59 protein-coding genes (2 of these 59 running past the window's edge) are annotated in these 57671 nt (G+C 37.6%); 56 read left to right on the forward strand and 3 right to left on the reverse strand.

Annotation, left to right across the window (positions count from 1 at the left end):
- Positions 1 to 1144, forward strand: the 3' portion of a protein-coding gene (gene gltA, locus EUBELI_RS04420) for an NADPH-dependent glutamate synthase (protein ID WP_172675985.1). The gene continues 242 nt to the left of window position 1, outside the view; only the last 1144 of its 1386 coding nucleotides appear in the window; the start codon falls outside the window, past its left edge; its stop codon occupies positions 1142 to 1144.
- 62 nt (positions 1145 to 1206) lie between these two features.
- Here gltA and EUBELI_RS04425 read toward each other — a convergent pair whose 3' ends face one another.
- A complete protein-coding gene (locus EUBELI_RS04425; protein ID WP_012739155.1) occupies positions 1207 to 1749 on the reverse strand; it encodes a tetraspanin family protein in 543 nt (180 codons plus the stop codon).
- A 150-nt stretch (positions 1750 to 1899) separates the two neighbouring features.
- Between EUBELI_RS04425 and EUBELI_RS04430 the strand changes: the two genes are divergently transcribed.
- The 12 genes from EUBELI_RS04430 (at position 1900) to rpsA (ending at position 13551) form a co-directional block, all read left to right on the forward strand.
- The gene (locus EUBELI_RS04430) at positions 1900 to 2544 is read left to right on the forward strand and encodes a thiamine diphosphokinase (protein ID WP_041688069.1); all 645 of its coding nucleotides are present in this window, start codon (positions 1900 to 1902) and stop codon (positions 2542 to 2544) included.
- A gap of 84 nt (positions 2545 to 2628) precedes the next feature.
- Positions 2629 to 4074 (forward strand): acyl-CoA carboxylase subunit beta, encoded by a 1446-nt coding sequence (locus EUBELI_RS04435; protein WP_041688071.1) that lies wholly within the window; start codon positions 2629 to 2631, stop codon positions 4072 to 4074.
- A 15-nt stretch (positions 4075 to 4089) separates the two neighbouring features.
- Positions 4090 to 4944, forward strand: a complete 855-nt coding sequence (locus EUBELI_RS13575) for an OadG family protein (RefSeq protein ID WP_049777890.1) — start codon at positions 4090 to 4092, stop codon at positions 4942 to 4944.
- A gap of 2 nt (positions 4945 to 4946) precedes the next feature.
- Complete coding sequence (locus tag EUBELI_RS04445) at positions 4947 to 5312, forward strand: biotin/lipoyl-containing protein (protein ID WP_012739159.1); 366 nt, start codon at positions 4947 to 4949, stop codon at positions 5310 to 5312.
- Between the two features lie 38 nt (positions 5313 to 5350).
- Entirely contained in the window at positions 5351 to 6502 is a 1152-nt protein-coding gene (locus EUBELI_RS04450; RefSeq protein ID WP_012739160.1) for a sodium ion-translocating decarboxylase subunit beta, read from the forward strand.
- Between the two features lie 12 nt (positions 6503 to 6514).
- Positions 6515 to 7933, forward strand: coding sequence for an oxaloacetate decarboxylase subunit alpha (locus tag EUBELI_RS04455; protein ID WP_012739161.1), 1419 nt, complete (start codon positions 6515 to 6517; stop codon positions 7931 to 7933).
- 188 nt (positions 7934 to 8121) lie between these two features.
- Entirely contained in the window at positions 8122 to 8742 is a 621-nt protein-coding gene (locus tag EUBELI_RS04460; protein ID WP_012739162.1) for a hypothetical protein, read from the forward strand.
- Complete coding sequence (locus EUBELI_RS04465; RefSeq protein ID WP_012739163.1) at positions 8735 to 9685, forward strand: MurR/RpiR family transcriptional regulator; 951 nt, start codon at positions 8735 to 8737, stop codon at positions 9683 to 9685. Before EUBELI_RS04460 ends, EUBELI_RS04465 begins: the two co-directional genes overlap by 8 nt.
- A 12-nt stretch (positions 9686 to 9697) precedes the next feature.
- Positions 9698 to 10936 (forward strand): BaiN/RdsA family NAD(P)/FAD-dependent oxidoreductase, encoded by a 1239-nt coding sequence (locus EUBELI_RS04470; RefSeq protein WP_012739164.1) that lies wholly within the window; start codon positions 9698 to 9700, stop codon positions 10934 to 10936.
- A 22-nt stretch (positions 10937 to 10958) separates the two neighbouring features.
- Complete coding sequence (cmk, locus tag EUBELI_RS04475; RefSeq protein WP_012739165.1) at positions 10959 to 11630, forward strand: (d)CMP kinase; 672 nt, start codon at positions 10959 to 10961, stop codon at positions 11628 to 11630.
- A gap of 57 nt (positions 11631 to 11687) precedes the next feature.
- A complete protein-coding gene (ispH, locus tag EUBELI_RS04480) occupies positions 11688 to 12494 on the forward strand; it encodes a 4-hydroxy-3-methylbut-2-enyl diphosphate reductase (protein ID WP_049777977.1) in 807 nt (268 codons plus the stop codon).
- Complete coding sequence (gene rpsA / locus EUBELI_RS04485; RefSeq protein WP_022098514.1) at positions 12460 to 13551, forward strand: 30S ribosomal protein S1; 1092 nt, start codon at positions 12460 to 12462, stop codon at positions 13549 to 13551. Before ispH ends, rpsA begins: the two co-directional genes overlap by 35 nt.
- A gap of 39 nt (positions 13552 to 13590) precedes the next feature.
- On the opposite strand, the gene EUBELI_RS04490 is transcribed toward rpsA, so the two are convergent.
- Positions 13591 to 14346 carry a YlmH/Sll1252 family protein gene (locus EUBELI_RS04490; RefSeq protein WP_012739168.1) on the reverse strand — a complete coding sequence of 252 codons (756 nt, stop codon included), beginning with the start codon at positions 14344 to 14346 and terminating at the stop codon, positions 13591 to 13593.
- Between the two features lie 111 nt (positions 14347 to 14457).
- Here EUBELI_RS04490 and EUBELI_RS04495 point away from each other — a divergent pair, with 111 nt between their 5' ends.
- Positions 14458 to 15240 (forward strand): CheR family methyltransferase, encoded by a 783-nt coding sequence (locus tag EUBELI_RS04495; protein ID WP_012739169.1) that lies wholly within the window; start codon positions 14458 to 14460, stop codon positions 15238 to 15240.
- 46 nt (positions 15241 to 15286) lie between these two features.
- On the opposite strand, the gene EUBELI_RS04500 is transcribed toward EUBELI_RS04495, so the two are convergent.
- A complete protein-coding gene (locus EUBELI_RS04500; RefSeq protein WP_012739170.1) occupies positions 15287 to 16399 on the reverse strand; it encodes a ribonuclease H-like domain-containing protein in 1113 nt (370 codons plus the stop codon).
- A 159-nt stretch (positions 16400 to 16558) separates the two neighbouring features.
- Between EUBELI_RS04500 and rsxC the strand changes: the two genes are divergently transcribed.
- The 42 genes from rsxC to EUBELI_RS04705 form a co-directional block, all read left to right on the forward strand.
- Complete coding sequence (gene rsxC, locus EUBELI_RS04505; protein WP_012739171.1) at positions 16559 to 17878, forward strand: electron transport complex subunit RsxC; 1320 nt, start codon at positions 16559 to 16561, stop codon at positions 17876 to 17878.
- A 17-nt stretch (positions 17879 to 17895) separates the two neighbouring features.
- A complete protein-coding gene (locus EUBELI_RS04510; RefSeq protein ID WP_022098519.1) occupies positions 17896 to 18876 on the forward strand; it encodes an RnfABCDGE type electron transport complex subunit D in 981 nt (326 codons plus the stop codon).
- Position 18877: 1 nt separating this feature from the next.
- Positions 18878 to 19492, forward strand: a complete 615-nt coding sequence (locus tag EUBELI_RS04515; protein ID WP_012739173.1) for an RnfABCDGE type electron transport complex subunit G — start codon at positions 18878 to 18880, stop codon at positions 19490 to 19492.
- Between the two features lie 13 nt (positions 19493 to 19505).
- Positions 19506 to 20189: an electron transport complex subunit RsxE gene (gene rsxE / locus EUBELI_RS04520; protein WP_022098520.1), complete on the forward strand. Its 684-nt coding sequence runs from the start codon at positions 19506 to 19508 to the stop codon at positions 20187 to 20189.
- 11 nt (positions 20190 to 20200) lie between these two features.
- Complete coding sequence (locus EUBELI_RS04525) at positions 20201 to 20812, forward strand: electron transport complex protein RnfA (RefSeq protein ID WP_012739175.1); 612 nt, start codon at positions 20201 to 20203, stop codon at positions 20810 to 20812.
- A gap of 15 nt (positions 20813 to 20827) precedes the next feature.
- Positions 20828 to 21619 carry an RnfABCDGE type electron transport complex subunit B gene (locus EUBELI_RS04530; protein WP_012739176.1) on the forward strand — a complete coding sequence of 264 codons (792 nt, stop codon included), beginning with the start codon at positions 20828 to 20830 and terminating at the stop codon, positions 21617 to 21619.
- Between the two features lie 89 nt (positions 21620 to 21708).
- A complete protein-coding gene (locus EUBELI_RS04535) occupies positions 21709 to 24525 on the forward strand; it encodes a YfhO family protein (protein WP_012739177.1) in 2817 nt (938 codons plus the stop codon).
- Positions 24526 to 24527: 2 nt separating this feature from the next.
- Positions 24528 to 25829, forward strand: a complete 1302-nt coding sequence (locus EUBELI_RS04540) for an ATP-binding protein (protein ID WP_012739178.1) — start codon at positions 24528 to 24530, stop codon at positions 25827 to 25829.
- On the forward strand, positions 25826 to 26449 hold the full coding sequence (gene ruvA / locus EUBELI_RS04545; RefSeq protein WP_012739179.1) for a Holliday junction branch migration protein RuvA: 624 nt from the start codon (positions 25826 to 25828) through the stop codon (positions 26447 to 26449). The genes EUBELI_RS04540 and ruvA overlap by 4 nt, the downstream gene beginning before the upstream one ends.
- A gap of 32 nt (positions 26450 to 26481) precedes the next feature.
- On the forward strand, positions 26482 to 27483 hold the full coding sequence (gene ruvB / locus EUBELI_RS04550; protein WP_041688073.1) for a Holliday junction branch migration DNA helicase RuvB: 1002 nt from the start codon (positions 26482 to 26484) through the stop codon (positions 27481 to 27483).
- Positions 27484 to 27579: 96 nt separating this feature from the next.
- On the forward strand, positions 27580 to 27987 hold the full coding sequence (locus tag EUBELI_RS04555) for a cell division protein ZapA (RefSeq protein WP_012739181.1): 408 nt from the start codon (positions 27580 to 27582) through the stop codon (positions 27985 to 27987).
- 85 nt (positions 27988 to 28072) lie between these two features.
- Positions 28073 to 30466, forward strand: a complete 2394-nt coding sequence (locus EUBELI_RS04560; RefSeq protein ID WP_165437536.1) for a U32 family peptidase — start codon at positions 28073 to 28075, stop codon at positions 30464 to 30466.
- Positions 30467 to 30496: 30 nt separating this feature from the next.
- Positions 30497 to 31873 (forward strand): FtsW/RodA/SpoVE family cell cycle protein, encoded by a 1377-nt coding sequence (locus EUBELI_RS04565; RefSeq protein WP_012739183.1) that lies wholly within the window; start codon positions 30497 to 30499, stop codon positions 31871 to 31873.
- A complete protein-coding gene (locus EUBELI_RS04570) occupies positions 31806 to 33299 on the forward strand; it encodes a peptidoglycan D,D-transpeptidase FtsI family protein (protein ID WP_012739184.1) in 1494 nt (497 codons plus the stop codon). The genes EUBELI_RS04565 and EUBELI_RS04570 overlap by 68 nt, the downstream gene beginning before the upstream one ends.
- Before the next feature lie 63 nt (positions 33300 to 33362).
- Positions 33363 to 34298: a lytic transglycosylase domain-containing protein gene (locus tag EUBELI_RS13580; RefSeq protein ID WP_012739185.1), complete on the forward strand. Its 936-nt coding sequence runs from the start codon at positions 33363 to 33365 to the stop codon at positions 34296 to 34298.
- A gap of 30 nt (positions 34299 to 34328) precedes the next feature.
- Positions 34329 to 34646 carry a leucine-rich repeat domain-containing protein gene (locus EUBELI_RS04580; protein WP_012739186.1) on the forward strand — a complete coding sequence of 106 codons (318 nt, stop codon included), beginning with the start codon at positions 34329 to 34331 and terminating at the stop codon, positions 34644 to 34646.
- 191 nt (positions 34647 to 34837) lie between these two features.
- On the forward strand, positions 34838 to 36118 hold the full coding sequence (locus EUBELI_RS04585) for a diaminopimelate decarboxylase (RefSeq protein ID WP_012739187.1): 1281 nt from the start codon (positions 34838 to 34840) through the stop codon (positions 36116 to 36118).
- Positions 36119 to 36133: 15 nt separating this feature from the next.
- Positions 36134 to 37522 carry a hypothetical protein gene (locus EUBELI_RS04590; RefSeq protein WP_012739188.1) on the forward strand — a complete coding sequence of 463 codons (1389 nt, stop codon included), beginning with the start codon at positions 36134 to 36136 and terminating at the stop codon, positions 37520 to 37522.
- 54 nt (positions 37523 to 37576) lie between these two features.
- A complete protein-coding gene (locus EUBELI_RS04595; protein ID WP_041688075.1) occupies positions 37577 to 37921 on the forward strand; it encodes a hypothetical protein in 345 nt (114 codons plus the stop codon).
- A 23-nt stretch (positions 37922 to 37944) separates the two neighbouring features.
- Positions 37945 to 38928: a hypothetical protein gene (locus EUBELI_RS04600; RefSeq protein WP_012739190.1), complete on the forward strand. Its 984-nt coding sequence runs from the start codon at positions 37945 to 37947 to the stop codon at positions 38926 to 38928.
- Between the two features lie 52 nt (positions 38929 to 38980).
- Complete coding sequence (locus EUBELI_RS04605) at positions 38981 to 39370, forward strand: GerW family sporulation protein (protein ID WP_022098535.1); 390 nt, start codon at positions 38981 to 38983, stop codon at positions 39368 to 39370.
- 60 nt (positions 39371 to 39430) lie between these two features.
- On the forward strand, positions 39431 to 39571 hold the full coding sequence (locus EUBELI_RS14345) for a hypothetical protein (protein ID WP_012739192.1): 141 nt from the start codon (positions 39431 to 39433) through the stop codon (positions 39569 to 39571).
- A gap of 137 nt (positions 39572 to 39708) precedes the next feature.
- Positions 39709 to 39894: a 50S ribosomal protein L28 gene (gene rpmB, locus EUBELI_RS04610; RefSeq protein ID WP_012739193.1), complete on the forward strand. Its 186-nt coding sequence runs from the start codon at positions 39709 to 39711 to the stop codon at positions 39892 to 39894.
- A gap of 253 nt (positions 39895 to 40147) precedes the next feature.
- Positions 40148 to 40507: an Asp23/Gls24 family envelope stress response protein gene (locus EUBELI_RS04615; protein WP_012739194.1), complete on the forward strand. Its 360-nt coding sequence runs from the start codon at positions 40148 to 40150 to the stop codon at positions 40505 to 40507.
- A gap of 44 nt (positions 40508 to 40551) precedes the next feature.
- Positions 40552 to 42255, forward strand: a complete 1704-nt coding sequence (locus EUBELI_RS04620; RefSeq protein WP_012739195.1) for a DAK2 domain-containing protein — start codon at positions 40552 to 40554, stop codon at positions 42253 to 42255.
- Between the two features lie 5 nt (positions 42256 to 42260).
- Entirely contained in the window at positions 42261 to 44318 is a 2058-nt protein-coding gene (gene recG / locus EUBELI_RS04625; RefSeq protein ID WP_012739196.1) for an ATP-dependent DNA helicase RecG, read from the forward strand.
- Positions 44319 to 44333: 15 nt separating this feature from the next.
- Positions 44334 to 44564, forward strand: coding sequence for a hypothetical protein (locus EUBELI_RS04630; RefSeq protein ID WP_012739197.1), 231 nt, complete (start codon positions 44334 to 44336; stop codon positions 44562 to 44564).
- A gap of 133 nt (positions 44565 to 44697) precedes the next feature.
- Positions 44698 to 46185 carry a stage IV sporulation protein A gene (spoIVA, locus tag EUBELI_RS04635; protein WP_012739198.1) on the forward strand — a complete coding sequence of 496 codons (1488 nt, stop codon included), beginning with the start codon at positions 44698 to 44700 and terminating at the stop codon, positions 46183 to 46185.
- Between the two features lie 80 nt (positions 46186 to 46265).
- Complete coding sequence (locus EUBELI_RS04640) at positions 46266 to 46793, forward strand: adenine phosphoribosyltransferase (RefSeq protein WP_012739199.1); 528 nt, start codon at positions 46266 to 46268, stop codon at positions 46791 to 46793.
- Between the two features lie 60 nt (positions 46794 to 46853).
- The gene (deoD, locus tag EUBELI_RS04645; protein ID WP_012739200.1) at positions 46854 to 47591 is read left to right on the forward strand and encodes a purine-nucleoside phosphorylase; all 738 of its coding nucleotides are present in this window, start codon (positions 46854 to 46856) and stop codon (positions 47589 to 47591) included.
- Positions 47588 to 49270: a MutS-related protein gene (locus tag EUBELI_RS04650; protein ID WP_012739201.1), complete on the forward strand. Its 1683-nt coding sequence runs from the start codon at positions 47588 to 47590 to the stop codon at positions 49268 to 49270. Before deoD ends, EUBELI_RS04650 begins: the two co-directional genes overlap by 4 nt.
- A gap of 69 nt (positions 49271 to 49339) precedes the next feature.
- A complete protein-coding gene (locus tag EUBELI_RS04655) occupies positions 49340 to 49522 on the forward strand; it encodes a hypothetical protein (protein WP_012739202.1) in 183 nt (60 codons plus the stop codon).
- Between the two features lie 16 nt (positions 49523 to 49538).
- Entirely contained in the window at positions 49539 to 52181 is a 2643-nt protein-coding gene (alaS, locus tag EUBELI_RS04660) for an alanine--tRNA ligase (RefSeq protein ID WP_012739203.1), read from the forward strand.
- A 114-nt stretch (positions 52182 to 52295) separates the two neighbouring features.
- Positions 52296 to 52472: a 30S ribosomal protein S21 gene (gene rpsU / locus EUBELI_RS04665; RefSeq protein ID WP_005539624.1), complete on the forward strand. Its 177-nt coding sequence runs from the start codon at positions 52296 to 52298 to the stop codon at positions 52470 to 52472.
- Positions 52473 to 52745: 273 nt separating this feature from the next.
- A complete protein-coding gene (locus EUBELI_RS04670; protein ID WP_012739205.1) occupies positions 52746 to 53042 on the forward strand; it encodes a YabP/YqfC family sporulation protein in 297 nt (98 codons plus the stop codon).
- Entirely contained in the window at positions 53026 to 54210 is a 1185-nt protein-coding gene (locus EUBELI_RS04675; RefSeq protein WP_012739206.1) for a sporulation protein YqfD, read from the forward strand. Before EUBELI_RS04670 ends, EUBELI_RS04675 begins: the two co-directional genes overlap by 17 nt.
- Entirely contained in the window at positions 54203 to 55222 is a 1020-nt protein-coding gene (locus EUBELI_RS04680; RefSeq protein ID WP_012739207.1) for a PhoH family protein, read from the forward strand. The genes EUBELI_RS04675 and EUBELI_RS04680 overlap by 8 nt, the downstream gene beginning before the upstream one ends.
- 1 nt (position 55223) lies before the next feature.
- Positions 55224 to 55733 carry an rRNA maturation RNase YbeY gene (gene ybeY / locus EUBELI_RS04685; RefSeq protein WP_012739208.1) on the forward strand — a complete coding sequence of 170 codons (510 nt, stop codon included), beginning with the start codon at positions 55224 to 55226 and terminating at the stop codon, positions 55731 to 55733.
- 12 nt (positions 55734 to 55745) lie between these two features.
- Positions 55746 to 56126 (forward strand): cytidine deaminase, encoded by a 381-nt coding sequence (cdd, locus tag EUBELI_RS04690; RefSeq protein WP_012739209.1) that lies wholly within the window; start codon positions 55746 to 55748, stop codon positions 56124 to 56126.
- 62 nt (positions 56127 to 56188) lie between these two features.
- Positions 56189 to 56557 carry a hypothetical protein gene (locus EUBELI_RS04695; RefSeq protein ID WP_022098549.1) on the forward strand — a complete coding sequence of 123 codons (369 nt, stop codon included), beginning with the start codon at positions 56189 to 56191 and terminating at the stop codon, positions 56555 to 56557.
- Positions 56558 to 56574: 17 nt separating this feature from the next.
- Positions 56575 to 57426 (forward strand): DegV family protein, encoded by an 852-nt coding sequence (locus EUBELI_RS04700; RefSeq protein ID WP_012739211.1) that lies wholly within the window; start codon positions 56575 to 56577, stop codon positions 57424 to 57426.
- A 15-nt stretch (positions 57427 to 57441) separates the two neighbouring features.
- Positions 57442 to 57671 carry the 5' portion of a TetR/AcrR family transcriptional regulator gene (locus tag EUBELI_RS04705; RefSeq protein ID WP_012739212.1) on the forward strand. 328 nt of this gene lie beyond the right edge of the window, so only the first 230 of its 558 coding nucleotides appear in the window; the start codon lies at positions 57442 to 57444; its stop codon lies off the right edge, out of view.

The following is a 57671-nucleotide window of genomic DNA, read 5'->3' on the forward strand; positions in this document are numbered from 1 at the left end:
TGCACTTCCTGCTGTATGTGGCCGTGTATGTCCACAGGAGACACAGTGTGAAGGTCAGTGTATCAGAGGAATCAAGGGTGAATCAGTATCAATTGGTAAGCTTGAAAGATTTGTTGCTGACTGGGCAAGAGAGAATAATGTTGAGCCAGAGAAGCCAACAGAGAAGAAAGGCAAGAAAGTTGCTGTTATCGGTTCAGGTCCTTCAGGACTTACATGTGCCGGAGACCTTGCAAAAATGGGATATGACGTAACTATATTCGAGGCTTTACATGAGGCTGGTGGTGTATTAGTATATGGTATTCCTGAATTCCGTCTTCCTAAGTCAACAGTAGTTGCCCACGAAGTTGAGAATGTTAAGAAGTTAGGCGTTAAGATTGAGACTAACGTTGTTATTGGTAAGTCAATGACAATTGACCAGTTACTTGAAGATGAAGGCTTTGATGCAGTATTCATAGGTTCTGGTGCAGGTCTTCCAAGATTCATGGGTATTCCGGGCGAGAATGCTAACGAAGTATTCTCAGCTAATGAGTACCTTACAAGAAGTAATCTTATGAAAGCTTTCAAGGATGAGTATGATACTCCAATAGCAAGATTTAAGAAGGTTGCTATCGTTGGTGGTGGTAATGTTGCTATGGATGCTGCAAGAACAGCATTAAGACTTGGAGCAGAAACTCATATCGTATACAGAAGAAGTGAGGAGGAGCTTCCAGCAAGAGCTGAGGAAGTACATCACGCTAAGGAAGAAGGAATTATATTTGACCTTCTTACTAATCCGACAGAGATTCTTACAGATGACAAGGGTAATGTTACAGGTATGAAGTGTATTAAGATGGAACTTGGTGAACCTGATGCTTCAGGAAGAAGAAAGCCTGTAGAGATTCCTGGTTCAGAGTTTGTTATGGAATTAGATGCAGTTATCATGTCACTTGGTACTTCACCTAACCCACTTATATCTTCAACAACTAAGGGACTTGACATCAACAAGAGAAAATGTATAGTAGCAGAAGAAGAAACTGGTAAAACATCTAAGGAAGGTGTATATGCCGGTGGAGATGCTGTTACAGGTGCAGCTACAGTTATTCTTGCCATGGGAGCAGGAAAAGCTGGAGCTAAGGGAATTGATGAATTCCTTTCTAACAACTAATCAGAATATAGTAAACCCGCTGTGTCTGTTAATTACACAGCGGGTTTTATTGATTATAAGAATTAATTAAACATTTTTTCAACGAACTGTTCTGAAAAATTTTCGGCTTCTTCATCTGAGAGTTCAGTAAATTGTACGGTTAACTGTTCTTTAACATAAGCTGTACGGTTAAAATATTTCATTTCTTCCTGAATATCTCCAGTGTAAGAATTCTCAATATCTTCTTTAGTTATGTTGTCTTCCAGCCAGTTAAGTACATCGGCGGCTTTCTTATCCTCAGTTTCAGCCTTGGCTTTAATTTTGTTAGAGTATTTCAAAGACCAGACACCGATTGCAATGAATCCGATAAATAACAGACCAAGTACAATGTTAATAAATATGAATGATGGAGAATCTTTAGTTACTATCTTGATTATACCGGCATCATTAAGAATCATAAGGATAATGCCAATGCCTCCGCATATAAAGAATGTTATTGCTGAAGATAAGTTATCCTTGTACTTGTCAGTGTTGCTTTCATACAGGTTTCCACCTGTAAGAAGAGAGTTATTCCCGTTATTATCCTGAATGTTGTCATTAGTTATGTCAGTTGCGTTTTCAGACATAATGTTCCTCCTTGTTATAGAACTTAACCATAAGTCCTTTATTGTTCAGATATTATAAAATAAAATTGTGAAAAAATAAAGAACATCTGGATTAATGTGGTAAAATACGAAAGAATGATATTACAGATTAGTAAGATTAAGGAGATTGATATGAAAACACTTATAGTGACAGGGGGAAGTCTTGATATAAGCTGGGCAAAGGATTTTGTCAGGACAATAAATGCGGAATACATAATTGCAGCTGACAGTGGCCTTAAATATATTGATAAACTCGGACTTGTGCCGGATATGATACTGGGGGATTATGATTCAGTAGAAGATGGACTGCTTGATAAGTATAAAAGTATAGATATTAAGACTTATCCTAAAGAAAAGGATTATACAGATACGCATATTGCTATTATAAATGCGTTGAAAGCCGGAGCGTCAGTCATATATATACTTGGGGCGACAGGTACAAGGATGGATCACACATTTACCAATATATGCAATATGAAGGCTGCACTTGACAGTGATGTGCCATGTTTTATATGTGACAGTCACAATAAAATATATCTTATAAATGACAAGATGGGAGAAGTAAAAGTATCAAAAAAAGGACAGTATGGTGATTATGTATCATTTGTTCCACTATCTGAAGAAACAATTATAAGCCTTGCAGGATTTAAATATGTGCTTGATGATTATATACTTCATCAGGGCTTAAGCATATGCCAGAGTAATGAAATTAAAGAAAATGAGGCGGTTATAAATATAAAAAAAGGATTTGTGATTGTATTTGAAACAAAGGACTAAAAATGCTTGTAATTATTGGCAGATTGTAATAAAATTAACAAAGAGTTGCGCAATAGCAACGTAAAAAACAAGGGAGGTCTCGTAATGAGTAATACAACACAGGCATTATCAAGGATTGAAGCAATACTTGATGATAGCAGCTTTGTTGAAATCGGTGCTGGTGTGACTGCCAGATCTACAGATTTTAACATTCAGGAAAAGAAGGCTCCATCCGATGGTGTTATTACAGGATACGGAGTTATTAATGGTAATCTTGTGTATGTATACAGCCAGGATGCAACTGTTCTTAATGGTTCTATCGGTGAGATGCATGCTAAGAAGATTTCAGCACTTTATGATTATGCTATGAAGATGGGAGCTCCTGTGATAGGTCTTATTGACTGCGCAGGTTTAAGACTTCAGGAAGCAACAGATGCTCTTGAAGGTTTCGGTACAATTTATAAGAAGATGTCTATTGCATCAGGTGTTATTCCACAGATTACAGCAGTTTATGGTAACTGTGGCGGTGGACTTGCAATTCTTTCTTCATTATCTGATTTTACATTTATGGAAGATAGCAAGGCCAAGCTTTTTGTTAACAGCCCTAATGCATTAGATGGTAATAATGAATCAAAGCTTGACTCAGCGTCAGCTAAGTTCCAGGCAGAAGCAGGAGTTGTTGATTTTACAGGAGATGAGGAGACTATTGCTAATGGTGTAAGACAGTTAGTTTCTATGCTTCCTGCTAACAACGAAGAGGATGCTGCAGTTTCTGCAACAACAGATGATCTTAACAGAGCATGCCCGGATATGGCAGCAGAGATTGCTGATCCTGCATTAGCTCTTTCAGATATTGCTGATGATAATGTATTTGTTGAAGTTAAGGCTTCATATGCTAAAGAAATGGTTACAGGATTTATTCAGGTAGATGGAATTACTATTGGTGCTGTAGCTAACAGAACAGCTCTTTATGATGAAGAGGGCGAAGTGGCTGAGAAGTTTGAACCGGTTCTTACAGTTAAGGGTGCTTACAAGGCAGAGAATTTTGTTAATTTCTGTAATGCATTTGAAATTCCTGTACTTACACTTACTAATGTTAAGGGATTCGAAGCTACAGTGGCAGCTGAGAAGGGAATTGCAATTGCAAGTGCCAAGCTTACATATGCATTTGCTAACGCAGATGTACCTAAGGTTAATGTTATTACAGGTGAGGCTTATGGAAGCGCATATGTTTCTATGAATTCTAAGTCTTTAGGTGCAGACCTTGTCTACGCATGGCCAACAGCTTCTATCGGAATGATGGATTCACAGCTTGCAGCAAAGATTATGTATGCTGATGAGATAGCAGCCGCTTCTGATGTGGCAGCAACTGTTTCAGAGAAAGCAGCTGAATATGCTAAGTTACAGTCAAGTGTTGAGTCAGCAGCAGCAAGAGGATATGTTGATGCTGTTATTGACCCGGAGAATACAAGACAGTATGTAGCCGCTGCATTTGAAATGTTATTTTCAAAGAGAGAGGTTCGTCCTGATAAGAAGCATGGAACAGTTTAATTAAGAGGTGACAATATGAAGAAGACTAATTTGAAAAGATTCTTATTGTTATTCTGCATGTTAGCCTGCGTATTCAGTATGACAGCCTGTGGTAATGCACAGATTGATACTAATACAGCTAAAGAATCCATTAAAGATAACGAGGTTGCTTATGTTGAGAATTACCTCAAGGACTGGGCAAAGGATATGATTCTTTACCTTGACAGCAATCAGGGTGAAGCAGGAACAGATGCTCTTATTGCAGATGCAGAAGCAGGAAGAACCCTTAATGATGTTAACAGTAAGATGTATATTGTTAACCAGCAGGGAATGAATGTTAAAACAATAGGATTATACAATAGCTGGAACAGCACTAAAGATGAACTTGGTGAACTCAAAGAGTCTGTTGATGTTAACAACATTAATGTAAAGGTCAGTGATGAAACAAGTGAATTATGTACTATTTCAGTTAAACTTAAATTCGAAAAGAGAGTATGTACATTCGAATTCGTAATCAATACAGATTACACACTTGAAAGTGGAGCTATTAATCCATCATACACAACAGGTGAGAAGATGGGTAAGGCCGGAATGAATACACTTATTGGTATGGGAACTGTATTTGTAGTTCTTATATTCATTTCATTCATTATTTCTCTGTTCAAGTATATAAGCGTATATGAGAACAGAAAGAAAGAACAGAAAGAAGACACAGCTTCTGTTGGTGTTGATAATGCTATAGCACAGATTGTTTCTAATGAAGAAGAAAATGTTGAGGACGATCTTGAACTTATTGCAGTTATTACTGCAGCAATTGCAGCATCAGAAGGAACATCTACGGATGGTCTTGTTGTCCGCTCAATTAGAAAGGTTAATAATAGGAGGAAATAATCATGAAGAACTATACAATTACAGTTAATGGTAACGTATATGATGTTACTGTAGAAGAAGGAACAGGCAGTGCAGCTCCAGCAGCTAAGGCAGCCGCTCCTAAAGCAGCTCCAAAGGCTGCACCTAAGGCAGCAGCACCAGCAGGTGCTCAGGGAGCAGTTAAAGTTAACGCTCCAATGCCAGGAAAGATTCTTAAGGTTAATGCAACAGCAGGTGCTGCTGTAAAGAAGGGCGATGTATTGGTTGTCCTTGAAGCTATGAAGATGGAGAATGAAATCTGTGCTCCTCAGGATGGCACAATTGCAACTGTTGAGTGTGCAGCTGGTGATTCTGTAGAGTCAGGTAAGGTATTAGTTTCATTAAATTAATTATGATACTGATATAAAGTGACTTACGGAGGTATAAGATGAGTTATATTATAACAACTTTAGGAAACCTCGTTCACCAGAGTGCATTCTTCGGACTTACATGGGGTAATTACCTTATGGTTCTGGTTGCGTTTGTTTTCCTTTATCTTGCAATTAAAAAAGGATATGAACCTCTGCTCTTAGTACCTATTTCTTTTGGTATGCTTCTTGTAAACCTTTATCCTGACATTATGTTAGCAATAGAGGATTCAAGTAACGGTGTAGGTGGTTTGTTACATTATTTCTATTTACTTGATGAATGGAGTATTTTACCATCACTTATTTTCTTAGGTGTTGGTGCCATGACTGATTTTGGTCCATTGATTGCTAACCCGGCAAGTTTCCTGCTTGGTGCAGCAGCACAGTTTGGTATCTTTGCAGCATATCTTATGGCTATTCTTATGGGATTCCCAGATAAGGCAGCAGCAGCTATATCAATTATTGGTGGTGCAGATGGTCCTACTTCAATATTCCTTGCAGGTAAGCTTGGTCAGACTAAATATATGGGACCTATTGCAGTAGCAGCATATTCATATATGTCACTGGTTCCTATTATCCAGCCACCAATTATGAAGCTTTTAACAACTAAGAAGGAAAGAGAAGTTAAGATGGAACAGTTAAGACCTGTTTCTAAGCTTGAGAAGATTCTTTTCCCTATAGTAGTTACTGTAGTAGTAGTACTTATTCTTCCTACAACAGCACCACTTGTTGGTATGCTCATGTTAGGTAACCTTTTCAAGGAAAGTGGAGTTGTTAAGCAGCTTGCAGAGACAGCTTCTAATGCACTTATGTACATAGTTGTTATTATCCTTGGAACATCAGTTGGTGCTACAACAAGTGCAGAAGCATTTCTTAACCTTGATACATTAAAGATTGTTGCATTAGGACTTATTGCATTCGCATTTGGTACTGCAGCAGGTGTGTTATTTGGTAAGATTATGTGTCTTGTTACACATGGTAAGGTTAATCCGCTTATTGGTTCAGCAGGTGTATCTGCGGTTCCTATGGCAGCCAGAGTTTCGCAGAAGGTTGGTTCTGAGGCAGATCCTTCTAACTTCCTTCTGATGCATGCTATGGGACCTAACGTTGCCGGTGTTATTGGTACAGCGGTTGCAGCCGGTACATTTATGGCCATGTTTGGCGTTATGTAAAAGGAGGATATTATGGCAGAACAGGTTAAAAAACCTTTAAAGATTACTGAGACAGTATTGCGTGATGCACATCAGTCTCTTATAGCTACAAGAATGACAACAGAGCAGATGCTTCCTATCGTAGATAAGATGGATAAGGTTGGTTATCATTCAGTAGAGTGCTGGGGAGGAGCTACATTTGATGCTTCACTCAGATTCCTTAAGGAAGATCCATGGGAAAGACTTCGTAAGCTTAGAGATGGATTCAAGAATACTAAGCTTCAGATGCTTTTCAGAGGACAGAATATATTAGGTTACAATCATTACGCAGATGATGTAGTTGAGTACTTTGTTCAGAAGTCAATTGCTAACGGTATTGATATTATCCGTATTTTCGATTGCTTTAATGATTTAAGAAACTTAGAGACAGCTGTTAAGGCTGCCAAGAAGGAAAAAGGACATGCTCAGATTGCTCTTTCTTATACATTAGGTGATGCTTATACACTTGATTACTGGAAAGAGACAGCTAAGAGAATTGAAGACATGGGTGCAGATTCTATCTGCATCAAGGATATGGCTGGACTTTTGCTTCCATACAAGGCTACAGAGCTTGTACAGGCATTAAAGGATGGTTCATCTCTTCCTATTCAGATGCATACACATTATACATCTGGTGTAGCTTCAATGACATACTTAAAAGCAGTAGAAGCAGGTGCTGATATTATTGATACAGCTATGTCACCATTCTCAATGGGAACATCACAGCCAGCTACAGAGGTTATGGTAGAGACATTTAAGGGTACACAGTATGATACAGGACTTGACCAGAATCTTCTTGCTGAGATAGCTGATTACTTCCAGCCAATGCGTGAGGAAGCATTAAAGAGCGGACTTATGAATACTAAGGTTCTTGGAGTTAATATTAAGACATTACTTTATCAGGTTCCAGGTGGAATGCTTTCTAACCTTGTATCACAGCTTAAGGAAGCTGGTGCAGAGGACAAGTACAGAGATGTATTAGAGGAAATCCCAAGAGTTCGTAAAGATTATGGTGAACCACCTCTTGTTACTCCTTCATCACAGATTGTTGGTACTCAGGCTGTTCTTAATGTATTACAGGGTGAGAGATACAAGATGATTACTAAGGAATCTAAGAAGGTTCTTGCTGGTGAATTTGGTCAGACAATCAAGCCATTCAATCCAGAAGTTCAGAAGAAGGCTATCGGTGATACAAAGCCTATTACATGCCGTCCAGCTGACTTGATTGAACCACAGCTTGAGAAATTCAAGAATGATCCAATTGTACAGCAGTACAAGCAGCAGGATGAGGATGTGCTTTCATATGCATTATTCCCACAGGTTGCGACAGAGTTCTTCAAGTATAGAGAAGCTCAGCAGACAAAGGTTGATCCTACAAAGGCAGATACAGCTAATAAGGCTTATCCAGTCTAATAATTAATATAATAGACCGTCATGTGCGCAAAAGCGTATGTGGCGGTCTTTTTTTGCAGCGAAGCTGCGTAGAGACTTGACCTGCAAAAAAAGCAGGCAGCAAGCCTGCAATCCAGAATGTTTCTCTTGATATAAATTCATTTTGCATGTAAAATTAAACAGTATAATTAAGCAAAAGGAGCACGATTGTGATTAAGTTAGAACGATTTGAAGTCATGAATATGAATAATGCCATCAGAGGTGCAAGAAATCCATTGAACAGCTGGGCAAGAATGGACAGTTACTTTGATGAGGAAGGAAAATTTGTTTTTGGTCCTAATGATCTTGACCTTGCCAAGAGATTATGTAAGGCAGGCTCAGACCACAGAAAGTTCATAAGACAGATATTTGTTACGGTTGATATAACAGCACCACTATACTGGTGGAAGGAATACGATACATATAAGGTTGGTACAGTTGCCAATTCAACAAGTACAATGCACAAGATTCACAGCAAGCCTTTTGAGATGTCTGATTTCAGTACAGACCATATGACTGATGCCACACTTGAAATGATGCAGAAGAATATTGATTTCCTGGAAGAAATCAGAACACAGTTTATAGAGACTAAGGACAAAGTATTATGGTACAGTATGATACAGCTTCTCCCTGAAAGTTATAACCAGATGAGAACATGTACTCTCAATTACGAGAATCTTGTTGGAATATATTATTCTAGAAAGGGTCATAAGCTTGCAGAGTGGCATACCTTCTGTGACTGGGTAAAAGAACTGCCATATTTTGAAGAGCTTTTTATAGATAATGAATGATTTAGAACAACATACAGATGTATTAAGTCTCATAAGAGTGAGAATGTCAGGACTTAGCAAGGGACATAAAAGAATAGCAGAGTATATTCTGGCTAATTATGAAAAATGTGCATTCCTTACTGCGGCAAAGCTGGGAGAAGTTGTTGGAGTAAGTGAGTCTACGGCGGTGAGATTTCCGGCTGCATTGGGATTTTCCGGGTATCCGGAGTTCCAGAAAGCGTTAGAAGACATTTTGCAAGAAAAAATTCACTCGTTCGACAGAATTGATGTGCTTAATTCACATATGACAACCAATATGGTCGTGAATAATGTTATGTCAATGGATGCAAGAAAGATAGAGCATACATTAAAGTCATTTGATACAACATCTTTTGATATGGCTGTTGAGGATATAATGGCTGCAGAAAGTGTGTATATAATTGGAGCAAGATCGTGCGAACCACTCGCAGAATTCTTTGGGTATTATCTTAGGATGGTCAAGAAAAATGTACAGGTAGTAAAGACTGGCAATACTAACGAATTGTTTGAACAGATGATGTACATAGGTGAAGGCGATGTTGCAATAGGTATCAGCTTTCCCAGATATTCAATGAGAACGCTTAAAGCAATGGAATTTGCTAATAACAGACAGGCAAGAGTTATATCAATAACAGATTCAGTACACTCACCAATGAATATGTATTCATCATGTAACCTGTTTGCAAGAAGTGATATGGCATCAATAGTTGATTCACTTGTTGCACCAATGAGCCTTATTAATGCTTTAATAGTATCAATATGTCTTAAGAATAGTGAACAGGTAGTAGAAAATATTGAGAAAATAAACGCATTTGTTGATAATTTTGAGTATTCAGGCAATGACGAGATTAATATGTTAGATGAGAATGTTGTTAATGAATTGAAAAAATGCATGGATAATGCAGCTATTGATGAAGAAAAGTAAGAGAGAGTGATAATGAGCAATGTTATAATAATTGGCGGTGGTGCAGCAGGAATGATGGCTGCGATAACTGCTGCCAGAAACAATAATAAGGTTACACTTATTGAAAAGAATGAAAAGCTTGGAAAGAAGCTTTTTATTACAGGAAAAGGCAGATGTAATTTTACCAATGCCGGGGATGAAGAAGATATATTTAACAGCATAGTTACCAATAAAAAGTTCATGTACAGCAGTTTAAGAGGGTTTTCTAACTATGACTGTATGGGATTTTTTGATGAGCTGGGACTTAAATTCAAGATTGAGCGAGGTAACAGGGTATTCCCGGAGTCAGACCATTCGTCTGATGTTATAGGTGCACTTTCAAGGCAGATGAAAAAACTTGGTGTAAATGTGCTTCTTAATACACAGGTTGTAGCTGTGAATGAGGAAAATGGCGAATTTGCAGGTGTTGTTGTAAAAGATGCATCAGGACAGAAGGAGATTAAAGGTGATGCGTGCGTTATTGCAACAGGCGGTAATTCATATTCATCCACAGGCTCTACAGGGGATGGCTACAGATTTGCAAAAAGTATTGGACACAGCGTTACACCAATACTTCCGGCACTTGTACCTCTTAATGTAAGAGAAGAGTGGGAAGAACTTCTTATGGGACTAAGCCTTAAGAATATAGAGGTTACATTTTACGATGGAGATAAGAAAGTATTTACTGATTTTGGAGAAATGCTTTTTACACATTTTGGTGTGAGCGGTCCTGTAATATTAAGCGCAAGCAGCGTTATTACGGGGATAGTTAAGGAAAGACCTGTAAGATTAAGCATAGACTTAAAGCCTGCAATTACTGATGAACAGCTTGATGAGAGAATATTAAGGGATTTCTCAAAGGAACAGAACAAGGCGTTTAAGAATTCATTAGATGAGCTGCTTCCTAAGAAGCTTATTCCTGTGATTGTAATGCAGTCGGGAATTAAGCCTGAAAAGAAGGTTAATGAGGTTACAAGGGAAGAAAGACAGAGACTTGTGAAGCTTCTTAAGAATTTTGACATGACAGTAACTTCTACGAGAGGCTTTAATGAAGCGATAATTACACAGGGTGGGGTTAATGTTAAAGAGATTAATCCTTCGACAATGGAATCAAAGCTTGTCAAGAATATATATTTTGCAGGAGAGGTTATAGATGTTGATGCAGTGACCGGAGGATTTAATTTACAGGTAGCATGGTCAACAGCATACGCTGCTGCAAGTCATATACAATAATTTATTTAAAGGAGCAGAGAAAATGAGTGCAATAGCAATTGATGGACCTGCAGGAGCAGGAAAAAGTACAATAGCAAAGCTTTTAGCAAAGCAGTTAGGATATGTGTATGTTGATACAGGTGCAATGTACAGGGCAATGGCTGTATATTTTTCACAGAACGACATTAATCCAGATGATGAGAATGCAATTAATGGTGCTGTAGATAATATTGATATTAGTATTGAGTACAAAGACGGCGTACAGCAGGTGATACTTAATGGTGAGAATGTGACATCACTTTTAAGAACAGAAGAGACAGGAAAGATGGCATCAAAGACATCTAAGTATGCAGCAGTAAGGACTAAGCTGGTTGCACTTCAGAGAGGACTTGCAAAGAAAACAGATGTTATCATGGATGGAAGAGATATAGGAACAATAGTACTCCCAGATGCATTTGCAAAGATATATCTTACTGCAAGTTCTGATGCGAGAGCTAAGAGAAGATATGATGAACTTAAGGAAAAAGGTGAAAACTGTAGTTTTGATGCTATCAAGGAAGATATTGAAAAAAGAGACTATGAAGATATGCACAGAGCAATATCTCCTTTAAAACAGGCAGATGATGCTGTGCTTGTTGATACATCAGATATGAATATAGAACAGGTTGTAGCTGCTTTAAGTAAGATAATAGATGAAAAGAAGGCGGGCAGATAATTGAAAGAAGTAATACTTGCAAAGTCAGCAGGCTTCTGTTTTGGTGTTCAGAGGGCAATGGATACTGTGTATGCTGAGGCAGACAAGAAAAATGTATATACTTATGGTCCGATAATTCATAATACTGAGGTTGTCAATGAACTTGAGAGCAAGGGTGTAAAGGCTGTTAATGATATATCTGAGATTCCAGAACCTGAAAAGTCAACTGTTATAATCAGATCTCATGGAGTATCAAAGGCAGTATATGAATCAATAAAGAACAGCGGGGCAAAGATTGTGGATGCAACATGTCCGTTTGTATTAAAGATTCACAAGATTGTAAAGGATGCAAGTGCTGAAGGTGACCAGATTGTAATTATTGGCAATGAGAAGCATCCTGAAGTTGAAGGCATTATGGGGTGGTCAGAGACACCTGTACATGTTGTTGATACAGTTGAAAAAGCTGAAAAGTTGAAACTTGACAAGAGTAAAAATGTGCGTGTGGTATCCCAGACGACATTTAATTACAAGAAATTTCAAGATTTAGTTGAAATTATAAAGAAAAAAGAGTACAATATTTGCATTAGTAATACGATATGTAATGCAACTGAGGAGCGTCAGAACGAGGCAAGACGGATTGCTCGAAGAGCTGATGCTATGATTGTTATAGGGGACAGCAGTAGTTCAAACACTCGTAAACTGTATGAAATTTGCAAGACGGAATGTCAGGAAACCTTTTACATTCAGACTCTTAGCGGCCTTGAGCTTGATAAGCTCGAATCATCAGACTGCATAGGTATTACAGCCGGGGCATCAACCCCAAACAATATCATTGAGGAGGTTTATACTAATGTCAGAAGAAAGCTTTGCACAGATGTTAGATAACGAAGAATGGAAGGAAATCCGTACAGGAGAGGTGGTAGACGGAAGAGTTATTGCAGTTAAGCCAGATAGAATTGTACTTAATATAGGTGGCAAATCTGATGGAATCATTACTCGTTCAGAGTATACATCAGCTCCTGATGTGGATCTTACTACTGTAGTCTCAGTTGGAGATGAGATGAAGGCTAAGGTTCTTAAATCAAACGATGGTGAGGGACAGGTTGCTCTTACATATAGAAAGCTTGTTGCAGATAATGGCAATAAGAAACTTGAAGATGCATTTAATAATCAGGAGCCAATTACAGGTGTAGCTAAGAACATCAAGGGTGGTCTTGAGGTTATCGTTGATGAAGCAAGAGTATTTATTCCTGCAAGCCTTATTTCAGATACATTTGTTAAGGATTTATCTGTATATAACGGTAAGGAAGTTACATTTGTCATCACTGAATATGATCCTAAGAACAGAAAGATTATCGGTGATTGCAAGCAGCTTATTGTTGCAGCTAAGAAGGCAGCAGCAGAGGCAGTTCTTTCTAAGATTAAGGAAGGCGATACAATCGAAGGAACAGTTAAGAATGTTACAGATTTCGGTGCATTCATTGACTTAGGCGGTGTAGATGGTCTTCTTCACATCTCAGAGATGTCTTGGGGAAGAACAGAGAATCCTAAGAAGGTTTACAAGATTGGTGATTCAGTTAAGTGCTTTATCAAAGAGATTAACGGAGATAAGATTGCACTTTCAGTTAAGTATCCAGACCTTAATCCATGGAATAACGCAGCAGAGAAGTATGCTGTAGGTAATGTTGTTAAGGGAACAGTTGCAAGAATGACAGATTTCGGTGCATTTGTCCAGTTAGAAGATGGTATCGATGCATTACTTCATGTTTCACAGATTTCAAGAGATCGTATTGAAAAGCCATCTGACGCACTTTCAATCGGTCAGGAAATTGAAGCTAAGGTTGTTGACCTTAACGAAGCTGATAAGAAGATCAGCTTAAGCATTAAGGCATTACTTAACGACAACGAAGCTCAGGAAGAAGCTCCAGCAACAGAAGAGTAATAAAAAGATATTATAAGGGCTGTTCTCACAGCCCTTTTTTTAAACATATTTTTTAAATGAAAGATAAACACGGCCTTTTTTGGTTTCTCTACCGCACCCCTGATAGATGAATTTGCCTGTTCCGCGGATAACAAGTATATCATTAGCTTTTAACTGATAGCTGTTGTTTTCCATCTGACGGCTGTTAATGAATATTTTTCTTGCCCTGAATAATTCTACTGCCTGACTTCGGCTTAGCTTTGTGAGGCTGGCAACGGCAGCGTCAATCCGTTCACTTGCAGATAAAACTTCAATATCTTCAAGCTCAGGTGAACATTCGATATCGTTAATATCAGTCTTTGTACACTGGATATGTGTATGCTTTACTGTAGACAGGTTGTCAATTATGAAATCAGCAATATGTGAAACACAGTAAAGATAGGCGTCCTTGCCTTTTATATTTATGTCTCCAAGCATTTCTCTTTTAATTCCAAGATTCATAAGAGCACCAAGGTAATCTCTGTGTGACAGTGATTCAGCATATTTTTCTATAAGAGGAGATATCTTTATAAGAGTTATAGGAAATTCTTCTTCATAGCCAAGAGTTTCGAAAGAACCAAACTGTATCATCTGTCTTTCACATGCATCATTGCCACCGTATGTTTTAAAAGCTACGAAATTAAGTGGGTTTTTCATCTGTGCGAATACTGACTGCTCGTTGATATCCAGGAAATTGGTATAAGTATATATATTCTGGCGGAAGGAACGATTTGCTGCGTCCATTATTTTATTTTTTAAAAGTGATTCATTATCCATTAGTTTATAAATAATCCTTTCAGGTTTTTTGAAAATATGATAGAATTATAACAGAATTAAGAATAATTTACATTACATTTGTTTCGTGGAACGATGTAGAAAAGAGGGATTATGATTAAAGATTATGAGGATTTTAAGAAATTTATCCTGAGTCTTACAACTATTGACCTTAATGCATATAAGGAAAAACAGATGAAGAGGCGTATAGATACACTTATTGCAAGATATAAGTATGATGGTTATGATAGTTATTGTAAGGCAATAAAGGAAGATACAGGGTTAAGAGAAGAATTTGTTAATTATATTACGATTAATGTATCTGAATTTTATAGAAATCCGAATCTGTGGAAGACACTGGAGGATGTTATACTGCCGGATCTGATAAGTAAGTTCGGTCCAAGACTTAAGGTATGGAGTGCGGCATGTTCTACTGGTGATGAACCATATTCACTTGCTATGGTGCTTGCAAAGAAAGTACCTATGAGGGATATTAAGATTATTGCGACAGATCTTGATGAACAGGTTCTTGAGAAGGCTAAAGATGGTGTATATGGTGAAAACAGCATAAAGGGACTTCCTAAGGAATTTCAGGATAAGTACTTTGAAAAGATGGGCGACAGGTTTTATAAAATATCTGATGATATAAAAAGATGTGTTGAGTTTAAGAAGAGTAATCTTCTAAAGGATCCATATCCAACAGGCTGTCATCTTATTGTGTGCAGGAATGTTCTTATATATTTTACAGAAGAAGCCAAGAAAGATGTATATGAGAAGTTTAATAAATCTTTAGTTACTGATGGGTGTCTGTTTGTAGGTAATACTGAACAGATAATCGGTTATAGGGATATGGGATACAGCTATGACCATCTTTTCTTCTACAGAAAGACTAATTAATAAAATGCGTAACCGGAATAATATCAGTCTGGTTACGCATTTTTAATTATGAAAATATATGATTTATAACGGAATGTATATATTTTTCTGTGTTATCAGTGCTTTTTAACAGTATATCATCTGCGTTGCAGTATCTTTCCGGGGCAGAATAATCTTTTTTAAATATGTTTAAATCACAATTATCATAGAGCGGAAGAAAGATGCCCGTCTTTTTGGTGTAACAGTTAGAAGCAGAGCATTTAACACGGTTATTACTGTCTACATATTGTGCAATGCTTTTGTGAATGGCTTCGTCTTCTGATGTCAGATAAAAATAATTCTTATAGTCTTTAAAAAAATATTTCAAAGTATCTGATATAATCGGGATTACAAGAGTTAATGTACGGTTCTTAATCAGAATATGTATATTGTCAATACATATATGTCTGTCCACGGGTACGCCTACGGGCAGAGAACATTCAGCAATCAGCCGAAGGCTCACATTTCCATCGGAATCAGTATCTTTATCAATGACAGTATTGTCAACAGTGTAAGAATTCATAATTATTGCATAATAGGAAACAAGTGGAAGCAGGCTTAGCATTCCTTCTATATCGTCATGGTTGTGAAGAAGGAGAAGTTTCCTGTATTCGTTATGTGCTGTATCAGAAGGTTTTGCTGCAAATTTCCTGTATATATCAATAAGTTCACCGCCTGAATACATATCTTCACGTTCTATTCCAAGAAAATGTTCAATAGTTTTCTGCTTATAGTCAGAAAGTGACAGAATAGATTTACATTTTCTGGCAGTTTTATATAAGTCAAGGCTTTCAAGATGTGAAAGGTCAAGTGCAACATTAAGATGTGCTGCACGCTCAGTAATAAAGGGAATATCGAAGGCATCCCCATTAAAATGTATTAATGTATGAAAATCTTTTAGAAAATCATTAAATGCGGATAAAATATAAGCTTCATCGGAATCGGATTCTGCAAGCCACTGTAAATAATGCGATATTCCGTTACGGAAATATACAGCGCCTATGAGGTATACTATATTATAATTTCTTGAAAATCCTGTGGTTTCTATATCAAAAAAGCAGATGCTGTCAGTATCCGGACATATTGCTTTAAGCATTGCGGTGTCTGCGTTTGTGTGCAGGGTATCATTAATAGTTATCATAAAAAATCCTCGTTTTAGGTTTGATTAGACAAACCGATTGTTAAAAAAGTACTCATTTTCTCTTATTATATAGGAATATATACACAAAAAAAAGTAGATTTTTGCTATTTATTGAGATAAAATACTATTTAATAAAAACTTTATAAGGAGAAATATGTCATGGGAAAGTGTACATTTAAAGGTGGATGTCATCCTTATGACGGTAAAGAGTTTTCTAAGGATAAACCAATCAAAGAACTCTTTCCAGCCGTAGGAGAGATGGTGTTCCCGCTTTCACAGCACATCGGCGCACCTGCTAAGCCAGTTGTTGCCAAGGGCGACTATGTCCTTGCAGGCCAGCTGATAGCCGAGGCAGGTGGATTTGTTTCTGCGAACATTCATTCATCTGTATCAGGTACTGTTAAAGCTATTGAGCCAAGAACATTGGCTACAGGCGGTAAGTGCAATTCTATCATTATCGAGAATGATGGCGAATTCAAAGAAGTTGAATATACACCTATGAAGTTCGAGGATCTTACTAAGGACGTTATCTTAGAAAGAATCAAGGCTGCTGGTGTTGTAGGTATGGGAGGAGCTGGTTTCCCAACTAATGTTAAGCTCTCTCCAAAGAATCCTGAAGCCATAGATTACATTATCGTTAATGGAGCAGAGTGTGAGCCTTACCTTACATCTGATTACAGAAGATTATTAGAAGAATCAGACAAGGTTGTTATGGGTCTTAAGATTGCTCTTAAGATATTTGACCATGCTAAGGGAATTATCGGTATTGAAGATAATAAGCCTGAGGCAATAAGAATCATGCAGGAAGCTACAGCTTCTGAGCCTGATATTGAAGTTAAGCCATTAAAGACTAAGTATCCACAGGGAGGAGAGCGTAGTCTTATATATGCAACAACAGGAAGAGCTATTAATTCAAGTATGCTTCCAGCTGATGCAGGCTGTATCGTACATAATGTTGATACAATATTCTCAATCTATCTTTCAGTTATAGAAGGTAAGCCTCTTACTAAGAGAATATGTACTGTAACAGGCGACGGAGTTAAAGAGCCTGGCAACTTCTATGTATGGTTAGGAACTAATTACAGACAGCTTCTTGACGCTGCCGGTGGTCCTGTAGGAGAACCTGAGAAATATATTTCCGGTGGTCCTATGATGGGATTTGCCATGTACAGTCTTGACGTACCTGTTGTTAAGGGAAGTTCATCACTTCTTGTATTCCAGAAGGATATCGTATCTAAGACCACATCTTCTGCATGTATAAGATGTGGTAAATGTGGTGAGGCATGTCCGGAACACCTTCTTCCAGCAAAGCTTGCCGGTTTTGCATCACGTAATGATGAAGAAGGCTTTACTAAGTTCGATGGTATGGAATGTGTAATGTGCGGAAGCTGTTCATATGTCTGTCCAGCCAAGAGACCATTAACACAGCAGATTAAGGCTATGAGAAGTACAGTACTTGCTAACAGAAGAAAGAAGTAGAAAGGTGGGCAATCAAAGTGAGTGAGATTTTTAACGTATCGACTAATCCTCATGTGCGAAGCGGGAATACTACTCAGACAATAATGAGAGATGTTCTTATTGCTTTAACTCCTGCCAGCATATTTGGTATAGTTAATTTTGGCCTCGATGCACTGCTTCGTATAGTAATCGGTATTGTTACTTGTGTAGCATGTGAGGCATTATATCAGTATTTCATGCATAAGAAAGTTACTGTTACAGATTTAAGTGCAGCAGTAACAGGTCTTCTTATTGCATTAAATATTCCATCAACATTAAATGTTGGTTTTGAAATCGTAGGATGTGTATTTGCAATTATCGTAGTTAAGCAGCTTTTTGGAGGACTTGGACAGAACTTCATGAACCCTGCTCTTGCAGCAAGATGTTTCCTTCTTATTGCATATACAGGTCCGATGACTAATTTCGTTACATCTAACGGATTTTTAGACGCATATTCAGGAGCAACACCTCTTGCGCTCCTTAAGCCTGGTGCAGAATCAACAGGCGTTGTTTCATTAGCTAAGATGTTTATTGGTACAACAGGTGGTGTTATCGGTGAGACTTCAGCAATCTGCCTTCTTTTAGGTGGTATCTACCTCCTTGCAAGAAAGGTTATTAACTGGAGAATACCTGTAACATATGTAGGTGTATTTGCAGTGCTTATATTCCTTTTTGCACCAGGACATCATTTCGATGTAATCTACATGCTTGAGGAAGTATGTGGTGGTGGACTTTTACTTGGTGCCATCTTCATGGCGACAGATTATGTAACTTCACCAATTACACCTAATGGTAAAATTGTATTTGGCTGCTGCTTAGGTCTTCTTACATTCATTTTCAGAATGTATGGTGGTTCAGCAGAAGGCGTTTCATATGCAATTATCTTCTGTAACCTCTTAGTTCCTCTTATTGAGAGAGTAACAGTTCCTAAGTCATTTGGTAAGAAGAAGCCAGAGAAGAAAGCAAAGGAGGCTGCATAAGATGAAGAAAATAGTTAAAGATGCATTAGTTTTATTTGCTATAACACTTGTAGCCGGAATTCTTCTTGGTGTTGTATATCAGATAACACTTGATCCTATTGCAAAGGCTAATGAGAATGCTAAGGAAAAGGCTTACAAAGCAGTTCTTGCAGAAGCAGACAGCTTTGAGACAATAGATGCCCTTCCTTCTGATGATGATATTAATGCTTCATCAGACATTGACTTCTCTAAGGATAAGGTCAATGAAGTTGCTATAGGAAAGAAAGGCAGCGAGACAGCAGGTTATGTTGTAACAGTTACAGATAGTGATGGTTACGGCGGAGATATCAAGTTTACAGTTGGTATTTCAACAGATGGAAAGGTACTTGGAGTATCATTCCTTTCAATCAGCGAAACTGCTGGTCTTGGTATGAGAGCTAAACAGGATCCATCATTTACATCACAGTTTACAGCTAAGTCTGATGCAGTTGCATCATTTTCAGTAGTAACAGATGGTTCAGCATCAGAAAGCAATGCTAATGTTGATGCAATCGGTGGTTCTACAATTACTTCTAAATCAGTCACAAAGGGTGTAAATTATGCGCTTGCAGTTTACAAGCTTGTGGCAGGAAACTAGGGAGGTGCGGACTTTGAATAAATGTATAGAAAGACTTTATAATGGTATTATTAAAGAGAATCCTACCCTGGTACTTACACTTGGTATGTGTCCTACACTTGCGGTTACTACATCAGCAATCAATGGTATAGGTATGGGACTTTCTTCTACAGTAGTACTTGCATTATCAAACCTTATGATTTCATTACTTCGTAAGGCTATTCCAGATGGTGTAAGAATGCCAGCGTTCATCGTTGTCGTTGCATCATTTGTTACAATGGTACAGTTCCTTATGCAGGGCTTCCTGCCAAGTCTGTACGACTCACTTGGAATATATATTCCTCTTATAGTTGTTAACTGTATTATCCTTGGACGTGCGGAAGCCTATGCTTCTAAGAATCCTCCAATTCCTTCATTCTTTGATGGAATAGGTATGGGACTTGGATTCACAATTGCTATCACAATCCTTGGAGCAATAAGAGAGCTTATCGGTGGCGGTACAATTTTCTCAGATGGTACTAACGCATTATTTGATCTCTCAACAATCGGTTACACACCAGCAAGTATCTTTATCCTTGCACCAGGAGCGTTCTTTGTTCTTGCATTCATGATTGCTATTATGAACAGAATTAAGAGAAAGAAAGGCATGAAGCCTGCAGAAGTTCCTGACTACACAGAAGAGATAGAAGAAGCTAAGGCTGAGGCTAAGAATAACTAAGGGAGGTAAATATGGGATATTTTTCACAGTTATTATTGATAGCTGTAAGTACAGCAATTGTCAATAATGTAGTTTTAAGCCAGTTCCTCGGTTTGTGTCCTTTCCTTGGAGTTTCTAAGAAGATAAACACAGCAGCAGGAATGGGTGGCGCTGTTATCGGCGTTATCACTATTTCATCAGCTGTCTGCAGTCTTATATATGACTGTATACTTACACCGCTTAAGCTTACATATCTGAATACAATTGTATTCATCCTTGTAATTGCGGCACTTGTTCAGTTTGTTGAAATGTTTTTAAAGAAGACATCACCATCTCTTTATGAAGCACTTGGTGTATACCTTCCACTTATTACAACTAACTGTGCAGTACTTGGTATTGCACTTACTAACGTACAGAACTATAACACAGCAGCAGGACTTAATATTGGTCAGAAGCTTTTAGATTCTGTAGTCAGTGGATTAGGAACAGCTGTTGGTTTTACAATAGCAATCATAATCATGGCTGGTATACGTGAAAGAAACGAATTCAATGATGTTCCGGAAAGCTTTAAGGGAATGCCTATTGTATTACTTACTGCAGGACTTATGGCTATCGCATTCTTTGGATTTTCAGGTATTATTTAAGAGGAGGACGACAAGATGTCAGGTATAATTATTGCTGCAGTTGTTGTAAGCTGCACTGGTCTTCTTCTCGGACTTTTCCTCGGAGTAATGGGTAAGAAGTTCTATGTTGAAGTAGATCAGAAAGAGATAGATGTAAGAGCAGAGCTTCCTGGAAACAACTGTGGTGGTTGTGGATATGCAGGATGTGATGCACTTGCTAAGGCAATTGCCGCAGGAGAAGCTCCAGCTAACGCATGTCCAGTTGGTGGCGCACCGGTTGCAGCAAAGATTGGTGCAATCATGGGTGAGGAAGTTGGAGAATCAGTAAGAATGACAGCATTTGTTAAATGTGCTGGTGACTGCGACAAAGCAAAAGAAAATTATGTGTACTCAGGTGCAATGGATTGTACAGCAATGAACGTCGTTCCTAACGGCGGTTCTAAGGCATGTACATATGGATGTATGGGATATGGTTCATGTGTTAAGGCATGTCCTTTTGATGCAATTCATATTGTTAATGGTATTGCTGTAGTAGATAAGGGCAAATGTAAAGCATGTGGTAAATGTGTTGCTGTATGTCCAAGACACCTTATTGAAATCATACCATACAAGAGTAACTATACAGTTAACTGTTCATCTAACGATAAGGGTAAAGATGTTATGTCAGCATGCTCTGTTGGATGTATTGGATGTATGTTATGTACAAAGCAGTGTGAGTTCGGTGCTATTACAGTAGAAAACAATATTGCACATATTGATTATTCAAAGTGTACAGGTTGTGGAAAGTGTGCTGAGAAGTGCCCTAAGAAGATAATACATCTTCATTGATAATTTAATCACAATAAGTTATAATAAGAAACTGCCGTAGGCTTATGCTTATGGCAGTTTCCTAGTTTAAGAAAAGAGAAGATACACCTATGGCAGAGATGAAATCGAAGTTACAAGATTTTTATAAAAGACTTGATTCCAGAAAATCAACATATTTTCTGGCTTATTCAGTTATTTTTGCAATCCTTGCTATAGGTGTGTTTTCTTTTTATTTTTTCACTGGAAAGACATTCATATGGGAGGTTGATGGCTGGGAACAGCATTATAAGTCACTCATATATTATTCACAGTATTTAAGGGATTTCTTTAAAAATATATTTATCAATCGTCAGTTTGTAATACCACAGTGGGATTTTGCAATAGGTGAGGGAAGTGATGTTATAGGAACATTTCACTATTATGTTATAGGCGACCCATTTACATTCTTCTGTTTCCTGTTTCCTGCAAAGTACATGTATATATTCTATGAAGCAATGATTCTTTTAAGAATATATCTGTCAGGTATAGCATTTTCACTGCTGTGTTTTTATATAGGACATAAGAAAAGATATGTCCTTCCAGGAGCAGTAGCTTATGCATTCTGCTACTGGGCAATATATAATGCAGTAAGACATCCGTTTTTTCTTAACCCGCTTCTGTATTATCCTCTGCTTGTATTAGGCGTTGAGAAGATAATCAGAGAGAAGAAAATGTGGCTCTTTACAATAACAGTAGCTGTTGCTGCAATGAGTAATTTTTATTTCTTCTACATGCTTGTGTTCACAACAATTATATATGTTATTGTAAGATTCATATTCTGTTATGGAAAGAATGTAAAAATGTGGGGCAAAGGAATATTAAGACTTGCAGTTTCATCGGTTACAGGACTGTGTATGGCGGCAATAGTGTTTCTCCCTGTGCTTCACGTTTTCTTAAGTGACAGCAGATTTAATACACCTAATAAAATGGGACTGGTATATCCTTTTTCATACTATGCAAAGCTTCCGGGACTTTTTATCGTTGAGGGTGATAACTTCTGGACATGCATGGGATTTGCAGTGCCGGTGTTACTTGCAGTGCTTTTAATGTTTAAGAGCAGACGTAAGTACACAATGCTTAAGACTTATTTTATTATAAGTGCTGTGATGATATGTATACCGTTCTTCGGACAGGCAATGAACGGATTTTCATATATGTGTAACAGGTGGATATATTCATTTGCATTATTATGTGCATATATACTTGTGTGCATGATGCCGCGTCTTATAAAACTGGAAAGAAAAGAAATCCGCTTTATTGGAATTGCACTTACAATATATTTTGTGGTATGTATGTGCGTAAAGTATTCAAGAAATGGCAAGCTTATAAGTGCAGTTGCAATCGGAGCAATATTGCTAATTGGACTTAGCATAAAGAATGTTAATGAATATAACAGATGCATGATGGTGACAGTAGCGGTTATGGTGGCGGCATTAGCTAATGGCATATGGAAAAATGCTTCATTTGGGGAAAATTATGCGGCACAGTGCATAAGCGTTAAAATGGCACAGGAAGATGTGTTTGGAAGCGAGAAGGAGCTTATAAGTAAAGATGCTGAAGATACAGATTTTATCAGATATTCAGGCTCGGGACTTTCATACAATATGAATTGCATTACTGGAATATCGTCCTCTAATCTGTACTGGACACTTACTAATCCGTATGTATCGAAGTTCAGATATGATTGTGCAATCAGACTTGATACGCTGCTTCCGCACAAATACACAGGTTATGATGACAGGTCGTCTCTTATAGCTTTATCATCTGCCTCAAAGTATCTGGTGAGTAAGACCGGCGGACTTGTTCCATATGGATTTACTTATGAATCAGAAAATGATGATTATGTAATGTATAATAACGACAATGCACTTCCATTAGGCTTTACCTATGACAAAGCTGTTAATAAGAGGGAATGGGAAGGCTTAAGTGCAGTAGATAAGCAGAAGGCTATGCTTCAGGCTGTTGTTATTGGCAGAAGTGGGAAAGATACCAGGGAGGCGCTTCCTAACAGGGTATCTGTTAAAGATTTAAGTTATGACAGCCAGATTAAAGATTATACAATGGATTATGATGCTAAAGAGGTACAGTGTACTGACAATACATTTGCAGTAACTAAGGCAGGTGCCAGGGTAACATTTAACTTTACAGGCAGTGGTGCAGGCGAGACTTACTTTAATATTAATGGTCTTGACTATGAAGGAGCGGCACAGTTCCAGCTGTATTTTGGAAAGAGGAAGTTTGATCCATTAGACTTATACTCTAAGGCAGACTGGAAAGAGCTTTCACATAATGAAAAGAAGAAGATATTTAAGAATTTCATATACTGGACACAGTCTACAAGCAGTGTTAAGCTTGGGATTACGACTGATACAGGAGTAACCAAGTCAATGAATTACTTTACATCTGATTACAGCTATTATAGTAACCAGCATGATTTCAGTGTGAATATGGGTTATTCGGAAGAAAATGTGACATCAGTTACAGTGACTTTCCAGAAGATTGGTGTGTATTCTTATGATGATATACAGATTGTATGCCAGCCGATGGACAGTTACACTGACGAGATTAATGCACTTAAAGAAAATGTATTAACAGATGTAGAGCTTGGAAATAATAAGGTTACAGGACAGATAACACTTGACCGTAATAAATATCTGTGTCTTACAATCCCTTATTCAAAGGGATGGAAGGTATATGTAGACGGAGAAAGACAAAAGCTATATAATGCTAATGGCCAGTATATGGCTGTATATCTTACGAGTGGAACGCATAATGTAACACTTAAGTATTCTACGCCGCTTCTTAAAGAGGGAGCGCTTATGTCACTTGCAGGTGTGGCCATCTTTGCCATGCAGCTTGTAATTAATAATAGAAAGAAGAGGAAATAATAATGTACAGAGAAGTTGCGAAGCTTATTATATATGGTAATCATGAGGACACTATTCTTATGAAAATGTCCGATATTTTCAAAAAATTTGACAGGGATGAGGAGACTCCTGACAAGCTTATAAGCGATATATATGAGCAGATTAAGAGAATATTGGAGGTTGCCACAGATTATGGCTTTGATAAGAATTTATGGCATAATTATCTTACATTCTATCTTATAACTAACGAGAATCCATTCAGCCTTACATGTGAAAAGGTAGGTGCTAATGATGGAAGCGTTAATGAATTTGCTAAGAACGACTTCAAGGTGTTTATGAATCTGTTTAATTATGATTTCAGACCTATTGAGGCTGCACTTGGAATTAACTGTTTTTCACTTATATCTGATTACAAGGCAATTGTTAAGAAAGAGCTTATGTACAATAAGAATGTAAGTGAGAAGGTACAGGCTTTAAGCCTTAAGCTTGAGACAGCAAAGGATGAGAATGAGTTCTTTAATTATGTTACTGATTTCTATAAAGCATATGGTGTAGGAATGTTCGGACTTAATAAGGCATTCAGGGTAATAGGTGGTGATAATGGCGTTACATTTACACCAATTAACAATATGGATAAGGTTATGTTAGATGACCTTATAGGTTATGAAATCCAGAAGAAGAAGCTTGTGGAGAATACAGAAGCCTTTGTTCAGGGAAGAAAAGCCAATAATGCACTTCTTTTCGGTGATAGCGGAACAGGTAAGTCAACTTCTATCAAGGCTATTGTCAATGAATATTATGACCAGGGTCTTAGAATGATAGAGATATACAAACATCAGTTCAAGGATTTATCTAATGTTATAGCAAGCATTAAGAACAGAAATTACAAGTTTATAATATATATGGATGATTTATCTTTTGAGGAATTCGAGATTGAATACAAGTTCTTAAAGGCTGTAATTGAAGGCGGTGTTGAGACTAAGCCTGATAATATTCTTATCTATGCAACATCTAACAGAAGACATCTTATCAAAGAAACATGGAATGACAGAAATGATTTAGAGAGCAATAACGGTCTTCACAGATCTGATACTATTGAAGAGAAGCTTTCATTAGTGAACAGATTTGGATGCCAGATAAGCTACTCTAAGCCATCACAGAAAGAATTCTTTGATATTGTTATTGGCCTTGCAAGGAAGAACAATGTTAAGATGACAGATGAAGAGCTTATGGCAGAGGCTAACAAGTGGGAACTTTCACATGGTGGAATATCAGGAAGAACAGCACAGCAGTTTATCAATTACTGTCTTGGGGGTAGAGAATGATTTCATACATTAAAGGTGAGCTGGCCGAAATCCTGCCAGATGTAATCGTTGTGGAAGCCAATGGAATCGGATATAATATATATGTTCCGGGTTCAGTTCCTGGTGAGCTTCCATCAGTTGGCAGTGAGGTTAAGATATATACATATATGAATGTCAAGGAAGATGAATGCAGTCTGTTCGGATTCCTTACAAGAGATGATTTAAGCATGTTTAAAATGCTTATCTGCGTCAATGGTATTGGCCCTAAGGCAGCGCTTGGTGCATTATCTAATATCACAGCAGATGATTTAAGATTTGCAGTTCTTGCTGATGATGTGGCAGCAATCAAGGCACTTCCTGGTATCGGACCTAAAACAGCACAGAAGATTATAATTGAGCTTAAAGATAAGTTAAAGCTTGATGAAGTATTTGAATCAGCACTTTCTAAGAATAAAAAGGCAGACAATAACAGTAATGTAAGTAATGTCATGATGATAAGAAATGACGCTGTTGAGGCACTTGTATCACTTGGATATTCAAGCAAAGATGCACTTGTTGCTGTCAAGGAAGTGGAAGATATAGAGAATAAGGATTCTGAGACGGTTCTTAAGGAAGCGTTAAAGAAGCTGGTTAAATTCTAGAACAGAATAGTATTTAAGAAATGAGGGGCTATATGGAAAAGAGGATTATATCAACACAGATAACTGAAGAAGATTATGGTATTGAGAATTCCTTAAGACCATTATCTCTCGATGACTATGTTGGACAGAATAAGGTTAAGAGTAATCTTAAAGTATATATTGAGGCAGCAAAGGAAAGAGGAGAGGCACTTGACCATGTACTTTTCTATGGACCTCCGGGACTTGGAAAGACAACTCTGGCAGGAATTATTGCTAATGAAATGGGGGTTAATATCAAGGTTACATCCGGTCCTGCAATCGAGAAGCCGGGAGATATGGCAGCTATACTTAACAACTTAAGTGAGGGTGATATTCTATTTGTTGATGAGATTCACAGACTTAACAGACAGGTAGAAGAAGTGCTGTATCCTGCAATGGAGGACTATAAGATTGATATTATGATCGGAAAGGGTGCAACAGCAAGGTCTATAAGACTTGAACTGCCACAGTTCACTCTGATAGGGGCAACAACAAGAGCGGGACTTTTATCAGCACCCTTAAGAGACAGATTCGGTGTTGTAAGCCATATGGAATTCTATACAGTTCCGGAGCTTGAGAAAATCATTATCCGTTCAGCCAATGTGCTTAATGTTGATATTGACTCAGACGGAGCACATGAGCTTGCAAGAAGGTCAAGGGGAACACCGAGACTTGCCAACAGACTTTTAAAGAGAGTGCGAGATTTTGCACAGGTTAAATATAACGGACATATCAATAAGGATGTTGCTGATTATGCACTTAATCTGTTAGATGTTGACAGAGATGGATTGGACCGTAACGATCGTGTTATACTTACTACAATAGTTGATAAGTTTGATGGCGGACCTGTCGGTATTGAGACACTGGCAGCTTCAATAGGCGAGGATTCAGGAACTCTTGAAGATGTTTATGAGCCATATCTTATACAGAACGGGTATATTAACAGAACTCCAAGAGGAAGAGTTGCAACTAAAGCAGCTTATGATAATCTTGGCAGGCCATTTAAACAAAAATAACATAAAATATTCTAAAGAATGCGTTTTATGAGTTGAATAGTAAGTGTATTTATTATATACTTAATATGTTTATTTCTACATATATGGAGGGGACTTATGTCATCAAAGAATACAGCAGAAGTAATTCTTGGAGGTAAGGTAATCAAGCTTGGTGGATATGAAAGCGAGGAGTATCTTCAGAGAGTTGCATCATACATTAATAACAAGATAACTGAATTTAATAAAGAAGAGAGTTACAGACGAATGTCAGCAGAGCTCAGAACTGATATGATGTATCTTAATATTGCAGATGATTACTTCAAGGCTAAGAAGATGGCAGACAGTCTTTCATTAGATATTGAGAACAAGGATAAGGAAATATACGACCTTAAGCATGAGCTTATTGCAGCACAGATTAAGGCAGAAAGTTCAGCAAAAGAGATTAAGGAATTAAAGAGTGAGATTAACAAGTATCAGAAGAATATTGTCAAGTTAGAGACAGAACTGAATGATTCTAAGAAGTGATTTACATAAGATTATCTGATATTAATAATAAAGGCTGTTGCAAATGCATTTGCAGCAGCCATTTAATTTAAAGGCGGTTACAACTATGAATGTTGATAAGAGAAAAACACAGGTGGAAGTTTTAGCACCAGCAGGTTCACTTGATATTATGAAAGCTGTTGTGGCGGCAGGGGCAGATGCCATATACCTGGGAGGCAATATGTTTGGAGCAAGGGCATTTGCCAATAATTTTAATGATGAAGAGCTTATCTGTGCTATTGAATATGCACATTTATTCGGTAGAAAGGTTTATCTGACAGTTAATACTCTTCTTAAGTCAAGAGAGATAGAGAACAGTCTTATAGAATATCTTATACCGTTCTATGAGGCAGGTCTTGATGCAGTGATTGTACAGGATATGGGTGTGTTTAACCTTATAAGAAAACATTTTCCTGATATGGATATACATGCAAGCACACAGATGACACAGACCGGAGTGTATGGCAGCAGGCTTTTAAAGGAACTTGGTGCAACAAGAATAGTCACTTCAAGAGAGATGAATCTGCAGGAAATAAAGCAGCTTCATGAGAGATTAGATGTGGAGATAGAAAGCTTTGTGCATGGAGCATTATGTTACTGTTATTCGGGACAATGCCTGCTTTCAAGCTTTAACGGAGGAAGAAGCGGTAACAGGGGAAGGTGTGCCCAGCCGTGCAGGATGCCTTATGATGTGTATGATAACGGCGAAAAGATTAATAACAGAAACAACAGTTACGCATTAAGTCCTAAGGATATGTGTGCATTACAGATACTTCCGGATGTTATTGAAAGTGGTGTATATTCACTTAAGATAGAAGGACGTATGAAGAATGTAACATATGCGGCTATGGTAACACATATTTACCGCAAATATGTTGATATGTATCTTGAAAAGGGGCGAAAAGGCTTCAGGGTAGATAAGCAGGATATTGATGACCTTTCAGATATATATAACAGAGGTGCATTTACATCAGGCTATTATGACAGTGTCAAGGGAAAGAAGATGATGTCACTTGGACGTCCAAACCATATGGGAACGGAGTGCCTTAAGGTAGTATCTAACAAGGCAGGAAGAATTACATTTAAAGCATTAAAGAATGTAAACAAAGGTGATGTCTTTGAGATTGATAAGGAACATTCCTTTGAGAGCGGTGCTGATGTGGCAGCAGGACAGACATTCGTTGTCAATCTTCCTAAGAAATACCCGCTGTATGAGGGAAGAATTGTCAACAGAATGAATAATGCTAAGATTAAGGCATATGTAGCAGATAATTATGTCGGAACAACACCTAAGCTTCATGTAGATATGAAGCTTATTGTAAGAAAGAATGAAAATATTTCACTTACAGTAATGTATGATGGAATTGAAAAGACATGTACAGGAGAGATAGTTACCGAAGCACAGAATCGTCCGGCCTCAGAGGAGGAGCTTGTTAAGAATCTTAAAAAAACCGGTGATACATGTTTTGTGGTGGAAGATGCAGAAGTGCAGCTTGATGATGGTATGTTTGTGCCTGTCGGCTGGATTAAGGAATTAAGAAGAAATGTACTTGAACAGCTTGAAACACATTTAAAACACGGTCTTGTTAGAACTTATAATAAGCCTGAATGTGCAGAGACTGACGACAAGAAAGAAGCTGATGATAATAATTATCAGGTAAGAAAAGCTGCATACCTTCATGATATAAAGCAGGTAAAGGAAGCAGCATCTGTTTCAGGTGTTGAAAGCATTTATCTTGATTATAAGATGTTTTATATGAATGATGAGAATTCATTAAAAGAGGCTGTAAAGCACTGTCAGTCACATGAAATATATGTATATATGTTCCTTCCACATATTCTTAAGGCAGAAAAATATGATAAGTTTAAGTGCTTGTGTGAGAAGGCTTCTGACTGTGGCATAGACAGGTTTGTATGCCGTAATATTGAGCAGATTGGTTTTCTTGGAAGTGACAATTGGAAGAAATTATCTGACAAGGTGCATATTATTACAGACAGCAGCATATATATATTTAATACATTTGCAAAAGATGAATTAAGAAGGCTGTGCAGTAATGCCGGGGTTATTCTTGACAGAATGACACTGCCACTTGAACTTACAGATAAGGAGATGAAGCCTGTAATTGGAAGTGACACGGAACTTGTTGTATATGGGGATGTGCCTCTTATGGTATCTGAACAGTGTGTGAGAAGAACTTACGGAAGATGTGACGGAAGCTGGGGCAGCATTAATATTACTGGACCAAAGGGCAGCAGTTATACAGTGGAAAGCATGTGTGAATTCTGCTATTCTGTAATGAATGGAGAAAAACTCAATCTTACAAAAGAAAATCCCGAAGAATCCATGAATTGTGTGATTCGTTATGAATTTGACGAAAGAGCAGCAGATGATATACAATTAGTTATGACTGATGGAGTGTGTGGTGGTACTACAGGGCATTTTCATCAGGCAATCGACTAAGATTAAGTGACTTGAATAAAGGAGATTGCTATGCAGTCAGTTTTTATTGAACTTACAAAATACATATTTGCGTTTCTGATGGCGTTTTATGTTCTTTCTGCTTACAGAGGAGCAATAATCCATAAGGAAGAAAAGAGAAAAGGAATATATGTCCAGCAGTATATTATAATATTTGCGATACATTTTCTTGGATATTATGTATTGTATATAATGAAGCAGGATGTGAAGTATATAGGTTTTTATTTTGTGCAGCTTATATATCTTATAATATTCATAGCATTTTATTATATATTGTATCCAAAGGCTTCAAGGCTTCTTGTCAATAATATGTGCATGCTCATGGCGGTAGGCTTTATCATGATTGCAAGGCTTAATTTTGACAAATGTGTAAAACAGTTCGTAATTGCTGTGCTTGGAACGGTAATAATGTTTATGGTTCCATGGCTTTTAAAGACAGTTAAAAGCTTTAGAAATTTTGGATGGATATATTGTATCACAGGGCTTGTGCTTTTATGTGCTGTTTTGTTAGGAAGCAAGGTATATGGTGCAAATCTTACTTTAAGTATTGGCGCGTTTTCTGTACAGCCGGCAGAGTTTGTTAAGATTTTGTATGTTATGTTTGTTGCTTCGATGTTTAATAAGTCAACGACATTTAAACAGACATGTATTGTTACAGCGTTTGCAGCACTTCATGTTATTATTCTTGTGCTTTCAACTGACCTTGGTGCTGCACTTATATTCTTTGTGGTGTATATTGCAATGCTTTATATAGCAACAAGAAAACTGGTCTATGCCGGGGCAGGACTGATTGCCGGAGCAGGTGCATCTGTTATTGCATATAAGCTTTTTGCACATGTGAGAGCGAGAGTTATTGTATGGCGTAATCCGTGGGAATATATTGATACAAGCGGATATCAGATATGTCAGTCTCTTTTTGCAATAGGAATGGGGTCATGGTTTGGTTATGGACTGTGTCAGGGTATGCCTGATAAGATACCTGTGGCAGAGAAAGATTTTATGTTTTCTGCTATATCTGAAGAATTTGGACTTATATTTTCGATAGCCCTATTCCTGGTGTGTCTTAATAATCTTATTCTTATGATGAATATAGCTTCAAGATGTAAGACTCTTTTTTATCGTCTTGTGGCAGTAGGACTTGGTGTTACATATGGGGTTCAGGTGTTCTTAACTGTCGGAGGTGCGATTAAGTTCATACCAATGACAGGCGTTACACTTCCTTTTGTAAGTTACGGAGGAAGCTCAATATTAAGCTCACTGATAATGTTTGCATTAATAAATGGAATGTATACTATGAGACAGGATGAAGGTGACAGGAAAGATGGCAGAAAACAAAAAGCAGGTCAGACAAAGAAAAAACAAAAATGCACAGAACGATATAGTAGATAATGAAAAGAAGGATTTAAGAAATAAGGAAACTAATATAATAGCATTCTTTTTTGTAGGACTTTTTATGGCTACAATTGTTTATCTGTGCGTATTCAATATAAAGGATGCCGGCAAGGTTGTTAATAATCCATATAATAAAAGAGTTGACAGTCAGGAAGCAAAGGTTATAAGAGGAGATATTCTGTCAGATGATGGAACTGTACTTGCGACAACGCTGCTTGATGAAGATGGCAATGAAAAAAGATATTATCCATTTGATGATTTGTTCTGTCATTCTGTTGGATTCACTTCTCTTACCGGAATGAAAACAGGACTTGAACAGTCACAGAATTTCTATCTTCTTAAGGAAACTGACAATGTGCTTGACCAGATTGGAAATGATATATCAGGAGGTAAGGCAAAGGGACATAATGTCACAACAACACTTGATTTAGAGCTTACTCAGGCAGCATATAAGGCACTTGGTAATAATAAGGGCGCAGTTATAGCAATGGAACCATCTACGGGTAAGATTCTTGCAATGGTATCTAATCCAACATTTGATGCAAATGTAGTAAATACCGATTATGATGAATGGCTTACTTATGACAGCTCTGATTCGGTACTTTTAAACAGGGCTACACAGGGATTGTATCCTCCGGGTTCAACATTCAAGATAATTACAGCTCTTGCATATATAAGGCAGAATCAGAATGATTATTATAATTATTCATATAACTGTGATGGACAGGCATATATATCAGGTGGAACGACTATTGCATGTTTTGACCATACGGCACATGGATATGAGGATTTAAGAAAAGCATTTGCTAATTCCTGCAATTCAGCGTTTTCTACGATTGGAGCAGGGCTTAATAAAACCTCATTTATTAATCTGTGTAATACTTTCCTGTTTAATTCTAATCTTCCTGTTGGATTCGAGTACTCAAAGAGTACAATGTCAGTGACTAAAGATTCGTCAGTCAGTGAAATGCAGGAAACAGGCATAGGACAGGGAAAAACAATGATGTCACCTCTTCATAATCTTATGATTGCAGCAAGTGTTGCCAATGACGGGGTTATGATGACACCTTATATGGTCGATAACATCAGTGACAGTGAGGGAAGAGTTGTTGTAAAGAACCAGCCTTCAGCAATAGATACAGTAATGTCAGCAGAAGAGGCTGAATATCTTACGGAATGCATGAGAGCAGTTGTTACTTCAGGAACCGGTTATGCAATGAAGAATTCTTCGTATGAAGCGGCAGGAAAGACAGGTTCGGCACAGTATGATGATTCAGAAAAATATCATAGCTGGTTTACAGGATTTGCACCATATGATAATCCGCAGATAGCGGTATGTGTTATTCTTGAAGGTGGATATTCAGGAGTCTCAAGTGCACAGTATGTAGCTAAAGCTGTATTTGATACTTATTTTGGCTATTGATATTCTGTCACACAGTATGTATAATTTTATTGATGAATTACTAATTTTTAAGAAGGAAATATAATGAGTACAGTTAACAATATTAGTCCGATAGATGGCAGCGCATATCTTGTCAGTACAGGAAACAGCGTTAATGCCACATCGGGAACTGATTTCGATAAAATATATAATGACATAGCCGTTGATGATTCGCTTGAAAGCATATTTGCAGGGGCAGCAAAAGAGTTTGGAATTAATGAGAATTTTCTTAAAGCTGTTGCAAAGGCTGAATCAGGATTTGACCCGGATGCTGTATCAGGATGTGGAGCGCAGGGGATTATGCAGCTTATGCCATTTACATCAGAAAGCTATGGGGTTACTGATCCGTTTGATGCAAAACAGAATATATATGCAGGGGCACAGCTGTTATCAGAACTTCTGGATAATTATAATGGTAATGCAACTCTTGCACTTGCTGCTTATAATGCAGGAAGCGGTTCTGTACAGAAATACGGAGGAGTGCCTCCATATGATGAAACTGTTAATTACATAAATAAAATTAATGATATATTAGGTGGATCTCTGGCAGGGGATTCAAAGACAATAGATGGTGCATCCACAACAGATTTTAGTGTTGCACAGAATGTCATTGCACCTGATATTGAAATTAAGAAAAGTACATTGGGTACATCAGCTGAGGCTGGTAAATTAATTGGGACAATTTCTACTAATAATGATGACAGATTATCAGTAGGATTGTATAATGTAGTTACAGACAATGATTCGGATGTAATTAAGAATATGGACGTGGGACGGAAATTACCTGATAATGATATGGCAGAAAATAGCACCGGTTATATATATTCAGGTAAAGAACTGTCATATGATGCTATGACAGCTAATGTGAATTTTCTCAATAATGCGTCATATGATTCTGTGTATAAGAATGATCCACAGTCCATATATCAGGCACAGGCGTCTGTGATAAGCCCGCTTGTTCTTAAGCTTTTGGATTTGTAGTCTTAACTAACAAGGAAAGAGGGGAAAATTATGAACAGTAACAGAATTAAAGTGACATTGTATAACAGAACATTTAAAGAGATTGACCAGTCTGATTTTACAAGAATAACAGAAGGTTTATTCTCTAACAGGGATGATATTGTGGAAGTTGCTTTTCCAGATGGAGTTGAGACAATAGGATTCAATGCTTTTGAAAATTGCAGACGACTTGAGAAGGTGGAGTTTCCAGAGTCTCTTAAGTCAATTGAAAGCGAAGCGTTTATTAATTGTACAAGTCTTAAAGAAGCAGATTATGGTAGTAATGTAAAAGTTGCACCTGATGCATTTAAAGGATGTATTAATTTATAATCAGTTCAGGTACTGGATTAATAAGAAGCCTTATGTGGGCTTCTTATTTTTTATAGTCGTATCCGACTAAAAACTTGACAAATATTTCTGCATAATATAGGATTTCTTACAGTGGCCTGACTATGCGTTGGTGCTGTGTGCGTGGGCTTGCGAAAGATTTTTAGAAATTCAGCACAGAAACGAGGAAGATAATGAGTAAGAAAAAGACATTTGTTACACTTGAACAGCTTAAGGAAATCGACAAGACATATCCGACTCCTTATCATCTCTATGATGAGAAGGGAATCAGAGAGAACGCTAAGAGATTAAAGGAAGCATTCTCATGGAATAAAGGTTATAGAGAGTATTTTGCTGTGAAGGCTACTCCTAATCCATATATTTTAAAGATATTAAAGGATTATGGCTGCGGTGTTGACTGTGCATCTATGGCAGAGCTTATGATGGGTTACGCTCTTGATTATAAGCCGGAAGAGATTATGTTCTCATCTAATGATACTCCTGCGGAAGAGTATGCATATGCTAATGAGATAGGTGCTACTATTAATCTTGATGATATTACTCATATTGAGTTTCTTGATAAGATATTAGACGGTAAGTTTCCTGAAACAATGAGCTGCCGTTACAATCCGGGCGGATATTTCCAGCTTGGAACATCTATTATGGATAATCCTGGTGATGCCAAGTATGGTATGACACATGACCAGATTATTGAAGCATTTAAGATATTAAAGAGCAAGGGGGTTAAGCATTTTGGTATCCATTCATTCCTTGCAAGTAATACAGTATCTAATGAATATTATCCGACACTTGCCAAGATTTTATTCGAGCTTGCAGTTGAGTTAAGAGACAAGACTGGAGCAGATATTAAATTTGTAAACCTTTCAGGCGGTGTTGGTGTTGCCTACAAGCCAGAACAGGAGCCTAACGATATTGCAGTTATCGGTGAAGGAGTACATAAGGTATATGATGAGGTTCTTGGTGCGGCTGGAATGGGTGATGTTGCAATTTATACAGAGCTTGGAAGATTTATGCTTGCTCCATATGGCTGTCTTGTAACTAAGGCAATTCATGAGAAGCATATCTATAAGGAATACATCGGAGTTGATGCATGTGCATCTAACCTTATGCGTCCGGCGATCTATGGTGCATATCATCATATTACTGTTGCGGGTAAGGAAGATGCACCTTGCGACCATAAGTATGATGTTACAGGTTCTTTATGTGAGAACAGTGATAAGTTCGCAATTGACAGAATGCTTCCTAAGATTGATATGGGTGATTATCTTATTATCCATGATACAGGAGCACACGGTTTCTCTATGGGATACCAGTATAATGGAAAGTTAAGATCAGCAGAACTTCTTCTTAAGGAAGACGGCAGTGTCCAGATGATCAGACGAGCAGAGACAATCAAGGATTACTATGCTACATTTGATTTCTGTGATGCGTTGGATAAGTTGAATTTAAAATAAACGAGGTTTGATACATTGAAGAATTTAGGTTATATAGCAGGCGAAATTACAAAGGGAAAGAATCTTTCAGAAAATCTTTTAAAGTATGGTAATGGAATGTGTTCCATGTATAATGGACTTGGATTTATAAAAATGTCCATGAATTATTATACTGTACTTGATATTGCAAGAGATTTACAGAATGATAAAGACCTTCTTAACATGATTAACAGACTTAATGAGCTTGTGGAGCGTTTCGTGGAGAATGATGAATGTGATGATTATGAAGCATTCAACGAACTTAATTCATTCCGTGAGCAGATTATTGAGATTATGGAAGTTATAACAGCTTATGTAGACAGATTAAGAATATATGAGCATGTACTTAACAGAGTTGAGTACAGATTTAACGATGGTGAACTTGATTACGACTACTATAATACCTATATGACTAATGAGATTATGCATTATATATTGTCTGATAAGGATAATGTTGTTATTAATGGCAAGATTTCAGAGATAGTAGGACAGCTTCCTGTAAGAATGTTAAAGGATAGATTCTTTGAACATATCAGGGATGCATTTACTCTGTATCATGGTGCAGGAAAGGACTCGATAGATGATTTCTATTACACATTAAGTACTAGTGCCATGCTCTCAGGTGAGGCGGGATTTGATAAATTTCCTGATGTCTATGATATATATAACACACTTGCAGGGGCTGACTACAAAAATATTGATAAAGACGAATATGTAAGACTAAAGGGCGCACTTGATATTGCAACTGAGAAGATGACAGATTATGCAGATGTATATGTGCTTCTTACACAGGTTGTTAATGATGCGCTCACTATAGTTCTTACCAGAAGAAATACACTTGACAGAATAGAAGAGATAGAGAATGCCAAGAATGTTTTAAGTAAGACGAGAAATGCTTATATTACAGGTGAGAGATTTGAAGATATTTCAGAAGATTTTGCTGCATTTGAAGGAAAACAGGAAAGAATTCTTGAGGCAGTATCATCTGGTGATTATGCAATAGAATACAGTCTTGCTAACTTTGTGGATGAGCTTAAGGAATATGAACTTTTATCTGCATATAATGCTTTGTCTAAAACACTTAAGTTACAGTCAGGCAGTGATTTTGTTAAGCTTGAATCAGAGGTATTTGCAGAGATACCGGATGATTCTTATGCTGATAAGACAGCAGAGAAGCTTATTAAGGAACTTGACGACAGTTTTAAGAATATGAATGTAATGGTTAAGAGAGCTGTTATGGCATCAGTGCTTTCAAGTCTTCCGGTATTCTTTAACAATACGGAAGAGATACAGGCTTATATTAATAATTCTCTTATGCAGTGCAATGATGATGCAGAGCAGAAGGCAGTTGTTGAGATTATTAAGACAATGATAAGTGATAACTAATGCAAATGTGCTGATGTGCATATGAGAAGTTTAAGTTTTTTGGGGGATGTTAAGTTGAAGTGGTATAGATATCTTTATCTTGGGGATAACGCAAGAAAAGCAAAATACAAAACATTTGGTCTTATCAGAAAGAGCAGATTTACCATAGATACTTATATTGTTGCAATTTCTGTCAATCCTGATAATATTCTTGATGTTTATTCAGCTAATATGCTGAAACAGCCACATTTTAAGAATAAATCATACAGAGATAAAGTGTATGTTGTAGGACTTGCGAAGGGCAGGGATGAGGCACTTGAACTGGTAAGATGCATAGTTGACGACACATATTCCCATACAGGAGGCGTTGATGTCGCTGGTTATCTTAGGTTTGGCACAGAATTAAGGAAGGGCAGCTGACATGCTGCTGGAAAGGTGGGGCTATGCTGCATGTTTTATTGCTTATACTTAAGATAACAGGCATAGTTATCGCGTGTATTTTAGGACTTGTAATAATTGTTGTGGCAGCAGTTCTTTTTGTGCCGGTAAGATATAATGCTGATGCTGATTATCATGGTAAGTTCAAGGCACATGCGAAATTGTCATGGCTTGGAATATTAAGGGTGCTTGTTTCGTATGATGAAGAACTTGCAATTAAAGCCAAGGCACTTTTTATTACAATTTACAGTAATAATCAAAAAAAAGAAAAAACTTCAAAACATAGGACATCAAAGAAGAAAAAAACAAAACACTCAGAAGAAAATATTTTTTCTGTAAACGACGATGAAGCCAAGAAGCTTACGGAAAATGAGAAAAAACCACAGATTAAGATGGCTGAGGCTGTGAGTGACACTAAAGAAGATACACAGGCTGTTAAGAAAAATGTGGAAGATATTAAAGAGTCTGCAGAGAGTCTTAAAGAGACTGTATCAGAAGATGAATCTAAGACCACACAGAATAAGAACTTCTTTGATAAAGTTAAGGATAAATGCTTTGTAATATATACAAAGATTAAAGAGATAATAAACATTGTAAAGGATACAGTAAAAAAGGTTTCCGGAGCGGCTGACAGGCTTAAAGAAAAAGTGAAGAAGGCAAAAGAATTTGTGACAGATGAGGATAATAAGGCACTTTTTCATTTTTTTGTGGAACAGTTAAAGAAACTTATTAAGGTTATTAGACCTAAGAAATACAGAATTAATGCAAGACTTGGATTTGAAGACCCGGCGACAATGGGCAAAGTGCTTGCTTATATATCAATCTTTTATGGTATGTCAGGAGTTGACCTTTCTTTAGAACCGGTATTTGGTGAGAATATTAAAGAGGGCAGTATATTCCTGAAAGGAAATATACGTATATTTTCAGTGCTTGTGATAGCGTTAAGAGTGTATAGAAATGAACAGTTTAAAAAGTTTATTTCCAGATAGAGAAGGTTATGTTATAATGTTAACAGTACTTCGCAAAACAAGGAGGGATTTTATGGCAGAGAATAATTTTGATTCAACAGTTGCATCACTTTTTAAGGGGATGGATGCATTTATATCAGCTAAGACTGTTGTTGGTGATGCGGTTACGGTTAAGGATACAATTATCCTTCCGCTTGTTGATGTTTCGTTTGGAGTTGGAGCAGGAGCATTTGCAGGGGATAAGAAGAATAATGCCGGTGGTGGAATGACCGGAAAGGTTACACCGAGCGCGGTTTTAGTTATTCAGAATGGTGCAACCAAGCTTGTTAATATTAAGAATCAGGATACTGTAACTAAGATTCTTGATATGATTCCTGATGTTATTGACAAATTCAAGGGTAAGGATGAAAAGGTTGTAACTGATGCAGATATTGATGAAGCTATTGAAGATGCAGCAGAGTAGTTTTTCATAAACATATGTAATGTGCATATTATATAACATACTTATTAAGGAAGTATATTTATGTGCAGACTGCTTGGATTTATATTCTTCTGGATTGCTGTTGGAATGATAATAACACTGTTTATAATGGATAATGTATTCTTGTGCGTATGCATAATAATTACATTGATTGTTGTGGGTTATAACATGTTCTGCCAGTAATCAGAACAATATGTTGTGCTTTTGAGAGAATTTTGAAGAAAATTCTTGAAAAATGTGTTGCAAAATATTTTTTTATCTGATACAATAATTTCTGTTGTGGGTAAATTACCCAATACCGGTAAGGAGGTGTTATTGAAATGGCTAAGTGTGCAATTTGCGAAAAAGGTCCTCACTTTGGTAATGCAGTGAGTCATTCTCATAGAAGATCTAATAAAGTTTGGAATGCTAATGTTAAGTCTGTTAAAGTAAAGGTTAACGGAAATGCTAAGAAGATGTATGTTTGTACTTCATGCTTACGTTCTGGTTTAGTTGAGCGTGCATAATCTATGAGCTTTAAAGTTAATACCAGTATATTAAGGTGAATTGCGCAAAACGCGATTCACTTTATTTTTTGGACATTCATTTGATAATCAAAGTTTAATAAAGAATTCGAAAATGTGTTTATTTTTCTGTAGAAAGATAGTATAATATTTGTGCTATTTATATACATATTTTTATGTAAAGTTTGACTGCGCGAAACTTGCATCCGTATTACGGGTGTTAACAAATACAAGCCGCAGTATTGGAGGACTATCTATGAAGGGAACTTTGGAGAATAAACTTGGAAAAGTTTCGATTGATTCGGAAGTTATTGCACAGTACGCAGGTTCTACAGCAGTTGAGTGCTTTGGAATTGTGGGTATGGCTGCTGTCAGCATGAAAGACGGACTTGTTAAGCTTCTTAAAGGAGACAGCCTTACAAGAGGAATCAGTGTGGTTATAGATGAGAATAATCTTATTGAGATTGATTTTCATGTTATTATATCTTATGGTGTAAGCATTGCTGCAGTAGCAGATAATCTTATTGAGAATGTTAAGTATAAAGTGTCAGAATTTACCGGCCTTGAGATTAAGAAAATCAACATATATGTTGAAGGCGTAAGAGTAATTGATTAATAGGAATATTGTTATAATGCTTAATTGCAGAATGGAGGATAATCGTGGCAACTAATACAATAGATGCAGCACTTGTGCAGAAGATGTTTCTTGCAGGAGCTAAAAACCTTGAGTCTAAGAAAGAATGGATTAATGACCTTAATGTTTTCCCTGTACCTGATGGTGATACAGGTACTAACATGACTCTTACAATCATGTCAGCAGCTAAGGAAGTGAGTGCTATTGCTAATCCTAATATGGAGAATCTTTCTAAGGCTATTTCATCAGGCTCTTTAAGAGGAGCAAGAGGTAACTCTGGTGTTATCTTATCACAGCTTTTAAGAGGCTTTACTAAAGAGATGAAGGGCGTTTCTGAGATTACTGTTGAGACACTTGCGCTTGCAACAAGCAGAGCTACAGAGACAGCTTATAAGGCAGTTATGAAGCCTAAGGAAGGAACAATCCTTACTGTTGCTAAGGGGATTTCTGATAAGGCTGCTGAGATTGCATCGCAGACAGATGATATTGAAGAGGCTATGCGTATAATTATTGAACATGCTGAATATGTACTTTCTAAGACACCTGATATGCTTCCTGTTCTTAAAGAAGCAGGAGTTGTGGACTCAGGCGGACAGGGACTTGTTGTTGTTCTTAAGGGAATGTATGATGCACTTACAGGAAAGGTTACAGATTTTTCTATAACAGAGAGTAAGCCATCCACTGAACAGACAGTTCCAGGCTCAGGAAAGGGAGCTGCTGTAGAGAATGTAGATATAAAGTTCGGTTATTGCACCGAGTTCATAATTATGCTTGATAAGGAATTTGATGAGAAGACTGAAGCAGACTTCAAAGCATTCCTTACATCGATAGGTGATTCTATAGTATGTGTTGCTCTTGATGATATTGTTAAGGTTCATGTGCATACTAACCATCCAGGTCAGGCATTTGAGAAGGCCTTGGAATATGGTCAGCTTACTAAGATGAAGGTTGATAATATGCGAGAGGAGCATAACCAGAAGGTTGTTGCACAGTCAGAACTGCAGGCGGCAGCAGCTAAGCAGGCTATGGAGAAAAATTCTGAAGCTGAACAGAAAAAAGCTGAGCCAGCTAAGGATTTTGGATTTATCACAATTGCACCGGGAAGTGGAATCGCAGAGATTTTTAAGGGACTTGGTGTTGATGAAGTTATTGAAGGCGGCCAGACAATGAACCCTTCGACAGAGGATATCCTTAATGCAGCAGATAAGATTAATGCCAAGACAATATATGTTCTTCCTAATAACAGCAATATTATTCTTGCAGCTAACCAGGCAGCATCAATTGTTGAAGACAAGGAACTTATTGTTATCCCTACTAAGACAGTACCACAGGGAATTACAGCTATGATTAACTTTGAGACAACACGCAGTGCTAAGGATAATGGCGATGCGATGACAGACAGTCTTTCAACAGTTAAGTCTGGACAGCTTACTTATGCTGTAAGAGATACATCAATTGACGGCAAGGAGATTAAGAAGGATAATTATCTTGGATTAGGTGATAAGGGACTTGCTGCAGTTGGTACTGATATGGATGAGACTCTTCTTGAGATGATTGAGTCAATGATGTCGGATGAAGCTGAACTTATAAGTGTTTACTATGGAGCTGATATTGAAGAAGCTGCTGCCGAGGCAGTTGTTTCTAAGATTGAAGAAAAGTTTCCTGATGTAGATGTTGAACTTCAGTTTGGTGGACAGCCGGTTTATTATTATATTGTATCTGTTGAGTAAGAATTATGAATATAACAGAATTAAAGGGAATCGGCGCTAAGACAGCTGAGAATTTTAACAGGCTTTCGGTATACACAGTATCGGATCTCGTGGGGTTATACCCACGGGATTACGATGTATACCATGAGCCTGTTTTTGTTAAAGATATAAGCCATGAATCAGAGCATACAGAGGTAGCTGTTGAAGGACAGGTATGCAAAAGCCCGGATATATATGGGAGCGGCAGGCTTAAGATATTAACTGTGACTATAAAGGATTATAATGGCGACTCCATAAAATGTAGCTGGTATAATATGCCATTTTTAAAGAATACATTAAGGCTTGGCGCAAGATATGTATTCAGGGGAAGGCTGGTTAATAAAAGAGGCTGGTTATTAGAACAGCCGAAAATGTATACACTTGCCCAGTATAAGGAACTTCAGGGAACACTGCAGCCAATATATCCTCTGACTAAAGGTCTTACTAACAATACTGTTACTAAGGCAGTTGCACAGGCACTTGAAAAATACAGCGCGGGACTTGAAAAGGAATATATACCTGATTATATAAGAAAGAGATATTCGCTTGCTGAGCATAATTTCAGTATTGTTAATATACATTTTCCTAAGACAATGGAAGAATATGTTCAGGCGAGACACAGACTTGCATTTGAAGAGTTTTTTTTATTCACGCTAGCAACTCTTTCATTAAAGAGTGCAAATGAACACATACCGAACAGCTATGTAATACCAGAAAGCAAAGAAAAGGATCAATTCCTTGAAAGCCTGTCATATTCACTTACCAATGCACAGTTAAGGACTGTGTCAGAGGTTGCACAAGATATGTCAGGTGAACACCTGTGCAGCCGTCTGATACAGGGAGATGTAGGTTCAGGAAAGACAGTTGTTGCAACAATTGCACTTATCAATACGGTTATTGCAGGATATCAGGGAGCATTGATGGCACCAACAGAGGTTCTTGCAAGACAGCATTATGAATCGTTTGTTAAAGGCTTTGAAAAGGCGGGACTTGATATCAGAGTTGAACTTCTTGTTGGTTCAATGACAGCGAAACAGAAAAAGGAAGCATATGCAAGGATTGCAGATGGAACTGCCGGAATAATAGTAGGAACGCATGCGTTGATACAGGAAAAGGTTGAATATAAAGAACTGGCACTTGTTATAACAGATGAGCAGCACAGATTCGGAGTAAACCAGCGCCGTGACTTTTCGCAGAAAGGGAAAAGCCCGCATATTCTTGTAATGAGTGCAACGCCAATACCAAGAACTCTGGCAATTATACTGTACGGTGACCTTGATATATCAATAATTGATGAGATGCCTGCGAACAGACTTCCTATAAAGAATTGTGTTGTGGATGAAAGCTACAGACCGAAGGCGTATACATTTATACACAAGCAGGTTGCTTCCGGCAGACAATGCTATGTAATATGTCCGATGGTTGAGGACAGTGAGGCTGTAGAGGCCGAAAATGTTGTTGATTACACGGCAATGCTTAAGAAAGAACTTCCAGATATAAGGATAGAATATCTTCATGGAAAGATGCGTCCATCGTTAAAGAATGAGGTGATGGAAAGATTTGCAGCACATGAAACGGATGTGCTAGTATCAACTACAGTTATCGAGGTTGGTGTAAATGTGCCTAACAGCACTGTTATGATGGTAGAGAATTCGGAAAGATTTGGGCTTGCACAGCTTCATCAGTTAAGAGGCCGTGTTGGGCGAGGAGAATATCAGTCATATTGTATATTTGTTACAGGCAATAAGTCAGAGAAGATAAGAAAAAGACTGGAAATTCTTAATAAATCCAACGATGGATTCAAGATAGCTGAGGAAGATTTAAGACTGCGTGGACCGGGAGATTTCTTCGGGGTAAGGCAGAGCGGTGATTTTGATTTCGGAATAGCAGATGTATTTACTGATGCAAAGACATTAAAGGAAGCGTCAGATGCAGCGAAAGATATGCTAAAGAAAGATCCTGAGTTAAAGCTTGAGAATAATGTATATCTAAAGCAGAAGGTTGCAGAGTATACGATTAAATGTTTAGAAAAGATTAATCTGTAAAGGAGATGTATGCACATGAGACAGATGGAATTCACAATGAGCAGACCTAATCTTGTCAAGCCAGGAGATGAGGTAGATATTACGGAGGGTAAGCTTCCTAGCAGTTATTATTATACGATAGAGCCGGCAGTCGCAATGTCAGGAAACTATTCAACACCTGACAGGTTAAAGTCAAGACATGGAATTGTTAAAGAGGTTGGAGAGACAAGCAGGGGTTATTATGTGCTTGCGGAATTTGATGAATAATTGAGACTATTCGGAATTAAGCAAAATTACAATTAAATGCAGAATAAAAATTATGCTTTTCACATATATTTTTTACAAGTATATGCGGAAGGCATAATTTTTTATGTACCGCTTTAATTACAGGGAGGAAAGTATGTCAGACAGAAAGGAAAATATAAACTTTAATCTGTACGAGGATATAAAGAAACGCACTAATGGGGAGATATATCTTGGTGTGGTGGGTCCTGTACGGACAGGAAAGTCGACATTTGTAAAAAGATTTATGGATCTATGTGTAATTCCTGAGATTGCAGATGCTAACGAGAAACAACGCACAATCGACGAACTGCCACAGAGTAGTGCTGGAAGTACGATTATGACTACTGAACCTAAGTTTATACCTGGTGAGAGTGCAGCAATCTGCATGGCTGATGATATTAAGATTAAAGTGCGTGCAATTGACTGTGTTGGATTTATGGTTGATGGCGCAATGGGAGCAGAGGAGAATGGCAAAGAGAGAATGGTTAATACTCCATGGTCAAAAGAGCCGGTTCCATTTTCAATGGCAGCACAGATTGGTACTGAAAAGGTGATAGAGGAGCATTCTACTATTGGAATCGTTATTACAACAGATGGCTCATTTACAGGAATAGAACGGGATAATTATGTCAACGCGGAGCAGATGGCTATAGATAAGCTGAAAAAGATTTCAAAGCCGTTTGTTGTGATATTAAACTGTGTGAAGCCTTATGCTAAAGAATCTGTGCAGCTTGCAGAAGCTATGAAAGAAAAATATGGTGTAAATGTCTATGCTCTTAATTGTGACCAACTAAGAAAAGAAGATGTTGACAGGGTTATATCAGGTGTGCTTAAAGAATTTCCGGTATCACAGCTTGATTTTTATGCACCTGCATGGGTTGAAGTACTTGAGTCATCACACTGGCTTAAGATGCATATAGTAGATGCGGCACTTTCGATTCTTGATAATATAAATGTTATGAAGGATGCGTATCTTGAGTTGAATAATACATGCGAATACATAGAAAAGATTGATGTGAAAAATGTTGATATGTCAACAGGGAGGGTTGAAATTGAATTTAAGCTTTCGAAAGATCTGTATTATAAAATATTAAGTGAACTTACAGGAACGCAGATTAATAATGAGCATGAGCTTATAGATATGATTAAATCTCTTTCAGACAAGAAGAATGAACTGGGAAGCTTTGGTGATGCAATAAGCGAAGTTAATCTTAATGGCTTTGGAGTTGTTACACCTTCAAAAGAAAATATACAACTGGATGAGCCAGTAGTGATTAAGAATGGCAATAAATATGGAGTTAAGATAAAAGCTAAAGTTCCGTCTATTAACCTGCTTAAGACAGAAATAATGGTTGAAATTGCCCCGATTGTTGGAAACAGGAATCAGGCAGAAGATCTGATTGAATATATAAAAGGAAATATGAAAGATAATCCGGACGGAATCTGGGATACCAATATATTTGGAAAGACAATAGAACAGATTGTATCAGACGGAATATATGAAAAAACACATAATATGACAACTGAGAGCATGGGAAAGATTGGCGATACAATTGAAAAAGTAATGAATGAGAATTCAGGACTTGTGTGTCTTATTGTGTAAAAAATGCTTTATTTAGGGCTTATAATATGATAAAATACTAAATATATTTGTGTGTCAAAACTAAGGAGGATATACACATTATGAGTAAAAAAGTTGAAGATTATGTAAGAAGTATACCTGATTTCCCGGAACCGGGGATTATATTCAGGGATGTTACAAGTGTTATCCAGAGTCCTGAGGGATTAAAGCTTGCAATAGACGGTCTTACAGATCTTATAGGGGATACAGAATTTGATGTTGTAGTAGGACCAGAATCAAGAGGGTTTATATTTGGCGTTCCTGTTGCATATAATACCGGTAAGGGATTTGTTCCTGTAAGAAAGAAGGGAAAGCTTCCGTGTGAGACTATATCAGCAGATTATGAACTTGAATATGGTACAGCTACTATAGAGATGCATAAGGATGCGATTACTCCGGGACAGAAGGTTATTATTGTTGATGATCTGATTGCTACAGGCGGAACAACAGAAGCTATTATCAAGCTTGTAGAAGAGCTTGGAGGAGAAGTAGTGAAAGTTCTTTTTCTTATGGAGCTTGAAGGACTTAAAGGAAGAGATAAGATTGCAGGATATGATGTCGAGTCAGTAATTAAATACCCAGGTAAATAATTATTCGGGCTGCTTTATTATATAAAGCAGCCTTTTTAAGATTGATAACAGGAGGCAGATATGGGGACACCACATAATGAAGCACAGACAGGAGATATAGCAAAGACAGTTCTTATGCCGGGAGATCCTTTAAGGGCAAAGTATATAGCAGATAATTATCTTACAGATGTAAGCTGCTTTAATACGGTCCGCAATATGTCAGGATTCACAGGAATTTATAACGGATGCAGGGTATCTGTTATGGGAAGTGGTATGGGAATGCCTTCAATGGGAATATATTCATATGAATTATATAATGTTTATGATGTGGATAATATTATAAGGATTGGTTCAGCGGGAGCATTTGATGATGACCTTAATCTTATGGATATTGTACTTGGAATGGGCTCATGCACTGATTCTAACTTTGCGGCACAGTACAATCTTCCGGGCATATATGCGCCGATAGCTGATTTTACGCTTTTAAAGACTGCATATGATGTTGCAGAAGAAAAACATTTTTCGGTTAAAGTTGGCAATGTACTGGCATCAGATGTGTTTTATAATGATGATACAACAGTTAATGACAGATGGAAGAAGATGGGTGTGCTTGCAGTTGATATGGAGTCAGCAGCGTTGTATATGACTGCTGCCAGATGCAGAAAACATGCACTTACTATTCTTACAATAAGTGACCATCTCTACAGGGGTGAGAAGCTGTCAGCACAGGAGAGACAGACAGGATTTACTAAAATGATGGAGACAGCTCTTGAAACTGCAGTCAGATTGCAGAATAACAGGCAGATGGAGGCTTTATGACAGATACAGATTTAGAGATTATTGTTTTTGTACTGCTGGCTGTTGCAATCGGCGTGTATGTATGTGTAAGCAGCAGTATTAAGCGGAAGAAGGCAGCGGAGAATACCATAAAGAAAGCGTGGGGCAAACGTGCTGTATACAAGGGAACAGATGAGAGTTTTGAATATATATCGCATTATGCCAAAGGTAATCCGAGTGAATCTATGATTGATGATATAACATGGAATGATCTTGGCATGGATGAAGTATTTAAATGTATTAATAATACTAATTCATCTGTTGGACAGGAATATCTATATAAGATGTTAAGAGAACCGGTTGCAGATGCAGAAAAGCTTCACGAACTGGACAGGCTTGCAGATGAATTCACAGCTAATGAAAAGGAAAGAATTACAATCCAGAAGATATTTATGAATATGGGAAAAAGCCGTAAGATTGCAGTTACAGATTATATCGGTTATATAATGGATATAGAGCAGGGAAGTAATATTGTGCATTATCTTGCGTGGGTATTTCTTATAGCTTCAATTCTTGTTACGGTTCTTGTAACTCCGGTGCTTGGAATATGGCTCATAATTGCGTCGGTAGCATTTTCAATAATTACTTATTACAAGTATAAGGCTAAGATTGAGAATTATTTCAAATGTATTAATGTTATTGTGAAAATGGCATCGGCATCTGAAGATATATGTGAAAGCAATATAAGTTTTCTTGAACCAGAGTGTAACAGGCTTAAAGAGATATTAAAGAGCTTTTCTAAAGTAACAAAAGGCTCATGGATGATTGAGTCAGGCAATGTTGATGGTTCAATCGGAGAGGTTGTACTTGATTATCTAAGAATGATAACGCACATGGATATTGTGAAGTTTAATAAGATGACAAAGCTTATAACTGCCAAAAGTGAGGATGCATATAACCTTGTAGATACACTTGGATTCATAGAGACATCAATTGCTGTTGCATCATTCAGGGAAAGCCTGCCATTTTACTGTAAGCCTGAATTTATGGAGAATACTAATAACCTTAGTGTGAAAGAAGTGTATCATCCGCTTATAGATAATCCTGTGTGCAATTCAATAACAACTAAAGGAAATGTTCTCCTTACAGGTTCTAATGCTTCGGGTAAATCAACATTTTTAAAGACAATAGCAATCAACAGTATTCTGGCACAGACTATAGGAACAAGTCTTTCCAAAGAATACATTGCTCCGGTATATAGGATATATTCTTCAATGGCATTAAGGGATGACCTTGCTAATTCAGACAGTTACTATATTGTTGAGATTAAGTCATTAAAGAGAATTCTTGATGCAGTTGGTAAAAAAGGTAGAACAGTTCTATGTTTTATTGATGAGGTACTTCGTGGAACTAACACTGTTGAGAGAATTGCAGCATCATCAGAGATATTAAAGAATCTTAATACAGGCAGGGCGTTGTGCTTTGCAGCAACACATGATATTGAGCTTACAACAATACTTAAGGACTGTTACAGCAACTATCATTTTCAGGAGGAAGTTACTGAGGATGAGGTTAAGTTTGATTATAAGCTGTATGCCGGACCTGCAACAACAAGGAATGCAATCAAGCTTCTTAATGTTATAGGGTATGATAAGAATATAATTAAGGGAGCCGAACAGCGTGCAATGCATTTCCTGACAGATGGAAACTGGAAATCTTGATAAATGTTGTTGCTTGTGATATTATAAATTATTGCGAAGGCTTTTATTATAATTCGTGGAGGTAATAATATGGTTGGGTTAGTCGGCGTACTCGTAGGTGAGATAGCTTACGAAGTGGTAAGATTTGTTATAATGCTTGCGTTACTGGTACTTGCAGTATTCGTAGGTGGTAAGCTCCGAAAGGCAGCAGATGCCAAGAAGGCAGCTAAGATGGCTGCATCGGAGAATAAAGAGAAAGAGATTACTGAATAATCAGGAGGAAGTTAAAGTGCAGTACAGAGGTGTGAATGAATTAAGAAGATTATACCTTGATTTCTTTGAGAGCAAGGGACATTTGAAAATGAAGAGCTTTTCTTTAGTTCCACATAATGATAACAGTCTGCTTATCATTAATTCAGGTATGGCTCCACTTAAGCCATATTTTACAGGACAGGAGATTCCACCAAGAAGAAGAGTTACAACTTGTCAGAAGTGTATAAGAACAGGTGATATCGAGAATGTAGGTAAGACAGCAAGACATGGTACATTCTTCGAGATGCTCGGTAACTTCTCATTTGGTGATTATTTTAAGGACGAAGCTATTCACTGGTCATGGGAGTTCTTAACAGAGACTGTAGGACTTGATCCAGACAGATTATACCCTTCTATATATCAGGATGATGATGAAGCATTTAATATATGGAATAAGGAAATCGGTATTGCACCTGAAAGAATATTCAGATTTGGTAAGGAAGATAACTTCTGGGAGCATGGCGCTGGTCCTTGCGGTCCATGTTCTGAGATATATTATGACCGTGGTGAGAAATATGGCTGTGGTAAGCCAGGCTGTACAGTAGGCTGTGACTGTGACAGATATATGGAAGTATGGAACAATGTATTCTCACAGTTTAACAATGACGGACATGGCAATTACACAGACCTTATCCAGAAAAACATTGATACAGGTATGGGACTTGAAAGACTTGCAGTTGTTGTGCAGGATGTTGATTCTATATTTGATGTTGATACATTACAGGCACTTCGCAACAAGGTTTGTGAGATGGCTGGAGTTAAGTATAAGGAAGATGAGAAGCAGGATGTCTCTATCCGTGTTATCACAGACCATATCCGTTCAGTAACATTTATGGTAAGTGATGGAATTATGCCATCTAACGAAGGAAGAGGATATGTCTTAAGAAGACTTTTAAGAAGAGCTGCAAGACATGGAAGACTTCTAGGTATTGAAGGAAAGTTTTTATCTAAGCTTTGTGAAACTGTAATTGAAGGCTCTAAGGACGGTTATCCTGAATTAGAGGAAAAGAGAACATTTATTACTAAGGTTATCTCTGAAGAAGAAGATAAGTTTAATAAGACTATCGACCAGGGATTAAGCATCCTTAATGATATGGAAGCTGAACTTGCTTCTAAGGGTGAAAATGTATTATCAGGAGCAGACGCATTTAAGCTCTATGATACTTACGGATTTCCTATGGATCTTACTAAGGAAATCCTTGAAGAGAAGAATATTACAATTGATGAAGCTGGATTTAATGCAGCTATGGAAGAGCAGAGAGTTAAGGCAAGAAATGCCCGTAAGGTAACTAACTATATGGGTGCAGACGCAACTGTATATGATGAGATTGACCCTGCTATAACAAGCGCGTTTGTCGGATATGACAAGCTTACTAATGAATCTGAGATTACAGTTCTTACAACAGAGGAAGAAGTTGTTGACGCTTTATCTGAGGGTGATAAGGGAACTGTTATTGTAGATGAGACTGTATTCTATGCTACTATGGGTGGTCAGGAAGGCGATAAGGGTGTTATTAAGACATCTGAAGGAGAATTTGCTGTTGAGACTACTATCAAGTTAAAGGGTGGCAAGATTGGTCATGTCGGAACTATGACTAAGGGCATGATGAAGGTTGGAGATACTGCAACAATGGAAGTTTCACCTGCTTACAGAGCAGATACATGCAAGAACCACAGTGCAACACATCTTCTTCAGAAGGCTTTAAGAATTGTTCTTGGTGATCATGTTGAGCAGAAGGGTTCATACGTTGATCCTGACAGATTAAGATTTGACTTTACACATTTCCAGAGCATGACTAAGGAAGAGATTGCTAAGGTTGAAGATATTGTTAATGAAAAGATTGCAGAGGCTATTCCTGTTGTTACTGATGTAATGACAATTGAGGAAGCTAAGAAGACAGGAGCTATGGCACTTTTCGGTGAGAAGTACGGCGAGAAGGTAAGAGTAGTTGCTATGGGAGACTTCTCTAAGGAATTCTGTGGTGGTACTCATGTTGCTAATACAGCTAATATCAGACTTTTCAAGATTGTATCTGAGGCAGGTGTTGCTGCAGGCGTAAGAAGAATTGAGGCTCTTACAGATAAGGGTGTTATAAAGTACTACGCTGAACTTGAGAAGACTATTGAAGAGGCAGCTAAGGCAGCCAAGGCAGAGCCGGTACAGCTTGTTAAGAAGATTGCAGCTATGAATGATGAGATTAAGTCCCTTATGAGTGAGAATGAGAAGCTTAAGGCCGAGCTTGCTAATAATGCACTTGGAGATACAGCAGGAGATATCAAGGAAGTTAACGGTGTTAAGTATATCGCAACTAAGGTTGACGGTGTTGATATGAATGAATTAAGAAACCTTGGTGATAAGTTAAAGGGTGAGATTGGTTCAGGAGTTGTTGTTATCGTCAGCGCACAGGGTGCTGATAAGGTAAGCGTTATTGCGATGGCAACAGACGATGTTATTGCCAAGGGTGCTCATGCTGGTAACCTTATCAAGGCTCTTGCTCCTATTGTTGGCGGTGGCGGTGGCGGCCGTCCTAATATGGCTCAGGCTGGTGGTAAGAACCCTGCCGGTATTGATGAGCTTATTGCTAAAGTACCTGATACAATTCTTGAACAGATTGGATAATTGGGGCTTGACGATTTGCAAAAATGTGATATAATGTTTTTTGTGCGATTAGTAAATACCCTATTTATGTAGTTTGGCGCACAATTTGCAACAGAAGGGTGGTCAGGAAGTAGTATGTCAAATGTCATCGTTAAAGAAAACGAGTCTTTAGATAGCGCATTACGCAGATTCAAGAGAAACTGTGCTAAGGCAGGCATTCAGCAGGAAATTCGTAAGAGAGAACATTACGAGAAGCCAAGCGTAAGACGTAAGAAGAAGTCAGAAGCAGCTAGAAAACGTAAGTTCAACTAATAATTAATATTTTTGACATGAGAGAGCGATGCTTAGGCATCGCTCTTTTTGGATTTATAATAAAAAATCCGGTTTTACTGGAAAGCCTCAATTATAAACTTAACAGGATACTTAATTTTGAAGCAACAAATCACAACTATTTCAGACAACATATAACGGATATTAAAGAGAGTTTTATTAAAGAATTAGAAATAGGAAATATAATGACAGACTAAAATCATACTTTAAAGGATAACAGCATAGAATATAAAAAGATTTTGGAAGTCTGCTTATATGGTCGATTTTATCAGCAGCGGTATAAGGCTCGGACAGATGTGTGATCTTAGCAGAGATGTTGTTGCAGGACTTCCTGTTATATCAATGCTGGGTGACTGCGAGGTTTTTATAGAGAATTACAGAGGTATACTTGAGTATTCAAGCGAATATCTTAAGGTTTCTACGAAGATAGGCAATATAAGGGTAAGCGGGAGCAATCTTGTGATATACCATATGAATCAGGACGAAATCCTTCTTAGGGGACGCATTGGCAAAGTTTCTCTAAAAGGAGAGGCTGATGAAAAGGATACATAATTATATTGTTATTGAAATATCCGGATGGGAGCGGGAAAGGTTCGTTAATCTGTGCTGCAGGCGCGGGATTACATTATATAACTGCCAGTGTGTGAAAGAGACAATAAGAGCGAGAATAACAAGACAGGATTATTTCAAGACTAAGGAATTGCGAAGAAAATGTCATGTTCATATTAAAGTTTTAAAGAAACATGATATAGAGTTTCTTTTTGCAAGATACAGAAGAAATTATTCGATAATTGCTGGCTTTGCCACTGCATTTGTATTGATGTTCATTGCCAGCAGATTCGTGTGGAGTATTGAATTTGATGGAAATTACATATATACAGATGATTCAATGCGCAGGTTTCTTAAAGAGCATGGCATCAGCACAGGTGATAAAGTTAAGAATATAGATACAGAAAATATTGAGAAGGCAATTAAAAATGAACTGTCGCAGGTTACATGGGTTAATGTACGGATTGAGGGAAATATTCTGAAAGTCAGCATTGATGAATCTAAAGCTGATGAGCTACACAGCACCACTAATGATGGCAATATAATATCAGGATATTCCGGTGTTATTGAATACATTATAACAAGAAGCGGAACACCGAAGGTCACTGTTGGTGACGAGGTATCAGAAGGCGATATACTTGTTGAGAATACATTGTATGTTCCTGATGATTACGAGGAGAATATACAGCAATTCCAGACGCAGGCTCAGGCGGATATTCTGATAAGAACGCAGTTATCATGGGATAAGGAGATAAATGCGGTATATGCCGATAAAATATATACTGGACGAAAGATGACGACATATGCCATAAGCATAGATAAATATGAAATTTCTCTCGGCTTTCCACGACATTTAAAAGAGTATGACAAGGTTGTTAATGAGGGGAATATAAAGATTGCTAATTTTATTGCACTTCCTGTATGTGTACAGAAGATTACTCTTAATGAGTATAAGGAAAATGAGACTGAGTATAGTGAGGAGGAAGCAGCGGCTATTCTTAATGAAAAAGCTGAGAGATTTATAAAACATTTGAAAGAAAATGAAGTGCAAATAAATGATTATCATGTTAATATAGAAAGAAGCGGGGATAAGTATATTGCACATGCTGATATTGATGCAACTGTTCCTGCGGATTTTGATGTTAGAAAGGTGGAGACATCTGATGAGTGAGGTAGAGAGTCTTATTAATATACCGGTAGAACACTGCTCCAATATATTTGGACAGTTTGATGAATATGCGAAGGTTATAGAGAAAACACTTAAGGTTACGATTATTGTAAGAGACAGCTCTGTGAAGGTTATAGGTGCAGAGGCAGCAGTGCAGAGAGCATCAGGAGTACTTAATTATCTGTATGAGCTGTCTAAGAGAGGCAACCAGATTACAAGACAGAATGTTGATTATTCCATTGCACAGTCATTTGAAGAAAAGGCTGATTCACTGATTGAGATTGATTCTGATACAGTGTGCAGGACGATTGCAGGAAGGCCTATCAAGCCTAAGACATTCGGACAGAAAGAATATGTTGACGCCATAAGGGATAAGATGATTGTGTTCGGAGTAGGACCGGCAGGAACAGGTAAGACATACCTTGCTATGGCGATGGCTATTAATGCATTTAAGAATAATGAGGTCAACAAGATTATTCTTACAAGACCTGCGATTGAGGCTGGTGAAAAGCTCGGATTCCTGCCGGGAGATTTGCAGAGTAAGGTTGATCCGTATCTCAGGCCTCTGTATGATGCACTTTTCCAGATTATGGGTGCAGAGAGCTTTAATGCCAATATGGAAAAAGGTCTTATCGAGGTTGCACCGCTTGCATATATGAGAGGCCGTACACTTGACAATGCATTTATTATTCTTGATGAGGCACAGAATACAACACCTGCACAGATGAAGATGTTCCTTACACGAATTGGATTCGGCTCAAAGGTTGTTGTTACAGGTGATATGACACAGAAGGATCTGTCAAGGGATACCGTGTCAGGTCTTGAGATTGCGACTAAGGTTTTATCCAAGGTTGAAGAGATAGCATTTATAAAGCTTACGAATAAAGATGTTGTAAGGCATCCTCTTGTACAGAAGATTGTCAAGGCATATGAGGATTACGAGGAGAATCAGGCTAAGGCTGCCAAGAGAAGAGAAGCAAGAAAGGGAAGTCAGACAGGAAGGAGAAAAAATTGATATGACTATTAATATAGAGTACGAAGCCGAGGAAAAGCTTGACTTAGATTATGAGAAGATAATTACTGATGTTGTCAATGAGGCGGTTGATTATGAAAAATGTCCTTATGAAGCAGAGGTTAATGTAACAATTGTTGACAGTGAATCTATCCACGAGATTAATAAGGAATACAGAAATATTGATTCTCCGACAGATGTACTTTCATTTCCGGGAGTTAATTATGTTACACCTTCGGATTTTGATGCAATTGAGGACGAGTTAGAAAACAATGCTGAGGATTATTTCAATCCTGATACAGGAGAGCTTCTTCTTGGAGATATTGTTCTGTGCGTTCAGAAGATTAAGGAACAGGCGGACAAGTATGGTCATTCTGAAAAAAGGGAGTTGGCATTTCTTACAGCACACAGTATGATGCACCTTTTTGGTTATGACCACATGACACCAGAAGAAAGTGCAGTTATGGAAGCAAAGCAGAATGAAGTACTTGAAAGACTTGGAATTACCCGTTAAGAGGTGACATATATGACAGATAATGAACTTGTTGCTAAAGCTAAAGAGGCACTTGAGAACTCATATTCACCGTATTCACATTTTGCAGTTGGTGCGGCACTTTTAAGTACTGATGGACAGGTATTTATAGGCTGTAATATTGAGAATTCTTCTTTCGGGGCTACTAACTGTGCAGAAAGAACTGCAATATTTAAGGCGGTCAGTGAGGGTGTAAAGGATTTTAAGGCGATTGCTATTGTATGTTCAGGAGACCAGCCTGCTTATCCGTGTGGAATATGCAGACAGGTGATGTCTGAATTTTTCAATCCTGATACAAGAATTATTGTTGAGGAAGGCGGCGGGCTTAAGACTTATACAATGAGTGAAATTCTGCCAGACAGCTTTTCGTTATAGTATAATATTGCTTATAAATGTTAATACTTCCCAGTAAGGACAACTTACAGGAGGGAGTATTGATGAATAAGAAATCATTCTGGCTTTATGTTGTGATTATGACTATGGCTGTAATAGCTGTAGTACTTGCAATATTTATACTTGTGGTAACAGATAATAAGAAGCCTTCTAATCAGCATTTTAAAGAAGAGGTAAGCTCGCAGGTGACTAAAGTAACTGAAAGTGAAGAGTACCAGTATGTGCTTAAGTACGAAAGAGAAACTTTAAGAATATACAGAAATATTGCGGATGAAGGACGAGAAGTGTTCTATGATTATGCAGATATTAACATTGATTCACTTCCAGATGATATAAGAGAAAGACTGACTAAAGGAATATATTTTGAAGGAGAAGCACAGCTGTATGATTTTCTGCAGACATATAGCAGCTAGAAAGGATATACATTTACATGGTTAAGATTATTTCGGACAGTACAAGTGATTTGACTAAGGAACTTATAGACAAGCTTGATATATCAGTTATTCCACTTCACATTCTGCTAGGCAATGATGAATATAGGGATGGAATTGATATTACGCCAGATAAGATATATGAATGGGCAGATGAGAATAAGACAACACCTAAGACATCGGCGGTGTCTATTGATGATACAATAGAGATGTTTAAATGTGTTCTTGAGAAAGACCGGGATATTGTAGCATTTGCAATATCAGAGGATATGTCAACTACAGCTAATGTGTTTAGACTTGCGGCAAGAGAGCTTGAGGCAGAGGACAGGATTCATGTAATTGACTCTGAGAATCTGTCTACAGGAATAGGACATCTTGTTGTCGAGGCTGCTGTTATGGCAGGAAAAGGCATGTCTGCAGCTGACATTGAGAAGAATATATTAGAATTAAGACCGAGAGTCAGGGCAAGCTTTGTTGTCGATACGCTTACTTACCTTCACAGAGGAGGAAGATGCAGCGGACTGGCTGCCATGGCTGGCGGTGTACTTAAACTTCATCCAAGAATTGAAGTTAATAATGGAAAGATGAATCCTGGAAAGAAGTACAGAGGACGCATGAAGAATGTTGTACTGGATTATGTTAAGGATATGGAAGAAGACCTTAAGAAGGCTAAGAAAGACCGTGTATTCATTACACACTCTGGCTGTGATAAAGAGATAGTTGATGAAGTAAAGAATTATCTTAAACAACTTGATGTGTTTGATGAAATATATGAAACAAGGGCAGGCGGCGTTATATCTTCTCATTGTGGTCCGGGAACATTAGGAGTTCTTTTTATTGCAGGTGAGTAATTTCAGGAGAAATGTATGGCTAAATTTACGAAAAAAGCAATAATGGACTGTTTTCTTAATATGCTAAAGCGTAAGAATATTGACAGGGTAACGGTTACAGATATATGTGAGGAATGTGGAATTAACAGGAATACATTTTATTATTATTTCAGTGATATATATGATGTGCTTGACAGTGTTCTTATAGAAGAGACAGAAAAGAATATTAATATTACGGAAGATGCAACTTTTTATGAGACATATAG

It is taken from the genome of [Eubacterium] eligens ATCC 27750 (genome assembly GCF_000146185.1).
Lineage (GTDB): Bacteria > Bacillota > Clostridia > Lachnospirales > Lachnospiraceae > Lachnospira > Lachnospira eligens.

Bases quoted from the DNA above. Each gene is read 5' to 3' on its own strand.
- EUBELI_RS04425 (WP_012739155.1), bottom strand. From the start codon at position 1,749: ATGTCTGAAAACGCAACTGACATAACTAATGACAACATTCAGGATAAT.
- EUBELI_RS04430 (WP_041688069.1), top strand. From the start codon at position 1,900: ATGAAAACACTTATAGTGACAGGGGGAAGTCTTGATATAAGCTGGGCA.
- EUBELI_RS04435 (WP_041688071.1), top strand. From the start codon at position 2,629: ATGAGTAATACAACACAGGCATTATCAAGGATTGAAGCAATACTTGAT.
- EUBELI_RS13575 (WP_049777890.1), top strand. From the start codon at position 4,090: ATGAAGAAGACTAATTTGAAAAGATTCTTATTGTTATTCTGCATGTTA.
- EUBELI_RS04445 (WP_012739159.1), top strand. From the start codon at position 4,947: ATGAAGAACTATACAATTACAGTTAATGGTAACGTATATGATGTTACT.
- EUBELI_RS04450 (WP_012739160.1), top strand. From the start codon at position 5,351: ATGAGTTATATTATAACAACTTTAGGAAACCTCGTTCACCAGAGTGCA.
- EUBELI_RS04455 (WP_012739161.1), top strand. From the start codon at position 6,515: ATGGCAGAACAGGTTAAAAAACCTTTAAAGATTACTGAGACAGTATTG.
- EUBELI_RS04465 (WP_012739163.1), top strand. From the start codon at position 8,735: ATGAATGATTTAGAACAACATACAGATGTATTAAGTCTCATAAGAGTG.
- EUBELI_RS04470 (WP_012739164.1), top strand. From the start codon at position 9,698: ATGAGCAATGTTATAATAATTGGCGGTGGTGCAGCAGGAATGATGGCT.
- cmk (WP_012739165.1), top strand. From the start codon at position 10,959: ATGAGTGCAATAGCAATTGATGGACCTGCAGGAGCAGGAAAAAGTACA.
- ispH (WP_049777977.1), top strand. From the start codon at position 11,688: ATGGATACTGTGTATGCTGAGGCAGACAAGAAAAATGTATATACTTAT.
- rpsA (WP_022098514.1), top strand. From the start codon at position 12,460: ATGTCAGAAGAAAGCTTTGCACAGATGTTAGATAACGAAGAATGGAAG.
- EUBELI_RS04490 (WP_012739168.1), bottom strand. From the start codon at position 14,346: ATGGATAATGAATCACTTTTAAAAAATAAAATAATGGACGCAGCAAAT.
- EUBELI_RS04495 (WP_012739169.1), top strand. From the start codon at position 14,458: ATGATTAAAGATTATGAGGATTTTAAGAAATTTATCCTGAGTCTTACA.
- EUBELI_RS04500 (WP_012739170.1), bottom strand. From the start codon at position 16,399: ATGATAACTATTAATGATACCCTGCACACAAACGCAGACACCGCAATG.
- rsxC (WP_012739171.1), top strand. From the start codon at position 16,559: ATGGGAAAGTGTACATTTAAAGGTGGATGTCATCCTTATGACGGTAAA.
- EUBELI_RS04515 (WP_012739173.1), top strand. From the start codon at position 18,878: ATGAAGAAAATAGTTAAAGATGCATTAGTTTTATTTGCTATAACACTT.
- EUBELI_RS04525 (WP_012739175.1), top strand. From the start codon at position 20,201: ATGGGATATTTTTCACAGTTATTATTGATAGCTGTAAGTACAGCAATT.
- EUBELI_RS04530 (WP_012739176.1), top strand. From the start codon at position 20,828: ATGTCAGGTATAATTATTGCTGCAGTTGTTGTAAGCTGCACTGGTCTT.
- EUBELI_RS04535 (WP_012739177.1), top strand. From the start codon at position 21,709: ATGGCAGAGATGAAATCGAAGTTACAAGATTTTTATAAAAGACTTGAT.
- EUBELI_RS04540 (WP_012739178.1), top strand. From the start codon at position 24,528: ATGTACAGAGAAGTTGCGAAGCTTATTATATATGGTAATCATGAGGAC.
- ruvA (WP_012739179.1), top strand. From the start codon at position 25,826: ATGATTTCATACATTAAAGGTGAGCTGGCCGAAATCCTGCCAGATGTA.
- ruvB (WP_041688073.1), top strand. From the start codon at position 26,482: ATGGAAAAGAGGATTATATCAACACAGATAACTGAAGAAGATTATGGT.
- EUBELI_RS04555 (WP_012739181.1), top strand. From the start codon at position 27,580: ATGTCATCAAAGAATACAGCAGAAGTAATTCTTGGAGGTAAGGTAATC.
- EUBELI_RS04560 (WP_165437536.1), top strand. From the start codon at position 28,073: ATGAATGTTGATAAGAGAAAAACACAGGTGGAAGTTTTAGCACCAGCA.
- EUBELI_RS04565 (WP_012739183.1), top strand. From the start codon at position 30,497: ATGCAGTCAGTTTTTATTGAACTTACAAAATACATATTTGCGTTTCTG.
- EUBELI_RS04570 (WP_012739184.1), top strand. From the start codon at position 31,806: ATGGCAGAAAACAAAAAGCAGGTCAGACAAAGAAAAAACAAAAATGCA.
- EUBELI_RS13580 (WP_012739185.1), top strand. From the start codon at position 33,363: ATGAGTACAGTTAACAATATTAGTCCGATAGATGGCAGCGCATATCTT.
- EUBELI_RS04580 (WP_012739186.1), top strand. From the start codon at position 34,329: ATGAACAGTAACAGAATTAAAGTGACATTGTATAACAGAACATTTAAA.
- EUBELI_RS04585 (WP_012739187.1), top strand. From the start codon at position 34,838: ATGAGTAAGAAAAAGACATTTGTTACACTTGAACAGCTTAAGGAAATC.
- EUBELI_RS04600 (WP_012739190.1), top strand. From the start codon at position 37,945: ATGCTGCATGTTTTATTGCTTATACTTAAGATAACAGGCATAGTTATC.
- EUBELI_RS04605 (WP_022098535.1), top strand. From the start codon at position 38,981: ATGGCAGAGAATAATTTTGATTCAACAGTTGCATCACTTTTTAAGGGG.
- EUBELI_RS14345 (WP_012739192.1), top strand. From the start codon at position 39,431: ATGTGCAGACTGCTTGGATTTATATTCTTCTGGATTGCTGTTGGAATG.
- rpmB (WP_012739193.1), top strand. From the start codon at position 39,709: ATGGCTAAGTGTGCAATTTGCGAAAAAGGTCCTCACTTTGGTAATGCA.
- EUBELI_RS04615 (WP_012739194.1), top strand. From the start codon at position 40,148: ATGAAGGGAACTTTGGAGAATAAACTTGGAAAAGTTTCGATTGATTCG.
- recG (WP_012739196.1), top strand. From the start codon at position 42,261: ATGAATATAACAGAATTAAAGGGAATCGGCGCTAAGACAGCTGAGAAT.
- EUBELI_RS04630 (WP_012739197.1), top strand. From the start codon at position 44,334: ATGAGACAGATGGAATTCACAATGAGCAGACCTAATCTTGTCAAGCCA.
- spoIVA (WP_012739198.1), top strand. From the start codon at position 44,698: ATGTCAGACAGAAAGGAAAATATAAACTTTAATCTGTACGAGGATATA.
- EUBELI_RS04640 (WP_012739199.1), top strand. From the start codon at position 46,266: ATGAGTAAAAAAGTTGAAGATTATGTAAGAAGTATACCTGATTTCCCG.
- deoD (WP_012739200.1), top strand. From the start codon at position 46,854: ATGGGGACACCACATAATGAAGCACAGACAGGAGATATAGCAAAGACA.
- EUBELI_RS04650 (WP_012739201.1), top strand. From the start codon at position 47,588: ATGACAGATACAGATTTAGAGATTATTGTTTTTGTACTGCTGGCTGTT.
- EUBELI_RS04655 (WP_012739202.1), top strand. From the start codon at position 49,340: ATGGTTGGGTTAGTCGGCGTACTCGTAGGTGAGATAGCTTACGAAGTG.
- rpsU (WP_005539624.1), top strand. From the start codon at position 52,296: ATGTCAAATGTCATCGTTAAAGAAAACGAGTCTTTAGATAGCGCATTA.
- EUBELI_RS04670 (WP_012739205.1), top strand. From the start codon at position 52,746: ATGGTCGATTTTATCAGCAGCGGTATAAGGCTCGGACAGATGTGTGAT.
- EUBELI_RS04675 (WP_012739206.1), top strand. From the start codon at position 53,026: ATGAAAAGGATACATAATTATATTGTTATTGAAATATCCGGATGGGAG.
- EUBELI_RS04680 (WP_012739207.1), top strand. From the start codon at position 54,203: ATGAGTGAGGTAGAGAGTCTTATTAATATACCGGTAGAACACTGCTCC.
- ybeY (WP_012739208.1), top strand. From the start codon at position 55,224: ATGACTATTAATATAGAGTACGAAGCCGAGGAAAAGCTTGACTTAGAT.
- cdd (WP_012739209.1), top strand. From the start codon at position 55,746: ATGACAGATAATGAACTTGTTGCTAAAGCTAAAGAGGCACTTGAGAAC.
- EUBELI_RS04695 (WP_022098549.1), top strand. From the start codon at position 56,189: ATGAATAAGAAATCATTCTGGCTTTATGTTGTGATTATGACTATGGCT.
- EUBELI_RS04700 (WP_012739211.1), top strand. From the start codon at position 56,575: ATGGTTAAGATTATTTCGGACAGTACAAGTGATTTGACTAAGGAACTT.